This window comes from Chitinophaga polysaccharea (assembly GCF_902150045.1).
Taxonomy (GTDB): Bacteria; Bacteroidota; Bacteroidia; order Chitinophagales; family Chitinophagaceae; genus Chitinophaga; species Chitinophaga polysaccharea_A.
Genome location: NZ_CABFVU010000004.1, coordinates 634,388 through 692,058, shown reverse-complemented (window position 1 = coordinate 692,058; position 57,671 = coordinate 634,388). Strand labels below are relative to the sequence as shown.

Annotated in this window: 31 protein-coding genes (2 of these 31 running past the window's edge); 11 read left to right on the top strand and 20 right to left on the bottom strand. The window is 47.3% G+C overall.

The features are described 5' to 3' along the window. Positions 1-19,373, bottom strand: partial view of a DUF8202 domain-containing protein gene (locus tag FN124_RS27410; protein ID WP_142687968.1) — the 5' portion only. Its footprint begins 5,398 nt before the window's first position; 19,373 of the gene's 24,771 nt are visible here — the first part of the coding sequence; the start codon lies at positions 19,371-19,373; its stop codon lies off the left edge, out of view. Between the two features lie 675 nt (positions 19,374-20,048). Here FN124_RS27410 and FN124_RS27405 point away from each other — a divergent pair. Continuing rightward, positions 20,049-20,690, top strand: a complete 642-nt coding sequence (locus tag FN124_RS27405) for a response regulator (RefSeq protein WP_142687967.1) — start codon at positions 20,049-20,051, stop codon at positions 20,688-20,690. Here the strand turns inward: FN124_RS27405 and FN124_RS27400 are convergent. Continuing rightward, complete coding sequence (locus tag FN124_RS27400; protein ID WP_185937409.1) at positions 20,677-23,682, bottom strand: ligand-binding sensor domain-containing protein; 3,006 nt, start codon at positions 23,680-23,682, stop codon at positions 20,677-20,679. The genes FN124_RS27405 and FN124_RS27400 overlap by 14 nt on opposite strands. A 170-nt stretch (positions 23,683-23,852) precedes the next feature. On the opposite strand from FN124_RS27400, the gene FN124_RS27395 reads away from it, so the two are divergent. After that, complete coding sequence (locus FN124_RS27395) at positions 23,853-25,493, top strand: peptide MFS transporter (RefSeq protein ID WP_142687965.1); 1,641 nt, start codon at positions 23,853-23,855, stop codon at positions 25,491-25,493. A 2-nt stretch (positions 25,494-25,495) separates the two neighbouring features. On the opposite strand, the gene FN124_RS27390 is transcribed toward FN124_RS27395, so the two are convergent. From FN124_RS27390 to FN124_RS31570, 8 genes are all read right to left on the bottom strand, one after another. Next, positions 25,496-26,800 carry an HlyD family secretion protein gene (locus FN124_RS27390; RefSeq protein WP_142687964.1) on the bottom strand — a complete coding sequence of 435 codons (1,305 nt, stop codon included), beginning with the start codon at positions 26,798-26,800 and terminating at the stop codon, positions 25,496-25,498. Continuing rightward, positions 26,790-28,997, bottom strand: coding sequence for a peptidase domain-containing ABC transporter (locus FN124_RS27385; RefSeq protein ID WP_260607599.1), 2,208 nt, complete (start codon positions 28,995-28,997; stop codon positions 26,790-26,792). The genes FN124_RS27390 and FN124_RS27385 overlap by 11 nt, the downstream gene beginning before the upstream one ends. A 1-nt stretch (position 28,998) precedes the next feature. Further along, complete coding sequence (gene gwsS, locus FN124_RS27380) at positions 28,999-30,069, bottom strand: grasp-with-spasm system SPASM domain peptide maturase (RefSeq protein WP_142687963.1); 1,071 nt, start codon at positions 30,067-30,069, stop codon at positions 28,999-29,001. Between the two features lie 2 nt (positions 30,070-30,071). Then, positions 30,072-30,251: a hypothetical protein gene (locus tag FN124_RS27375; RefSeq protein ID WP_142687962.1), complete on the bottom strand. Its 180-nt coding sequence runs from the start codon at positions 30,249-30,251 to the stop codon at positions 30,072-30,074. Beyond that, entirely contained in the window at positions 30,229-31,203 is a 975-nt protein-coding gene (gwsG, locus tag FN124_RS27370) for a grasp-with-spasm system ATP-grasp peptide maturase (RefSeq protein ID WP_142687961.1), read from the bottom strand. Before gwsG ends, FN124_RS27375 begins: the two co-directional genes overlap by 23 nt. A gap of 79 nt (positions 31,204-31,282) precedes the next feature. Then, positions 31,283-31,471, bottom strand: a complete 189-nt coding sequence (locus tag FN124_RS27365; RefSeq protein WP_142687960.1) for a hypothetical protein — start codon at positions 31,469-31,471, stop codon at positions 31,283-31,285. Positions 31,472-31,505: 34 nt separating this feature from the next. Further along, a complete protein-coding gene (locus tag FN124_RS31025; protein ID WP_185937408.1) occupies positions 31,506-31,679 on the bottom strand; it encodes a hypothetical protein in 174 nt (57 codons plus the stop codon). Between the two features lie 164 nt (positions 31,680-31,843). Beyond that, positions 31,844-31,972: a hypothetical protein gene (locus FN124_RS31570; protein ID WP_260607598.1), complete on the bottom strand. Its 129-nt coding sequence runs from the start codon at positions 31,970-31,972 to the stop codon at positions 31,844-31,846. A gap of 164 nt (positions 31,973-32,136) precedes the next feature. Here FN124_RS31570 and FN124_RS27360 point away from each other — a divergent pair, with 164 nt between their 5' ends. The 7 genes from FN124_RS27360 to FN124_RS27330 all read left to right on the top strand — a co-directional run bounded on the left by FN124_RS27360 (position 32,137) and on the right by FN124_RS27330 (position 44,581). Beyond that, positions 32,137-32,712, top strand: coding sequence for an RNA polymerase sigma-70 factor (locus FN124_RS27360; RefSeq protein WP_142687959.1), 576 nt, complete (start codon positions 32,137-32,139; stop codon positions 32,710-32,712). Positions 32,713-32,771: 59 nt separating this feature from the next. Continuing rightward, the gene (locus FN124_RS27355; RefSeq protein WP_142687958.1) at positions 32,772-33,854 is read left to right on the top strand and encodes a FecR family protein; all 1,083 of its coding nucleotides are present in this window, start codon (positions 32,772-32,774) and stop codon (positions 33,852-33,854) included. 181 nt (positions 33,855-34,035) lie between these two features. Next, the gene (locus tag FN124_RS27350) at positions 34,036-37,422 is read left to right on the top strand and encodes a TonB-dependent receptor (RefSeq protein WP_142687957.1); all 3,387 of its coding nucleotides are present in this window, start codon (positions 34,036-34,038) and stop codon (positions 37,420-37,422) included. 31 nt (positions 37,423-37,453) lie between these two features. Continuing rightward, positions 37,454-38,917, top strand: a complete 1,464-nt coding sequence (locus FN124_RS27345; RefSeq protein ID WP_142687956.1) for a RagB/SusD family nutrient uptake outer membrane protein — start codon at positions 37,454-37,456, stop codon at positions 38,915-38,917. A gap of 58 nt (positions 38,918-38,975) precedes the next feature. Further along, entirely contained in the window at positions 38,976-41,747 is a 2,772-nt protein-coding gene (locus FN124_RS27340) for an MGH1-like glycoside hydrolase domain-containing protein (protein WP_185937407.1), read from the top strand. Beyond that, positions 41,747-43,849 (top strand): alpha-galactosidase, encoded by a 2,103-nt coding sequence (locus FN124_RS27335; protein WP_142687954.1) that lies wholly within the window; start codon positions 41,747-41,749, stop codon positions 43,847-43,849. The genes FN124_RS27340 and FN124_RS27335 overlap by 1 nt, the downstream gene beginning before the upstream one ends. A 165-nt stretch (positions 43,850-44,014) precedes the next feature. Further along, entirely contained in the window at positions 44,015-44,581 is a 567-nt protein-coding gene (locus FN124_RS27330; protein WP_142687953.1) for a DUF4256 domain-containing protein, read from the top strand. Between the two features lie 3 nt (positions 44,582-44,584). On the opposite strand, the gene FN124_RS27325 is transcribed toward FN124_RS27330, so the two are convergent. Then, positions 44,585-45,151 carry a prolyl-tRNA synthetase associated domain-containing protein gene (locus tag FN124_RS27325; protein ID WP_260607597.1) on the bottom strand — a complete coding sequence of 189 codons (567 nt, stop codon included), beginning with the start codon at positions 45,149-45,151 and terminating at the stop codon, positions 44,585-44,587. A gap of 215 nt (positions 45,152-45,366) precedes the next feature. Between FN124_RS27325 and FN124_RS27320 the strand changes: the two genes are divergently transcribed. Further along, entirely contained in the window at positions 45,367-45,816 is a 450-nt protein-coding gene (locus tag FN124_RS27320) for an SRPBCC family protein (RefSeq protein ID WP_142687952.1), read from the top strand. Between the two features lie 89 nt (positions 45,817-45,905). Here FN124_RS27320 and FN124_RS27315 read toward each other — a convergent pair whose 3' ends face one another. The 7 genes from FN124_RS27315 to FN124_RS31015 form a co-directional block, all read right to left on the bottom strand. Next, a complete protein-coding gene (locus FN124_RS27315; RefSeq protein WP_142687951.1) occupies positions 45,906-46,361 on the bottom strand; it encodes a protein-disulfide reductase DsbD domain-containing protein in 456 nt (151 codons plus the stop codon). A gap of 41 nt (positions 46,362-46,402) precedes the next feature. Then, positions 46,403-46,969 (bottom strand): hypothetical protein, encoded by a 567-nt coding sequence (locus FN124_RS27310; RefSeq protein WP_142687950.1) that lies wholly within the window; start codon positions 46,967-46,969, stop codon positions 46,403-46,405. Positions 46,970-47,264: 295 nt separating this feature from the next. Then, complete coding sequence (locus tag FN124_RS27305; protein ID WP_142687949.1) at positions 47,265-48,863, bottom strand: hypothetical protein; 1,599 nt, start codon at positions 48,861-48,863, stop codon at positions 47,265-47,267. 84 nt (positions 48,864-48,947) lie between these two features. Then, complete coding sequence (locus tag FN124_RS27300; protein ID WP_142687948.1) at positions 48,948-50,381, bottom strand: PKD domain-containing protein; 1,434 nt, start codon at positions 50,379-50,381, stop codon at positions 48,948-48,950. Positions 50,382-50,398: 17 nt separating this feature from the next. Beyond that, positions 50,399-50,560, bottom strand: coding sequence for a hypothetical protein (locus FN124_RS31020; protein ID WP_185937406.1), 162 nt, complete (start codon positions 50,558-50,560; stop codon positions 50,399-50,401). Between the two features lie 78 nt (positions 50,561-50,638). Next, entirely contained in the window at positions 50,639-51,112 is a 474-nt protein-coding gene (locus tag FN124_RS27295) for a LuxR C-terminal-related transcriptional regulator (RefSeq protein WP_142687947.1), read from the bottom strand. Between the two features lie 466 nt (positions 51,113-51,578). Next, positions 51,579-51,749 (bottom strand): hypothetical protein, encoded by a 171-nt coding sequence (locus FN124_RS31015; protein ID WP_185937405.1) that lies wholly within the window; start codon positions 51,747-51,749, stop codon positions 51,579-51,581. A 202-nt stretch (positions 51,750-51,951) separates the two neighbouring features. Here FN124_RS31015 and FN124_RS27290 point away from each other — a divergent pair, with 202 nt between their 5' ends. After that, positions 51,952-52,506 carry an RNA polymerase sigma factor gene (locus tag FN124_RS27290; protein WP_142687946.1) on the top strand — a complete coding sequence of 185 codons (555 nt, stop codon included), beginning with the start codon at positions 51,952-51,954 and terminating at the stop codon, positions 52,504-52,506. 49 nt (positions 52,507-52,555) lie between these two features. Here the strand turns inward: FN124_RS27290 and FN124_RS27285 are convergent, their stop codons facing one another. Both FN124_RS27285 and FN124_RS27280 read right to left on the bottom strand, forming a co-directional pair. Then, positions 52,556-54,430 carry a RagB/SusD family nutrient uptake outer membrane protein gene (locus FN124_RS27285; RefSeq protein WP_142687945.1) on the bottom strand — a complete coding sequence of 625 codons (1,875 nt, stop codon included), beginning with the start codon at positions 54,428-54,430 and terminating at the stop codon, positions 52,556-52,558. A gap of 71 nt (positions 54,431-54,501) precedes the next feature. Next, positions 54,502-57,671, bottom strand: partial view of a TonB-dependent receptor gene (locus tag FN124_RS27280; RefSeq protein WP_185937404.1) — the 3' portion only. The gene runs 190 nt beyond the window's last position; the window shows 3,170 of its 3,360 coding nt (coding positions 191-3,360); the start codon falls outside the window, past its right edge; it ends in the stop codon at positions 54,502-54,504.

The following is a 57,671-nucleotide window of genomic DNA, read 5'->3' as shown; positions in this document are numbered from 1 at the left end:
ACCGGAACTGATACGGCTACACTATTCTGACCTGCCGGGATCACAGCTGTGCCTGTAAGTGCGGTATAATCCGTGCCACTGGTGGCAGTACCTGTTACGGTATAGGTAACAGTGATGTCTTCCGCTGCTGCATAATCTGTAGGCAGACTGATATTAAAGGTACCGTTGGTGCCAGGTTCTGCTGCGTCGCCTGTGTTGGCAACACTCAGCACCAGGTTGGCGGCTACGTTATCATTATCAGTGATATTTACGGTAGCATTACCGGTACCTGTAAAGGTAAAGCTGGAAGATGAGCCTCCTGCGAGGGTTGCTATTACTGTTTCTGTATTCTCTATAATCTTATCATCACTAACAATAACAGGAACGTCTACACTGTTATCACCAGCCGGGATCACTACTGATCCGCTTAAGGCCGTATAGTCGGCACCGGAGGCAGCTGTACCTGTTACGGTATAGTTCACGGTGATGTCTTCTACCGCAGTGATATTTGCGGGCAGGCTCACAGTAAAGGAACCGTTGGTTGCTGGTTCAGCCGCATCTGCCTTTTTGGTGATGCCCAGTACCAGGCTGGCCGGATTGCTGGCCTCATCATCTGTAATGTTCGCCGTAGCGGTGCCACTGGCGCCGTCTGGCACAAGGTTGAAGCTGGTACTGTTACCACTTGTTATGGTGACAACCACTGTTTCTGTATTCTCAATGATCTGGTCATCTTTTACTATTACCGGCAGACTAATGCTGTTCTGGCCCGCAGGCAGTACAATAGAATTTCCAATAGAAGTATAATCATCACCGCTGGCAGCAGTACCGGATACGGTATAGTTCACTGTAATATCCTGCGATGCCCTGTACCCGCTTGGCAGGCTGATGGTGAATGCAGCGTTGGTAGATGGTTCCGCTCCGTCTGCATTTTTGGTAATACTCAGCATAAGGGCAGCTGGTATATTGTCGTTGTCATCAATATCCATGGAAGCATTACTGCTGGTAGTACCTGGTGTGAAGCTGAAATTGGCGCTGGCGCCGCTGTTCAGTGTCATAACTACTTTTTCGGTGCCTTCAATGATCTGATCATCAGTTACGGTTACGGGTACCACTACGCCGTTCTGGTTGGCAGGGATCACCACTGAGCCAGAGAGGTTGGCATAATCGACACCGTTTACTGCATCACCTGTAATGGTATAGTTCACTGTCACATTTTCTGCAACGGTAACGCCTGTTGGCAGGCTGATCCTGAATGTACCATTGGCAGTCGGTTCTGCAGCATCTGCGGTTCTTACCACGCTCAGCTCCAGGTTATCCGGTATGTTGTCGTCATCTGTGATATTCACAGTAGCGGTGCCATTGGTAGTGCTGGCGGTGTAAGTGAAGCCGGCGGATGTACCACCGGTAAGGGTCATGATCACGGTTTCCGGGTTCTCAATTACCTGGTCATCTTTCACATTCACGGGTACGGATACACCGTTTTGTCCGGCCGGTATGATCACTGTACTGCTCAGCGCCGTATAGTCGTCGCCGGTAGTAGCAGTACCTGTTATGTTATAGTTTACGGTGATGGGCACTGATGCGGTATAGCCTGTAGGTAAACTGATACGGAACGAGCCGTTAGTACCCGGTTCAGCGGCATCTTTTGTTTTAGCTACACTGAGCACAAGGTTGGCACCTGTGCCATCATCGTCTGCAATATTCACAGTGGCATTACCATTGGTGGTGCTGGCAGTGTACACGAAGGACGGTGAGTTGCCACCTGTAACAGTGAGTATCACCGTTTCTGTACCTTCTATGATCTTATCATCGGAAACAGTAATGGGCAGATCTATACTATTCTGGTCTGCCGGTAATACTATGGAACCGGAGAGTGTTGCATAGTCTGTTCCGTTGATGGCCGTACCAGCAATGGTATAATTCACGGTTACCGGCTGTGCGGATTTAACATTCGCCGGCAAACTAAATGTGAAGGCGCCATTAGTACCTGGTTCTGCCGCATCGGCTTTCCTGGTGACGCTGATCACCTGGTTAGCTGCTGTATTGTCATTATCAGCGATGTTTACTGTTGCTGTGTTGTTACCACTTGCAGGCGCAAAGGTAAAGCTGGTACTTGTGCCGCCTGTAAGGGTAAGCGCTACGGTTTCTGTGCCTTCTATGATCTGATCATCGGTTACATCCACAGGGATCTTAACATCAGGCTGACCAGCCAGTATCTGTGCGGTACCCGACAGGGCAGCATAGTCGCCACCCGCAGTAGCTGTACCGGCTATCGTATAATTGACAGTGATAGTTTCCGAAGATGTATAACCAGCAGGCAGGCTGATGGTAAATTCTCCATCTGTTCCCGGCTCTGCACCATCAGCGCTGTTGGTAACAAGGAGCACTTTATTGGCATTGGTATTATCATCATCCGCTATATTCAATGTTGCCTGGTTACCGGCCGGATCTGCACTATATGTGAATGAGTTACCATCTGTACCACCTGTAAGGTTTAGTATAGCCGTTTCCGTATTCTCAATGATCTTATCATTTATTACAGACAGTGGTAAAGTAATACTGTTGGTATTTGCCGGTAACGTAATGGTAAAGATCGAGTAGTCGGTATTACGGGTCGCCGTACCGGTCATGGTATACGACAGCGTAGTATTGGCGCTGGATGTATAACCTGCAGGCAGGCTTACCGTAAAGGCGCCATTAGCAGATGGTTCCGCGGCATCGGTAGTTTTCACCACTTTCAGTACCCGGTTGGCAGCAATGGTATCATTATCCGCAATGTTCACTGTAACATCATTGTTGGCCGGATCAGGCGGGAAGATAAACGCATTACCACCACCATCTGTGGCACTGCCGGACAAGACTGTAAACGTCATTGTTTCTGTAGGCTCAATGATCTGGTCATCCTTTACTTTAAGATGTACAGTTACGGCATTGGTATTCCGCGGGATCACAACAGTACCCAGCGCCTCGTAATCCACACCGGATACAGCAGTACCGGATATGCGATACCCTACTGTAACATCCCATGCAGAAGTAGCCACACTAGCCAACTTCACCGTGAAGGAGCCATTGGTGGCAGGTTCCGCTGCATTCGTACCGGTAATTACTTGTATCGGCGTAGTGCTGGCAGCATTGGCATCTATGATATTTACTACAGCTCCGTTACCTGAAGGATCTATAGTGAACGGATAACTGGCGGAAGCTGCGCTGGTAAGTGTCAGTATCACTGTTTCAGGTCCTTCGATGACGCCATCGTTACCAGCATCTACATCAACATACACTTCGTTGGCGCCGGCAGGGATAACAATGTTCCCCCCAGACAGGCCCAGGAAATTATAGTCGATCGTATTGTCAGCTGTTCCACCTACAGGGCTATTGGCAAAGGTGACCACCACATCTTCGGAGCTGGTAACGCCCGGTGGCAGGGAAATCCTGTACTGACCGTTGGTACCGCCTTCTATTGCGTCGGATACTTTGGTGAGCAGCACAATGTTGCTGTTAGCAACATGATCATTATCATTGATAGTTACTGTAGCGGAACCTCCTCCACCTGCAACAGTATAACTGAACTGTGTATCATTTCCACCGGAGATATTCAGGATCACAGTTTCTGCTGGCTCAATCACGGTATTGTCTATCACATTCACGGGAACGGATACACTGTTCTGACCAGCAGGGATGATGATGGTACCTGTAATAGCGCGGTAATCTGTACCCGGAGTAGCGGTACCTGCGCCTATACTATAAGTTACCTGTATATCCCTGGCTGCTGTAATACCAGCAGGCAAACTTACCTTGAAGCTGCCATTGGTAGCTGGTTCTGCTGCGTCGGTTACTTTGGTAACAGCCAGTACCTGGTTGGCGGCGGTATTATCATCGTCTGCAATATTTACAGTGGCGCTGCCATTGGTAGTGCTGGCGGTATATGCAAAGTTGCTGCTGGAGCCACCGCTGACAGTAAGGATCACTGTTTCCAGACCTTCTATGATCTGATCGTCTTTCACGGTTACGGGAACAACTACACTATCCTGACCGGCGAGGATAACAGCAGTGCCGGTAAGCGCAGTGTAATCATCGCCACCTGTGGCTGTACCGCTGATAGTATAGGTAACGCTGATGTCTTCCGATGGTACTAAACCAGCGGGCAAACTGATGGTAAACTCTCCATTGGTACCCGGTTCTGCAGCATTGCCGGTATTGGTAACACTCAGTATACGGTTAGCCGTTGAATTTTCATCGTCTGTAATATTTACTGTAGCGTTGCTGTTAGTGCTGCTGACAGTGTAAGTAAGGCCGGGACTTGTGCCACCGGTGAGGGTAAGTATCACGGTTTCGGTGTTTTCCACGATCTTATCGTTGATCACACTTACCGGCACAGAAACCCCATTTTGTCCGGCAGGCAGGATTACTGAGCCTGTTAATGCAGTATAATCTGTTCCGCTTGTTGCGGTACCCGCTATAGTATAGTTGATGCTAATTGGCGCAGCAGCAGTATAACCTGCGGGCAAACTGATAGTAAAGGCCCCATTGGTACCTGGTTCAGCGGCATCGCTGCCTTTCACCACACTCAATACCTGGTTAGCAGCTACGTTGTCATCATCCAGGATATTGGCCGTAGCGCTGTTGTTGGTAGTGCTGGCGGTGAAGGCGAAACTTGTGCTGGTACCACTGGCAATGGTAACGGTCAGGGTTTCGGTGCCTTCTACGATCTGGTCATCTGATACGTTTGCCGGAAGAACTACATTGTTCTCACCTGCAGGCAGTACTACGCTGCCGCTTAACGTCGTATAGTCTGTTCCATTAGCACCGGTACCGGTCACAGTATAGTTAACCGTTACCGCTTCTGATGTTCTTATCTGTGCAGGCAAACTGATACGGAATGAGCCGTCGGTGGAAGGTTCTTCAAGATCAGACAGTTTCACTATACTGAGCACACGGTTCGCCACTGTGTTATCATCATCTGCTATATTCATGGTTGCCTGACCATTGGTTGGGCTGGCAGTGAAAGTAAGACTGCCGGCAGTACCACCGGTAATAGTTGCCACCACTGTTTCGGCATTCTCAATGAATTTATCATCGATCACATTTACAGGCAGTGTTACACCGTCTGCACCCGCAGGGATGGTAGCTGTGCCGGTAAGGCTCGCATAGTCTGTACCTGGTGTGGCTGTGCCGCTAATGGTATAGTTCACCGTAATAGGCTGGGCGACTGTTACCCCTGCAGGCAGGCTGATTTTGAAAGTATTGTTGGTAGCCGGTTCTGCAGCGTCGCCGGTTTTGGTGATACTGAGCACGCGGTTTTCGGGCAGGTCATCATTATCAATGATGTTACCTGTAGCGCTACCTGCCGCCGGATCAGGGTTAAAGGTAAAGCTGCCGGAAGAAGCGCTGGTAATAGTGATCACTGCTGTTTCCGTGCCCTCTATGATTTTGTCATCGGCAACATTACCAACAATAGCAATTCCACCGGTACTACCTGCTGAAATTGTTGCTATGCCGCTGAAGTCTGTTGGTGTAAGACCAGTATAATCCGTGCCTTTAATGGCTGTACCACCAACGGTATAATTAACCGTTACCGGTTCAGAAGAGGTAATTCCTGTTGGCAGGTGGAAATTAAACCTGATGGAAGTGCCGTCTTCAGACCCGTCCTGCACCAATTCTACAATTACGGTACGGTTAGCCGGCGTGTTGTCATCGTCCACAATATCAACAGTGGCGGTTGCAGCGGATGGAGATGCAGTAAAACTAAAGCTGCCACCGGTTCCACCGGTGATAGTCATGATCACTGTTTCTGTGGATTCGATGATCTTATCATCAATCACAGTTACCGGTACAGCTACACTATCCAGGCCAGCCGGGATGGTGATAGCGCCGGTGATGGCGGTATAATCTGTACCACTGGAAGCTGACCCTGTAATAGAATAATTCACCGTGATAGGTACAGATGAGGTTATTCCTGCAGGCAGGCGTACAGTAAAGCCGCCGGCGGTACCTGGTTCTGCTGCGTTGCCATCGTTGCTTACGCTCAATACTCGGTTCGCAGCGGTGTTGTCATCATCTGTAATATTAGCGGAAGCACTGGCATTTGTAGTGCTGGCGGTATAAGTAAAGTTAGTGCTGTTGCCACCGGTGATGGTCAGCGTCACTGTTTCAGTACTTTCTATTACCTGGTCGTCGGTAACTGTAACTGGCACGGCTACACTGTTCTGGCCGGCAGGTATAGTTGCTGTGCCGGTTAACGTAGTATAGTCTGTTCCGTTAGTGGCGGTGCCGCCTATAGTATAATTCACGGTGATCGCTTCCGATGGGAGCTTGCCTGAAGGCAGGCTGATACTGAACCCTGCATTGGTAGAAGGTTCTGCGCCATCGGCTGTTTTAGCAATGCTCAGTATGCGATTGGCCGGGGTATTGTCATCATCTAAAATATTTACGGTAGCATTACCATTGGTAGCGCTGGCAGTGAAGGCAAAACTGGTACTGGTTCCGCCGGTGAGGGTAAGTATCACCGTTTCTATGTTTTCCAGTAATTCATCATTTGCTACAACTACCGGTACCAGGATGCTGTCCTGGCCGGCGGGTAATATCACCGTACCTGTCAGCGTAGTATAGTCGGTACTGTTAGCTGCAGTTCCGCCGATGGTATAACTTATAGTAACAGGTTCTGAAGAAGTAATACCTGTTGGCAGGCCGATCTTAAATGCTCCGTTGGTGGACGGCTCGGAAGCATCGCCGCCGGCGTTCCTGACACCTAAAACGCGGTTGGCGGTAGTATTATCATCATCATCGATGTTGGCCGTAGCGCTGCCGTTAGTGCTGCTGGCAGTGAAGGCAAAGCTGGTACTGGTACCACCGGTCACCGTTGCTATAACGGTTTCAGTGTTCTCAATGATCTTGTCATCGGTAACGGTGAGCGGCAAGGATACGCTGTTCTGTCCTGCAGGTAGCAGCACAGTGGTTCCCAGGGCAGTGTAATCAGCGCCACTGCTGGCGGTACCGGTTGGTGTATAGGTTATGGTTATATCTTCTGATGCGGTGATACCAGCTGGTAAACTGATAGTGAACTCGCCGTTGGTAGCTGGTTCTGCGGCATCTGTTTTCTTCACGATGCTCAGTACGCGGTTAGCAGCGGTGTTATCATCATCCGTTATGGTAAGAGTGGCATTACCATTGGTAGTACTGGCTGTATAGTTAAAGCTGGTGCTGGTACCTCCGGTAAGCGTTACCAGCACAGTTTCGTTATTCTCAATTATCTGGTCGTCGGTTACACTAACTGGCAGGGCTACACTGGGTTGACCTGCCAATAAGATAACTGTACCTGTGAGGGCGGTATAATCAGCCCCACCTGTGGCTGTACCACCAATGTTATAGCTAACGGTAATGTCCTCAGAAGAATGAATACCGGCAGGCAAACTGATCATAAAGCCGCCGTTGGTGCCCGGTTCCGAAGCATCGGCTGTTTTAGCAATGCTCAGCACCAGGTTGGCAGGTGTATTCTCATCATCTATTACATTCACAGTAGCATTACCCGCAGTAGCAGCCGGGGTAAGCGTAAAGTTAGTGGAGCTGCCGCCTGTTATGGTCACTAATACCGTTTCAGGTTTTTCCACAAGCTGGTCATTGGCCACTATTACCGGTAATACTACGCCAGGCTGACCTGCAGGGATCACTACCGATCCGCTCAGTACACCATAATCTGCACCTGGTGTGGCAGTACCGCCAACAGAATAATTCACGGTAATATCTTCAGATGAAGTAACACCTGTTGGCAGGCTGATGTTGAATGCCCCGTTGGTAATGGGTTCTTTGGCATCGCTGGCCCAGGTTACCCCTACCGTGGTTTTAGCCGGGTTATTGCTGTCATTATCAGCAATATTCAGGGAAGCGGCGGCTTGTGTAGTGCTGATATTATAAGCGTTACCGCTACCGGCGCCGAAAGCGCTGTTCAGCGTAACGGTCACCCCTTCTGTTATTTCAAGGATGTTATCGTCCGTAACCGTTACAGGAAGGGTTATACTGCTACTACCTGCCGGAAAGACAACTGAACCGCTCAACGCCGTATAGTCGGCGCCGTTAGCTGCCGTACCTGTTACCGCATAATTCACGGTGATATCTTCCGTAGCTGTTACGCCTGCAGGCATGCTGATGCTAAAGGAACCGTTCTGTGTGCCTTCAGCGCCATCCTGTACTTTGGAGATGGCCAACACCTGGCTGGCAGTGGTTAAACCACCAAAGGTGGAGAAGTTTTGAATACCGCTGAACTCAACGTATTCCACGCCATCCTGCTGACCGGTAGCTGATGGGGTGATCTCAGTAATATTAGCCAGTCCCTGAGGAGCCAGATCAGCCAGGGTGGAAGTAATATCGCCGGTATGTTTGAACCATGCCCACCGTTGTGCACCGGTTACGCCGCGGGTACCGGACAGCATATTTTCTGCATTGGTCCTTTCCGCAGGATTCCAGAAGAGACGAAGGGTAATACCGCCGTTCTGTGTCAGGGCTGCACCCGTGTAACTGATTTGTACCAGCCTGCGCATTAACTGCGTACCATAGTCGGTACCGCTGTTCCTACCCAATGCTGCGCTCATATCCCTGTTCACATCTACCAGTGCAGAGAGTTTGGTAACATCCATGGTATTGCCGTTCAGGGCAATGGATGCAACGTATTTGTTCGGATCTGAAGGATCAATGAAATAAAGTGTATTGTTATCAATACAGGTAGCTGTTACTGTTCTCACCGTTGCATCCGGCACCAGGTTAGCAGTGCGCTGGAGGTGACTGGTGATGAGGGTAAACACAACGCCATCTTTCAGAGCGCTCAGGTTTTCAAAGCTCACAATACCGCCATTAAAGCTGGTGGCAGGTATCTCGCTCACCGTACCGGTAGCGAAGTTACCGTCACCATCTTCATCTATCATGATGGTAAAGTCTTCAGTAGCGGTTCCTTTTACAGTGATGCCGTTCAGGTTGAACTGCAAACTGAGAGGCTGGGTGCTGATATCATAGTTGGTGAATTGTGTTTTCCATTCCTGTGTAAGGCGCTCGGGGATACAGCTGCCCACAGGCAGGTCGGTACCTGTTACAGTGAGAGCGTTGCTGTTGCTGCCGAGCATCAGGTAACTTTTGTCTGCATTGAAAACATTAGTGTTGTCTGCATTGGTAGCGGCGATAGTACGCATTCCGATTGTCAGGATAGAACCTGTGTGGATACTGCGGGACTGTTTCTGTACCAGTCCTTCACGATCATCGCGGCCAATACCGAAGATGTTGTTTTTATAAGTACTGTTATTCGTTGCATTCCAGATCACGGAACCGTCTGTAGCCAGGTAATTCTGTGCAGCAGACTGGTCGAGCGTGATACCATATTTAACGCCAAGATATGATTCTACCTGCTGCGCCTCTGTAGCGGTGAGAGCAGATTTGTACACGATCACTTCAGGGATCTTACCGTTGAAGATACGGTTGGTATAGGTAGAACCACCGGTAGTCCGACCGCCTACTTCAAAGAAAGAGCCATCCGCCTGCGGTACACAGTTGGTACCTAGCACTGGACCTCGTTTGCCGTTCAGCCAGGTGCTTCCATTCAGGGAGTTAGCTGCATTCACATAAATACCCCTGGCGATAATCGGGCCCGCATAAGGAGGAGTAGACGGAGCTTCCAGGCAACCGTTGCCATCAAGAGTAAAGTTGCCGGTGTTGGTATATACCAGTCCCCTTCCGGAACCGCCACCCGCCAACCAATTTCCATTGCTGGCGAAGATACCACCCAAACCATTTGCCGGGACACCTTCAGGAGCACTCACAGAGAAAACGGAAAGATTAGCAGATGTATTCCAGTTAGTACCGGCATCTCCTTTCAGAGATTTTCCTAGCGCACCCGTAAAATCAAGTGTTGGGTTAAAGTTAATGCCATTAGCTACCTGGATAATATCTGCCGAAGCAGTAATCGCATCTGTGTGGCTAGGTGTGGACGCGCGCAGTTCAGTTTTCATGGCCCCTGCCTGGTTCAGCCATTGCTGTACCTGGTTGCTGCCGTTCACCTGTACATCTGCATCAGCTTTTACCCACAGCATTTCATTGGGTACACCGCCCGGTGCGGTAACAAAGCTGGCGAAAGTGAAGTATTGGTTATTGGTAAGATCAATAGTGGTTGAATAGCTTGGAACACCGTTCACATCTGTCTGGGACAACTGTATAAATTGGTCTCCCCCATCAAAAGTAGCATCGCTGCTTACTACCAGGTAAGGTGTTTTAGCAATTAATGGCAGCTGATCTTTTGCGACGGAAATAGTCACCGTACCGACGGTACCTGTTTCCTGCACTTTCCATACTCTTGCCATACGCGTGGTTACAGCAGGGTTACCTGTGATAGCAGTGCCAAATAAAGTGCTGGCGCCATCATCTCCCCAAACCAGGTATGATTTATCGGTAGCAAATGTATTGGTATTGGCGATGTTGCTTGCAGCAATACCTCCCAGGCCCACTGTGGGCTGGAAACCTGCATTGATGCTCTGGCTCTGCTTCTGAGTAAGCCCTTCCACATCGTCGCGGCCAATACCGGTGATGTTATTTTTATAAGTAGTGTTAACGGTGGCATCCCATACTTTGGTGGTACCATCCGTAGCGAGATAATCGGTAGTCCCGTTATTCAGCGTAATACCATATTTGATAGCCAGGTAACTTTCAACCCGTTGCTGTTCAGTGGCAGTAAGCGCATTGGCATACACAATAGTTTCACCCAATGAACCGCTGTAATACCAGCCGCCACCACTAAGTACGTTGTCGCCCAAATAAGCCAATGCTACAGAGGATGTATTAATAGGCTGATTGCCAACAGCTATAAGTCCAACTGCAGCGGATGCACCATTGATCCTCATCTGGGTAGCTGCCGTAGTGGTATTAGCTGCATTGGTGTACATGGTGATGCCGGGAAGCATGGTATTGCCTCCTGTATTACCATAACGGCTGTAGGAAGTTTCAATAGAGCGCTGGCCTCCGCCTATCTCCATAGCATAACGGTTGCCGGTAGATGTTGCAAGCTGATTGCCCCAGCTGATTAAGCTGCGGCTGGCGATTGATGCGTTGGCTGTCATCGCAATAACAGTTCTTGCGCTGGTGCCCAGAGGCAGTTTTGTACCATCCAATATCATACGATGGCTGGTACCATTGAATTTTACAACTGGGTTAAAGTTGACATTATCAGTTGCATTTTGGGCATACAGTGGCTGGTTAGCCGTTGTAACCTGTGTTGCATTGTTCAGGTCGGATGCATAGTCGGTCCAGCCATTGATGGCAGTATTATCCGTTGTGCCGGATGTACCTGCATCAGCACGTAGCCAAAGGCTGGTTCCTGCTACGCCACCCGGTGCTTTGATAGACGCTGCATAAGTGAAGTATTGTCCACTGGTCAGATCCACCGTAGCGGCATATTGCTTCACGCCATTAAGGGTGGTTGCGGTTACAGGGATAAATTGGTCAGTTCCGTCAAAAGTGGCATCGTTACTGATAACGAGATAGGTCTGTGCGGCATTGGGCAGTGCATCATAAGGCACGGCTACCTGTACGTTACCAACAGTACCGGTTTCCTGGACCTTCCAAACTCTCGCCATGCGGTAGTTTGCTACAGGGTGACCTGTGATCGCAGTTTTAAACAGGCTGCTGCCGGCGTTATCGCCCCATACCATATAGGATTTATCAGCAGTAAATGAGTTGGCATTTGCCGTATTCGTTTCAGATAAACTGTTTAAGGCTATAGCCAGCTGCATACCAGCTGCTGTATTACGGGATTGTTTCTGGTTAAGATCTTCCGCATCATCGCGGCCGATACCGGTGATATAATTACCATAACCGGTGTTGGTGGCGGCGTTCCATATTGTACTGCCATCGGTGGCAAGATAATTGGAGGCGCCGTTATTCAAGCTAATACCGTATTTAATAGCCATGTAGGTGTTCACACGCTGTTGCTCATTTGGCGTAAGCGCATTCGCGTAAACGATCAGGTCGCCCATGCGGCCACTATAAGAGTTAGGACCGTTCCAACCAAGCTGGAAAAGAGTATTGTTACCGGTAAGCACACTGTTATTATTACCGTTAGCTACATTTAACCCATTCCGGTAAATGGCCTGCCGGTTGGCAGCAAGACTATTATCATTGGTGGCAGTCCAGAGAATGATCTGGTTATTGATATCTCCCGCATTATAAGTAAGACGGTTATTGACATATGGTGCATCCCAGTAAACAATATTGTCAGACCAGGTGGCATGCAGGGTGAACTGGGTGCCTGTACCGGCAGGTTCTGTAAAAATAACGGCGGCAACAGTATTTGATTGGCTACCTGCAAAAAAAGCTGCTTCTCCGGTGTAGGTACCTGTCTTCAGTAAAGAAGTAACACCTGTCATTCCATTTGTCACATTAGCGCCTCCATTAAACTTAACCACCGGGTTAAAGTTCATATTGCTGGTGGCATTATTGAAATACACTGGCTGACTGGCCGGTGTATTCTGTGACATATTGTTCCCGTTAGGGCTATAGTCATTCCAGCTGCTGATCGGCGTACTGTCTGCGTTAGCAGAAGTACCCAGATCCGCGCGTAACCACACCAGCTTACCACTGTTTACACCACCCGGGTATTTTACGGCGGCGCCGAAGGTGAAATACACACCATCCGGCATCAGGCTGGAATTGAGGGTAATTGTCTTATCTGCATTCAGCGGCAGTTCCTGGCTGATGGTAGCAAAAGTGGGATCAGAGCTGATCAGCAGGTATACTTTTGTGCCCGGAGCATCTGCTTTCAATGTAATAGACTGATCAGCCCAGTTGGTTTTATCTACTTTCCAAACACGCGCAAGACGGCGGGTAGCGTTTGTTCCGCTTACAATATTTCCATAAGAGGTAGCTGATAACCCATTGTCTCCAAAAACAAAGAAAGATTTATCGTTGGTAATGGTATTGGTATTCTGTTCATTGGTAATAGCAATGCTGTTCCCCAGGGAGATGGTTACAAAACCAGTGTCTACACTGAGCGACTGCCTGGTATTCAACGCAGTGCCATTATCCCTTCCTATACCAGTAATGCGGGATTTATAAACAGGATCGGCAGTCCAGTATTTAGTGCCATCGGTGGCCAGGTAATCAGTAGCGCCGTTACCGATGGTAATACCATATTTAATACCGAGGTAAGATTCTACTGACTGGCGTTCGGCATCCGACAGCACACGATTATAGGCAATCACTTCTCCCATATTACCCATCCAGTAAAATGCCCTTCCGCCTATTGTGCGGGAACCTATAGAAATAAGATTAGCTGTGAGTGGTGTTAAATTAACGGTACCCTGGTTGTCAAAGGTGTAGTTTCCAAAAATACGAATTCCATTAGGTATATTATTGGCCTGGGTACCACTAAAAATATAGGGTTTATTGGGCTGATAAGTAAGCAAACCACCTATACCAGTCACCGATGCAGCATTCTCCAGGTACTGCAGCTGCCCCGTGTTAATGAGCCGGAATTCCATTCCATGAGCGGAACCTACCGCTCCGCTGCTGATAAGATCTCTTACTGATGCAAAACCAGCACCACTGGCTACCGCAAAAACAGTGGCGGTAGACGGATCTATGCGCGTAGTAGCAATATCCAGGAAGTCATCCGTACCGTCGAACGCCAGGCCGTAATTAAAGTTGAGCGCTTTCGCATCTGTAATAGGCTGGCTGCCCACTACGCTTTGGAAAGCATCATTGCCATAGTTACTGTAGTCACTCCATTGGGTGCCGCCGGACATACCATCATCTGCACGCAGCCAGAAAGTAATACCATCTTTTACTCCGTTCGGGCCGGTGATCATCCTGGCGAAAGTGAAGTAAGCGCCATCAGGCAACAGGTTACTATTAATAGTAACGGTGCTGTCGTCATTCAATGCGTAGGTAGCATCTCCTGCACCAAAAGTAGCATCAGTGCTTACGAGCAGATAAGTACGTGCGCTGCCACCAGACAACCTGAAAGTGATATTCTGATCGGCCCACTTATTTTTCTGTGCTTTGAAGATGCGGGCCATGCGACTGTTAACAGTACTGATACCGGTAACAGGCGTCAGGTACGTAGTAGCGCCGCCATCGTCACCAAAGCTGAGGAAGGAAAGATCGTTGGTAATAACTGTTGCATTGGCTTTGTTGGAAACTGCAACTGCAGTACCCACAGCTATGGTCACCAGGCCTGTATCTGCACTTACCGATTGTTTCTGGTACAACATGCCCCTGTCGTCACGGCCTATACCGGTGATATGTCTGGCGTAGCTGCCACCAACGGAAGCTTGCCACATTTTAGTGGTACCATCGCTGGCCAGGTAATCCACCGGTGTATCAATTCCCAGCGTAAGACCGTATCGCAGCGCCATATAGGATTGTAACTGCTGACGTTCTACTGCACTTAACTTACGGGAATACATGATCACTTCAGATATATCACCATTGAACACGGAATTGTGACCGGCGCCGATATAATCTTTAACCGGAGCTGAAAGGAAGCTCACCGCGTTGGAATTGTCTGTCAGCAACACTTTGCCATCGATACCCGCCGCCCAGTCATTAGTCGCGCTCCAGATATTCAGCATATGTGCATTACGCACATTTACGGATGCAGGGTAAGTAAAATTCCTGCGTGCAGTACTTGATCCAAAATAGCTGTAGTGAGTATTATTAGTCCAGGTGTATACAGCCTGGTTGCTGGCATAAGTACCTCCAAATTCGAAAGGATAGCTTGTACTCGCAACACTGTTATCTATATTTGAAAATTGTACAGAGAAGATCTCACCTGCAGTCATCGCATTGGCAAACTGTGGTAGTGTGAAATAATTCCCGCCACCAAAACCGATACCTGGGTTAAAATTGAAGGAGGCTTCCTTCCAGGGCGTTGCAGCACTACCTGCCCGGGGCCATACACGGCGGGCTGGGCTCAACTCTGTCCATTGTGTGGCGATGTTGCCACCTGCTACCACCCCGCTATCTGCTCTTGCCCATACTTCCAGGCCGGCGGCTATACCTGCCGGTGCTGCCTGTGTATTACCAAAAGTGAAATAAGCGCCGTCTGGCAGCAGATCGCTGTCGAGTGTCAGCGAGCCGGTTGCATCCAATGTATATACTTTATCTCCTGCGCCAAAAGTTTCATCCGTGCTAACCAGCAGGTAGTTTGTGTTGTTTCCTCCTGTCAGCACCAGCGTGATGGGGCTCTTAGCCCAGTTGCTGCGATCTGTTTTATAGATACGCGCCATGCGCAGGGTAATATTGCCCAGCCCTGTAACCCCTTGGGTATACGTTGCCGCCTGGCCGTTATCGCTGAAAGTAAAGAAGGAAAGATCGTTGGCGATATCGGAAGGATTCTCCCTGTTGGATGCTGTAAGGCTGCTGCCTGCGCTAATGGTTACATTGGCGCCGTCCAGTTGCGATAAGCTTTGTTTCTGAAGCAAGGTACCGTTGTCGTCCCTGCCTATACCGGTGATACGTTCGCCGTAGCCGGTATTTTTAGAAGCTGTCCACATCCGGGTGGTGCCATTGCTGGCAATGTAATCGGTGAGTGCGCCGGCTGCTGTTTTTAAGGTGAGACCGTATTTCAGTGCCAGGTAGCTGTTTACCTGTGCGCGCTCAGTGGCGTTCAATTGCCGGTTATAGAAGATCAGCTCTGACATACGGCCATTGAAATTGGCGAAATGCCCTGCGCCAATGGCGGTGTTCATCGCTGTACCTCTCGAAAAATTAACCGGGAAAGCAGCGCTGCTGCCTATCGTTTTGCCATCGAAGTTCAATGCCCAGCTGCCGGGTGCGCTCCAGTTATTCAGGATATGCGCCTGTTGTATGTTAATGCCCGTTAATGCGTAACCAGGTCTTGTGTTAGTACCGAAGTGCGTATAGTGACTTCCGTTATACACATAGACCGGCTGGCCGCCCGTCGCTGCGGGATCACCGCCAAATTCAAACGGGAAGCTTGGCGTGGTAGAAGTTGCTGCCAGGTTGGAGAGCTGTACTGAGAATATTTCTCCCGCTGTATAACCTTCAGTAAACTTTGGTACGCTGAAATAATTATTTCCCAGGAAATTGATGCCCGGGTTATAATTAATAGCGTTCTTCTGCCAGCCGAGAGGTGCGTTGGCAAGGGCCAGTGGCCATTCTCTCTGCACGGCCTGGTCTTCCCACTTGAGGATATTGCCGTCTACAACTGTTGCACCTTCATCTGCCTTCACCCATGCCTGCAGATTAGTGGCTACCCCACCGGGGAACCGCTGCAGCTGGCCGAACGTAAAGAAAGCGCCATTGGCCAGGTCGGCACTGGAAAGGGTTACAGTGCCTGTGTTGCTCAGTTTCAGCTCGCGGGTAACAGTACCAAAAGCAGCGTCTGTACTGATGAGCAGGTAATTATTCTCTGTGCCGCCTGCCAGTTGCAGTGTTACCTGCTGGGTATTATTCCAGGAAGCAGTTTTCTGTACCCGCCAAACGCGGCCCATGCGGCTGTTGGCATTAGTGCTGGTTACCGGGGTGAAGTAACTGGTACTGCCATTGTTATCGCTGAATACCAGGAATGATTTGTCCTGTGTGAAAGTATTGGCATTAGCAGCGTTGGAAGCAGCGATGGCATTTCCCAATGCAATGGTTACAATACCGGTGTCCTGGCTCAGCGACTGCCTCTGGTTCAACATGCTGCAATCATCGCGGCCAATGCCGGTAATGCGCGTGCCGTAACCGGTGTTAGATGCAGCCGTCCATATTTGTACTGCGCCATCGCTGGTAACATAATCCGATGCCCCGGCATTGAGTGTGATACCATATTTCAGCGCCATATAAGATTCTATGCGCTGAATTTCTGCAGGGGTAAGGTCACGGTTGTAGATGAACACTTCAGGGATCAGCACTTTTGAGTATTCCCCGTACGCGGCGCCCCCCACATCCAGTGTCCATACACCGGCGTCAGAAGTAGTGCCGTTTTTCAGCAGAGTGCCATTACCTTTAAATTCGTATGCACCGGTGGCGCCTCTTTCAAATGAATAGAGTTTACCTTTTGCAGTTACCGCGTTACCGGTATTAAGCCAACTTTCCGCATACAGCCGGTTTTCCATCGAGGCATGCCAGCCCATTAATTTATTGCCGGTGGAACTGGTGAACACACGCCCGGTCTGGGAGCCTTCCAATTGTCCCATACCCATGATGGAATATGCGCCGGTTACACCAGCAGAAGCGGGTACCCGGTGCGCATCGTTGCCATCATAATAAATGGCGGGGTTGAAGTTCACCATGCCGGTGGTGTTGTCTGGGTCGCCTGTTACGATCATGTGATTGGCATTACCGGAAATATCGCCCCAGTTTACGCCGTTCACCGCCTGGTCGGCCCGGTACCATGCCAGGATGCCGTTGTTTACGCAGGCAGGGCCCTGGAAGGTCATAGGTATACTATTGCCAAATTCTGAAGTACCGCAATTGTTGGCGGGTATACGAAGCGTGGCAGTCCAGAAACCCAGGCCGGTAGCACCCGGCCCGGCATTGTAAGTGATCGTTTGTGTAGATGTACCGGCAGATAATCCTGTTAAGGAAGTAACAAAATATTGCCCGCTCGTTTTGCCCGTAGCAGGATCGTTGGCATAAATATCTACTGTGTATTGTGCACCTGCTGTTATATTCGGTATCGTGAGCTGTAACTGGTACTGCCCTCCTCCCTGTGCGGTGGATGACACCAGTACCGGCGTTTTGCCGCCGGCAGCTGTATAAGTACAGTTACCGGCGGGGTTTGAGATACCCAAACCGGTATTGTTATAAATGGAGTTATCGGAGATGATCACCTTATTGGGGGCGTCATTATTAATACCTGCGCCACCATTGTCATGGATCACGCAACCGGTTACCTGTGCATCCGTTACGCCTGCGCCGCCGTAAAACCAGATACCGTGATTGGTGCTGTTTACCACTGTATCACCTGCCAGGTCTACATCTGTTACCGCGTTGGCGCCGTTTATCAGTATACCTGAGCGGCGTTGGTTATAGAAAGATGAATTAATGACATCTACGTTCGTTCTTGCTGCATTGTTATAAAGTTCAATGCCATCAAAGCCATTGGTGAACTTTGAATTGTTCACCTGGAAATTGGTGGCGGCTGCCCCTACGTTAATTCCATCGTTCTCAAATCCGTCAAACGTAACGTTATTGATAGCTACGCCTGTGGCGGCTGCAATAAATGAAACACCTATATCAGCATCGTCTGTATTGGCCAGTTTATCTCCATTCAATATTGAATTGCTGAAATTAAAACCGTTTACCGTGCTTTCAAATCTGATATAACAATTCGCAGCGTACAACCCCGGCACCTGGTTCTCCATCATCACTTTATTGATTGTAATATTGCTGGCAGCGCCATTAAACCAGATATTATAAATGTCGTTCTCATTTATATCTATTGTGTCAAGGGTAATGCCGTTGGTCGTATTATCGAAACGGATGGCATAGTCCCCATCGTTATCCGTTCCTATCACATCCATATCAATTGTAGTCCTGTTGATCTCAAAATTGGTAGCCGGATAATCACAATAGATACCCAGCGCTATCCCGCTCCACAAGCTGTCTATGGTCACATTCCTGAACATTACGTTGTTCGCTGTTTCTACGGCGCCGGCAGTATTATCGAGCACAATACCATTCTGGAACCCGCTGATATTACTGTTGGTCAGTGTCAGTCCGTTCACGCCTGCATCACGGAATACGATACCTTCTCCCCCGCGCGTATTGCCGGCTGTGCGGAGTTGGATGTTATCCATTACCAGGTTGGTTTGCATACCGCCTGTAAAATAGAAGGCCCGTCCATTATATACGCCTCCTGCAGGTTCCACGTCGGTGGAGTATATATTTCTTACTGTCAGTCCCGTGGAGGCTCCCTGTACCCTCATAAATGCATTCAGGAAATTACCCACGGTACTGAAAGAGCGTATATTCTCCACCGTTACCCCTGTTGTATTGGGAAAAATGTCTACATCAATGTCCCCGCTGTTCTGCACGGTGAAATTCCGGATGGTCACACTGTCTGCATTAATCACAAAAGGATTAATAACAGAGTTGGTACCGGTGGCATACAACGTGATCCTGTTCTGACCATCGATGGTCAGCTTCTTTGCCGTAATGGTGGGCATAGAAGAAGCCAGCGTGATCTGTCCGTGCACATTGAACACGATCTCGTGCGGTCCTGCGCCTGCGGCGTTTGCATCCAGGATGGCCTGCCGGAATGAACCGGTTCCCGCGTCATTCGTATTGGTGACAGGGAAGCTGTTTGCCTTTGCAGCAACAGCTGTCATCATCCCAAACAGTGCCAGCAACAAATGCTTGCAGCCTTTGCTGAAAAATCTCGAATCGGGTTTCGTAACATTAAAGAGGGACATAATGCAATAAACTTAGAGTAATGAGGGGGCCTTTCCGCTATGTTGTACACAACGAACCGGCAGGGTTCTTTAGGAATCCATGCATGCTTGTATTCAGATATGGTTGCTCGTTAAAACCGGCGCACGTCTTTTCTCAGCCGGTATTGACAGAACAGTATAAGGCTCACGGTTTACGGGATTTGTACCAACACACGATTCCAAAATCCGCATGTTGCGGTGGTTGGGTAAAAATTTTCATAGGAAAACATTAAAGTGACTAAAAGGATACTGGTATTATTTCGGTCCTAAATTTCCCAGGATGTTCACATGACTCAACGGAACAAACTGTTTAGCGAAAATAGATAAACTATACCTACACCCTTGTCGTTATAGTTTAATATCAATGTAGTATTTACACTACAGGAAAGTTGCACTTAGCATCATATGAACATCTTAGTGTTGAAGTCACCCTGGGGTTAAATCATAGTGTCGTATCGACACTATAACGGATGGGATCGCCCTTCTTATCAAGTTTAGCTCAGTACAGGCACGCGGAAGTAACGGGAACAAGTCTGTTTCAGGATGCATTATGTCAGTATTATTATCTAGCAAAAAAATGTTAAGATGAAAAAAAAATGTTATTTTAGTTGCCGATAAATAACTGTGCTATCCGCTATTCCCTAACCTGAGCCAAAAATGATAAACGTATTAATAGCAGACGACCATTCCATAGTAAGACTTGGTATGAAACAAATTCTCTGCTCATTGCCTGGGGCAATGCTCGTTACTGAAGCAAAAACATTTGACGAAGCCATTTTCCTTATTGAAGCCCAACCTTTCAAACTGTTGATATTGGACATTAACATGCCGGGAGGAAACAACCGGCAAATGATAGATGCCGTTAAGCTGCGGCAACCCGGTATCAAAATACTGGTTTTTTCTGCGTATGATGAAACACTGTACGCCCTTAATTATCTCCAGGCAGGCGCCGACGGTTACATTGAGAAAAATTCTCCCGATGAAGAATTCAGGACAGCCATCACCGCCGTTCTGGGGGGCGAAAAATATATCAGCCGGGCAGTGCGCGAATTATTGATCGGCAAATTCACCGGGCAGCAGGAACTTCGCAACAATCCATTCACAGTACTTTCTCCCCGGGAGATAGAAGTAATGAACCTGATCACCAAAGGGCTTCCTCTGATAAAAATTGCGGAAATGCTCCATTTACAGCTAACTACTGTCAGCACCTATAAAACACGCATCTTTGAAAAAGTAGGTGTAAAGAATGTGATAGCGCTGATCGAAAAAGCACAGATGTACCAGGTTACAAGCCATTAATCCGGAGCTGCAGGGAAACGCTGGTACCTCCGTCAATGCCAGGGTAAGCAAACAGCCTGCCTTTTATCAGCGGGAGCAATTCCTTTACCAGGATCAGCCCTATCCCGGCATTGCTTAAATTCCCCATGCCATCATTTTCGGTATTATTGATCCAGTCCCTTACTTCCGGCGGCATACCGAAACCGGTATCCAGCAAATGTATGGTAAGCATCCGCTCATCTTTCTCTCCACTTATTTTTACTCCTCCCCTGGCAGTATATTTTACGGCATTGTCTAACAAGTTGTGTAATACCACTGCCAGTAACTGCTTGTTGATGATCACTTTCATTCCCGCCGGAATATTATTGACGATATGAATCCCTTTCGAAATGGATACCGGCCTGAAGATCTCCATCTTTTCTTCCACCAACCGGCCTATGTCTACTATTTCTTCTGAAAATTCACCGGTGAAAAAGGAAATACGCATGTAATGTATCAGGTTATCTACCAGATGATGCATGCGGTAAAGACTATCATAGGTCACGGTTTTTATTTCCTTCTCCTGCAGCATACCGGATGATAGCTCATCTTTATTCACCCTGAGCAAAAACTTCAGCGGTGTTTTAATATCGTGAGTAATAGCGGCCAGCAAACGCTTGTGCATAAAGCTTTGCTTGTGAAGCTGTTCATCCGATTCCTGGAGTATGTTCATTGTTTTCTCAAGCTCCCGGGTGCGGCTCATTACCTTCAATTCCAATTGCCTGTTCTTTTCCCGGATACGCCGGATGCGTATCTTGTAAAACAGCACTACCAGGCAGATCAGGGTGATCAATACCGCCAGCCTGAACCATCCTTTTTCATAAAAAGCTTTCTGTACACAAACTGCTATCACTTTTTCGGTATACTGGTCTCCTCCAAACCCTTTCAGCTTCCTGATGCGGATACGGTAATCGCCCGATGGTAAAGTAGAAAATGTAATCGTTCTGTCGCTGCTCACAGGCAACCATATCTGTTCTTCGGGATTTTCTTCTGCTTCCAGGCAATAATAAAACTGCAGGTTCCTGGGATCTCCGAAATAGGGGGAGCTGATATGAAACCGGAAGCTCTGGAAATTATTTGGCAGGCTAAATTGTGATGAGGCGGCTGCTGGTTTCAGGTTATGCTCCGCCCAATCTATATAGATCCCTTTATCCGGCATCTCCATCCGGATAGCAGATGGTGTGAACTGTACCAATCCATCCAGCGATGGTAAGGAAATACCCCCGTCGTCATACTCAATGGAACAGGGCTCACATCCGCCATTAAACTCATTCGTGTTAAAGCCCTGGTCTTTCCCGAAGTAGTAATAATATAAATCCCGCTGCTTTCCATCCGCGAAATCAATGGCATCCTGCCTGCTGATCCTGAATAACCCCTTGTTGGTAGTAAGCCAGAAATATCCCTGGTCATCTTCTGTAATACAATGGGTGGTAGCCATATAACGCTGCCGGTCCTGCGGCAGCGCTGCCAGCCGTTCATTATGGTAAAGAAAAACGCCCCGGTTATAAGTGGTGATCCAGACTTCTCCGTATTTGGGTATATAGATGCTTCTTACATTCCCCTGTTCCAATCCTTTGATAGTATCGGTATGCCCGGAGGGCAAATGTACCCGGTACAGTCCTTTACTGGTACCAACCCATAATATTCCCGGTTTCCCCTCTTTCATGTAGGTTACGTCGTATACAGCTGCGGGGAGCGACTGTAACGCCAGGCCGGGATCGGCTGTTCTTATATAATACAGCCCGGGATATTTCCCTCCCACCCATAAGTTTCCTGCCTGGTCAGCGTATACCTGGCTAATGAGGAATGGCAATTCAATTTTGTGCAACACCCGGCTGAAGTCCGGTGATACAGCAACTAATGTTGTTCCATTCCTTCCCCAGTATCTTCCCTCTTTATCACGGGCCAATGTATAATTTTCCAACGGGCTTTCCTTGAGCGACAATGGCAGCCAGCGGTGTTTTCCTTTCTGGTTAAAAACCAGCCCGACTCCTGTTACCACCGCATTTCCCGGAAAAGGAGCCTGCGCATAAAATACTTCGGATCCCGCAATATCCGACTTACATGCAGTAAATTGTTGCCTGGTCCCGATATACAGGCCCTTTGTGGAGCTTCCAAGGAAAACCCGGCTATTAAGCTGATCATAATAGATCGAGGTGATATAGCTCTGGTAAAAATTAAAATCCCGCAGCACCATCGAGCTATGTATACGTTTTCCCTTTCCTGGCTCCAACAGGTAGCAACGGTTATCCGTATAAATAAAAACCTGGTGCGCCGCCAGGTTCCAGTATAACTCTATTTTACATTTACTAAAGGCTACGTCCGATAACAGGTCTCCCGTAAGAGACACCTTCACCGGCTTGTCTTTCTCCCACCCTGTTATATGCCCATCCCTGCTGAGGTAAAAAAGCTGGTCGCCACAAACAAACAAACGCAACGGGTCCAGTTGGGACTGTATGATACGATACTCCACCCTCCCTTGTTTTATAAACGAGATGGTATCATGCCAGGCAGCAAAATAACTTTCCGTGCCTTGCGGCATCACTATAGGACGCTGTTTTGAGAAACGTCCGGCAAGGTCATCCGGCCACCCCCTGATGGGATAATAATCATTTTCGACATCTTTGTATCGCTGGTATTTGTATTCCGACAGCTCTTTTCCTATATCCTTTACCGTGCTTTCTGTAACGGTCAGGAGCTCGCCAATATCCGTTTCTGCAACTATGGCGGTATCATTTGGATAAACCCTGGCAATCCTGCTGCTTTTCAAACCAGGTACATTATCGCTGCTAAAATTGAGAAAATAACTGCCGTCGAACCTTGTTAAGCCGTTTTCAGTTGCCAGCCATAAAAAGCCGTTCCTGTCCGGCACCAAAGCTTTTACGCTATTCTGCGGCAAGCCATCTTCATCCGTAAAATGCCTGACAGTATAATGCACCGACGTGTCCATTGTAACAATGGGCGCTATCGGCATGACGTCCAATAAAGATAGGCTGAGACAAAAAATAAGGTTCATCTTCGAAATAAAAGCATCACGACAATACTATATCAATTGCGATATCCACTATCACATCGGGTAAAGATATAAAACTTTTATTTGTATTACTGATGATGGCAATCATACAAATATCTTATTTTGCCGCTATGAATACTCCACGTAACCATCCGGCAGCATTACCTTTCCTTTTTCTCTCCGAAATGTGGGAGCGATTTGGTTTTTACCTGATCCTTGGTATTTTCCAACTGTATCTTACAGACACGTCGAAAGGTGGCTGGGGCATGGATCGTTCCACTGCGGCTGATATATTCGGTACCTTCATCGCCTTTGTGTACCTCACGCCTTTCCTCGGCGGCCTGATAGCCGATCGTAAACTGGGTTACAGCAAATCAATTATTATCGGCGGGCTGCTAATGGGCATAGGATACATAGGCTTATCTGTGCACCGCCTCCCCGTTTTCTACGGATCGCTGGCCCTGATCTGTATAGGGAATGGATTCTTTAAGCCCAATATCTCCACCTTGCTGGGTAATGTATATAACGATGATCAATACCGCAGCCGGAAAGACACCGGCTATAATATCTTTTACATGGGTATTAATATCGGGGCGTTTATCTGTAACTTCTTTGCCGCCTTTCTCCGGAACACCATCGGCTGGGGCGCGGCGTTTATTGCTGCCGGCGTAGGCATGTTCCTGGGCGTGCTGATCTTCGTGATCGGTATGAAACACTACCGGCACGCAGATGTACGCAAACCGGTACAGCCCGGCGATATGCCGCTGAGCAGGATCTTCTCCGTGGTATTCCTGCCTGCTATTGTAGTAGGACTGGGCGCCTGGTTTATTCCCGGCAATATCTTTGGCTCGGACTCTACCGATGCCTTCATCTTCGCCTGCATTCCCATACTATTCTTTTTCCTGTCGCTGCTGCTGAAGGCAGATGCAAGGGACCGCAAACCCATAGCTGCGCTGCTGGCCATTTTTGCAGTGTCTATTGTGTTCTGGGCCGTGTTCAAGCAAAACGGTACCGCTCTCACTACCTGGGCACAATATTATACCGACAGGGAGATACCCGCAGCCATTGAACAACCGGCACAGCAACTTTACCTGGTAGAAACAGTACACAACAAGCCTGATTCAGTAACCCGTTACGACGAAGAATTCAGGGTAGTGCGTGATGCGGCAGGCAAACCGGAAAAAGTATGGGACAAAGTGCCCTACTTCAAAAATGTAGCGCCGGAAAAGATGCCGGCAACAGGAAGCAGCATCAGCCTGTACAATACGGAGTTGTTTCAATCCATCAACCCTTTCTTTGTAATAACACTCACTCCATTGATCGTGGTATTCTTTGCATGGCTGCGTAAACGGAACCGCGAACCTTCCACTCCGTCTAAAATAGCATGGGGACTGATGATTTCAGCGGTATCTACGCTGATGATGGTGGGCGCTGTATATGTGTGCAGCAACGGCGCAGTGAAAGCATCACCCTGGTGGCTGGTGGGATGCTATGGTATCATTACGGTAGGGGAATTATTCCTGAGCCCGATGGGACTGTCGCTGGTGTCAAAGCTCAGCCCTGCGCGTATTACCTCGCTGATGATGGGGGGCTGGTTCCTCGCTACATCTATCGGCAATAAACTATCGGGTATCCTGGCCACCTTATGGGATACTTATGATAATAAGGCGAATTATTTCCTGGTCAACTTCCTCCTGCTGGGAGGCGCGGCACTGGTGATATTTATGATGCTGCGCTGGCTGAACGGGATCTTCAGGGAGTATGTAAAATGATGTTACGATTCAAACCGCAACAGTTTTCTCATCTGGTAAAAAAATCTTTCCACTAAGCGCAGGTCCTGTGTAACTACTTCTGCATTGCCTTTTAATTCTTTATCAAAAGGAAGGGTTTTATGAAAAGATGTTTGCAGACCATTGGGAAGGATCACGTTCACATAGTAATTACCATCTTTATCCGGTGAATTGGCCATATTCTTTACACGGCCTTCCACCATACCAAATTCCTGGTAAGGGTAATTGTCCAGCTTAAGCAGTACTTTCTGCCCTTCCTTTACCTTGCCCGAATTGGTAGCAGGGATCTGCAATCGGCCAATGAGCATATCCCTGTCGTTTGGCATAACAGACATCAGGATATCGCCTGCTTTTACAAACTGGTTCCTGCCCAGGAACTGCTGAAAGCTCACAACACCATCAACCGCCGATACCAGCAGGTAGTTTTGTTCCCAGGCATTGAGGGATTTTCTCAATTGCTCAAAAAGCTGTATGGTCTGGGAAGTTAAATTGATCTTATCTTTCTCTGCATTGATAGTAACGCCGCTCCTGGTTTTCTCAATACCAAGAATGCCTTCCTGGAGCTGCGATATAGTAATATTGATGTTTTCCAGGTTCTGTTCCGCCTGTAGAAATTTCATTTTTTCCTGGTTCAGCTCCGATGCAGAAACTACCCTTTCCTTAAAAAGCTCCTGGTACCTGTCGAATTCCCTTTTTGATAATTCATACTTTGTCTGCTCCAGGCTCCTCTGTTGTTCCAGCGTGCGTATCCTGCTGCGCGATTCTGCCAGGCTCCTGCTGGCCGCGGCATAATCTGGCGAATAAGGCTGCAGCCTGGCATACAGCTGTTCTTCGGTTAATGCTTTGGCAAAGGCGTTATAATCCAGCTGAATGTCGCCCAGCTTGAAACGGGCCGCTTCACCAAGCGGGAAATGCGCCAGGTTCCTGTTATCCAGCGAATCAATGATGCGCCTCAGCGCAATCACATCCCGGTAGTCGGCCGTGGATTGCAATACCATCAGCACCTGGTTCCTGGATACGGCCTGGTGATCTTCTACAAATATTTCCGTTACCCTGGTATTGGTTCTTGCTTCCAGCTTCTCCGGCGGGTTTTGGGAAGAGATGATAACGGTGGAAGGAACAAACTCCGGGTATTTTATGAGATAACTCATGAGCAAAATAAGCAGGAGTATAAAAAATATAGTGGTATTCCCCCAGCGCACCATCCAGTGCGGCGGTTGCGTTAGAATGTCCTGCACACCTTCCGAATGCAGGTGAATAGTGTCTATTATATCTTTCTTAGTTTCCAAGTTCTAGTTGATTTTTTACCAGCCTGTAATATTCCTGGCGGAGTGATACCAGTTCATCATGACTTCCTTCTTCCACTACTTTTCCTTTATCCAGTACTATGATCTTATCTGCATTTTTCACGGTCGATAACCGGTGGGCGATGATAACAGCCGTTTTTCCTTTCAGGAAATGCTCCAGGTTGCCCATGATGGCTTTTTCTGTATTGGCGTCCAGTGCGCTGGTGGCTTCGTCAAAAAATATAAATTCCGGCGATTTATATACTGCCCTGGCAATAAAGAGCCGTTGTTTCTGCCCCCCGCTGATACCGATTCCTTCGTTACCGATCTTTGAATTATAACTCAGTGGCAGGCTTTCCACGAAATCCCTGATACAGGCCACATCCACGGCTTTCCTGAGCTGCTGCCGGTTAATATCATCTGCGCCTACAGCGATGTTTTTAGCGATGGTGTCATTGAACACATATCCCTCCTGCATTACTACCCCACACCGATCACGCCAGTACCGCGCCGAAATATGCTGCAACTGTACATTCCCGATCTTCACTTCACCTTCCCCGGGCTCATAGAATTTCATCAGCAGCTTTAGCAGGGTGGTTTTACCACTACCGCTGGCGCCTACAATAGCGGTGGTTTTACGGTGGGGAATACGCAGGCTCAGGTGCTCAAACACGGGTGCGCCGGCGCCTGTGTACCGGAAGGAAACATTGTTCAGCACTATATCCTGTTCGGGTATTTCCGCTGCGGTTTGTATCCCGGGGCGTTCCTCATCTTCTTTATCATGGATCTCTCCCAACCGCTCCAGCGATATTTTTGCGTCCTGCAGCTGCTTTACAAAATCCATCAGTTGTATCAGCGGTCCGTTCAGCTGGCCAATGATATACTGTACAGCCAGCATCATCCCCAGGGTAAGATTGCCATCCAGCACCAGTTTGGCGGCAAGGAAGCTCACGAAGATGTCTTTCATCTGGTTAATAAAATTCGACCCCACTGTTTGCCACTGCTCCAGCGACAACGCCCTGATCTGGATCTTAAACAGTTTCACCTGCATAAACTCCCAGCCCCAGCGCATCTGTTTCTCTGCGTTGTGCATTTTGATCTCCTGCATCCCATTCACCAGTTCAATCACTTTACTCTGCTCCTGTGATAACTGCGAAAAACGTTTATAATCCAGTTCTTTTCTCTTCTTCAGGAAAAAAGAAATCCATCCCACCGATAAAACCGCGCCCAGCAGGTAGATCAGGAATAATCGGTAATCGTACAGTAGCAGCACCACGCTGAAAATAACCAGGTTCACCAGTGAGAAAAGGGTATTCAGGGAAGAATTGGTCAGCAGTTGCTCTATCCGCTGGTGATCATTAATTCGCTGCATAATATCGCCTGTCATCCGGGTATCAAAATAGCTGATCGGCAATTTCATAAGTTTTATGAAGAAGTCGGACACAATAGAAATATTGATCCGGCTGGAAAGATGCAGTAAGATCCAGCTGCGCACAATGTCTATCCCCATTCTACCCATAAACAACATTACCTGTGCCAGTAACACCAGGTAAATAAAGTTCAGGTCATGGTTCTGGATACCTATGTCTACAATGCTTTGTGTGAGAAAGGGAAAAATCAGCGACAGTATGCTTCCCGCTAAAAGCCCGATGGCCAGCTGTGCAATCAGTTTTTTGTACCGGGAGAAATAACCAAACAGGAAAGAAAAATCCTTCCTGCTCCGCGGCGCTGCTGCATCTGCTTCATAAAACCCGGGAGTAGGATCCAGCAGCAGGGCAATACCTTCCTCATCCCGCTCATTCTTTCCCCTTCCTATCCATCCATCTATAAACTCCTGCTGCGTATATTTAAGGAGGCCATAGGCAGGATCGGAAACATACACAATGGTATCCCTGCCAGACTTCTTCACTTTGTAAACTACCACGAAATGCTGTTGCCCCCAGTGGCAGATACAGGGCAGTGGCGCCTCTTCCACCAGGGTGAGGAAATCGATCTTTACGGCCAGCGACTTAAAGCCTAATCCCTCTGCAGCTGCCGACAGGCCCAGTAAAGAGCTCCCCTCCCGCGTGGTTTCTGCCAGCGACCGGATCGTTTCTATTTCCGTTAACCTGCCGTAATGCTTACTGATAATTTTTATACAGGTAGGACCACAATCCTTCCCGTCCGGCTGCATATAAAAAGGGAATGCTTTCAGCTTCATATTATTTTATTATCTCTTCCAGCCCATACCAGGCAATGGCGGATTGCTTCAGCGGGTTCTCCGCCCAGTTTTCCCAGCTGTTGGTGTACGGATCATAGCCGCATTTCAGCGGCCTGGAATACATATCCTGCGGATCTTCCACATATGCCCTGCAATCAGTGCATACATGCCGGAACTCACAATCTTTGCAAACGGTTATTTCATCTTTACGGATCTTCCCATACCGTTGAAATGCTTTATTATCCAGTACTTCCCGTACAGATGTTTTAGTGACATGCCCGAAGCTTTCCGGTAAGGAAGGACAGTTTTTAATATACCCATTCCCATCTATGCTCAGCTTCCTGTTCAGGCAGGTGTTAAAGTGCTGGCTTTCGGTGAACAGTTCCATATTAGACATGAAATAGTCCGCGCGGATCTCCCCGCAGGCCAGGCAGGAATTGATATTGCTGCTGAAAAAAACCACCGGTACGGAACCATCGAATATTTTTTCGAGCTTGTCTGCCGGTGAAGAATGTATCAGCAATGATCTCACACGCGGATACTTTTTCACCAGCTTATCCAGTGCAGGCAGGGCCAATGTTGCTTCATAGGGAAGCACCAGTTTGATGAACTTGAGGGTAGTGCCGTTGAACACTTCCAATAATTCACGGATCCTGTCCAGATCCGTTTTATGGTAACACCTGATCTCCAGTCCCTGTACATGGAGGTCAAACAGTTCCCGGAAAAAATCCCCGGTATAGCTGATATCTTCATTAAACTCAATAATCACATTGGTGATATCCGAGTACCTGTCCCAGCTGAGATCCAGGGGCGTTAATTCAGGTACCAGCCGGTTATCCTTAAAGCCCAGTTCCTTACTGAGCAGGAAACTGATGTAGCCGGTAATGGCCTCCCGGTTATCCTCCCCGTAATGCGCCATGCATTCTTCTATGGAATGCTGTTGCAGGAACAGGAGCACATCGGCCGTATCGTTTGGGATATGATAAAATCTGCGCATCTGCAGATCGCACAGCAGCGACATGCGGGCGCCCTTTACGAGCTGGCAGTTTGCGTATAAATTAAAATATTCCATGATCAGAATTTGGAAATCACTTTATAAAAATTAAACAGCTCGTATCCTTCGGACTTTATTTTCCGGGCTTTTTCAAACTTGAGGATTGGCATGTTCTGCTGTCCGTTATTTTTTTCCAGGAAATACAGTGATAAGGGCAATCCTTCCTTCTCTTTCAGGTTACTGGTAAATTTCTTTTTCATGAGAGATGCTTTTACTGAGCAGCTGTGCTACTTTCCTTTCCAGGTAATAGTTGCAGGGATAAGATACCATGCCGAACTGGCCTTCGGGGTTAATTTCGAGGAAGTGGTAATTCCCCTGCATATCCACCATCAGGTCAATGGAGCCTGTGCGGAAACACAGTAATTTCATCAGCTGGCCCAGCTTAAATTCCAGGGCGGCCGGCAGTTTGTAAGGCACTGTTCTGTTGGGCCGCTGGTTGTCGTAATTCCGGAAATCATCTTTTGTTTTCCGGTTATTTTGTGAAAAGATAGCCATGGAATGGCATTCACCATCCAGGTAAAAAGTACGGATCTCGAACTTCTTGGTAATTTTTTCCTGGACCAGCGAAGGGAAAAATTTTTCGGGCACCAGTTGCAGGTTGTTTTGGTGAATGGTTTTTGTGAGCATCTTGTATTGCCCGCCTGCAGTATCTTCAAGAAAAATGCATTCACTAACGGGCTTTACAATGATCTCATGGTAGTTTTCCAGCAATTGTGCAATTGCTGCCCTGGTGGTTACCACCTCCGTGAAAGGCGTGCTGATACCGCATTTGCGGGCGAGGGCCAATACGTGCAACTTGTTCAGGTTATCTTCTGTAATGGGGTCATTCAACCATTTTTGCCGGTCAATGGTGTAGAACAGCAATGAATGAAGGCCGTTGAATTCGTCTGCCAGGAAGCGTTTCAGAGTGTATTGCGTTTGGAAGTCTGCCTGCTTAAGACTGTACTTCACCGGGAAGCTGCTGATCTTTCTCCGGTACCAAACCACTGCTATCTCGTCGTTTCCGGGCAAATCGCCCAGGTGTTGCATATCGAACAAGTCCTCCCCATTCATCCGCAGGTAGGGTATGCCCAGGTGGCCGAGCCACTGGCAAACATGATCTGTGGTGCCTTCCAGGTGCGATTGACTTAATATGAGGATCTGTTGGGACATGGTACGTTAGTTACTGGTAGTAAGGACTGCCGGTTATTGCCGGCAGTCCTCGTGTTTCCGGTCCTAATGGCGGAAGGAGCTATTTTTGGGGATCTGGCTTGTGATCGCACAGATAAACATCCGGACCTGAATAATGGGTCGGCGTGTGAACAGTAGTGCCTGCAGCATCTCCTGCATCAAGGGAGAACTCTGCTAACATAGCTCTGCCACCTTTAATTGCTTCCAGGGATTCAACTTTCTTTGCGTTCAGTTTTTGCAACTTGTCCATAGTTTTTAATTTTTTTTGTGGTTTACGTTGTGGGTTACTTAGGGTCATTCCGGGTGTCTGTTACCCAATGCTGTCCGTTCCAGGAAGCATAGTTTTCAGTGGTTCTTTCCTGGTCTTCGAGGGCAAATTCCATCAGAGCTAATCTGCCGCCCTTCACCGTTTCCGGAGATGTTACCTTTTTGGCAACCAATTTTTCTAACTGTTTCATGTGGTTAAATTTTTAATCTGGTCTAAAATTAGGTGGTGTCATCGGGTTGAAAGCGGGCGGATGTATTTTTGAGTGGTTGCATTTCATATTCGTAGCAGTTTGGGGGATATTTGCGGAGAGCCTTTCTTAAACTTATCTTAGAACAACACAATTACACATTAAATTTATTTATACGTTGTATTTTTAAGCGCTATACCTGCCCGCTTTTTGCCCGAAGCGGCCTTTTTCTGTGTGAAAATGAGCTGTAGTGCGTATCGCCGGTATACCTGGATCCTGAATAATATCCCGGTCATGCTGTAGCACGTTTAACAAAAAATTACTTACTTTGAGTTTCGCATAACAAAACATTCCAAGCAAATATTACGGGCTGCTTCCCGGTTCTACCGGGAAAATCGCTGATTTTATATTTATCAATCAAAATTATTACAATCGATTGCCGGAAAATATTTCAGATCATATGAATGAGGAGTCCTTTGCGGAGCTTCAGCGCATCGGGGATGGCGATGAACAGGCATTCCGGCGGGTATTCGAGTATTACAGCCCCCGGCTTAACCAGTTTGCCTATTCTATCGTTAAAACAAAGGAAGCTGCTGCGGAGATAGTGAATGATGTATTTATTAAGATATGGAAACAAAGAGAGAAGGCGCCCTCCATTTCCAATATCCGTGTGTATTTGTATGTAGCGGTAAAAAACAACGCGCTCAACTATCTGTCTTCCAAAGCCCACCGGCAAATAACAGAACCCTTTAATGATATTGATATCGAGTTAAGCCGTGACCAGTCGCCCGACGAAAAAATGATCAGTGCCGAGCTACTGGCCAAAATTACTTCCGCGGTAGAGTCCCTTCCTCCCAGGTGTAAAATGATCTTTAAGCTGGTACGGGAAGACGGCCTCCGTTACAGGGATGTAGCTGAAATCCTGAATCTCACAATAAACACCGTTGACGCCCAGATGGTGATTGCCGTTAAGCGCATCTCCGAAAAGGTGCAGGCGCATTTTACCGCCTTCCCGCAGAAGCCGGTAAAAAAATAATTTACCCGGCCTTAAGGTCATCGTTTTATTTTCCTGTCTTTATCATTAATTAAGGTCCAATGCATAAAGAACGGGTTACTCAGTTAATTGCCAGGAAATTATCGGGAGAAGCAACTCCCGAAGAGATAAAGGAGCTGGATATGCTTTTGAAGGAGCATCCTGCAGACGCCTATCTGCTTTCTATTTTAGCGGATTACTGGACCACTTCCCTTTCCCCCGCTACCGGTGAAGACGCGGATCCTGAAACACATTTCCGCCATATCCTGGACGCAGCGGCCGCGGAAACAAAGGAGCCTGAACCGGTATATGAAAAACAAACACATTATATCCGTAACCTCCTTTCCATCGCCGCCGTTCTTTCCGGATTACTCTTTTTTTCATGGTTGTATGTAAAAGTATACCGGAACCGGCAGGAAGCCCCGGTGGCATCGCGTATAGAAACCATTGCCAAACCCGGCGCCAAATCAAGATTGCTATTGCCTGATGGAAGCATTGTATGGCTTAATTCAGGAAGCAGGATCAGTTATCCCGCCAATTTTACGGATTCCCTCCGCGAAGTGGAGTTAGAAGGAGAAGCTTATTTTGATGTAGCCAAAAATCCCGGGCGTCCTTTTATTGTTCACACCCACGATATCAATATAAAAGTACTGGGCACCGCTTTTAATGTGAAATGCTACCCGGAAGACACAAGAACGGAAGCTACCCTGATCAGGGGATTGGTACAGGTATCAAAAACGGGCAATAAACCGCAGGACATATTGCTGCTTCATCCGCATGAGAAAGTAGTAATTAACAGAACAGCAGGTAACATTTCCGCTGATACAGACAACCCCTTCCCTAAGGCGGCACCTGGCAACATGATAGTAACCTCCCTTAAAAAAAATGCCGCTGATACTGCTTTGGCAGAAACAGCCTGGGTGTATAACAAACTTGTTTTTGACGGGGAAAATTTCCAGGAAATTTCCAACGAAATGGAACGATGGTTCAATGTAAAAATAGCTATTAATGATTCCACGGTGGCCGGGTACAGGTTCCACGCAAGATTTGAAAACGAAAATATTCCGGAAGTACTATCGGCATTGCAGCTATCGCTGCCTTTCACGTTTAAAATTGATAATAATGAAGTAAACATCTACAAGTAACAGCCAAAAAAAATCGGGAAATGCGGAAACATTCCCCGATAAGTTTAATGTATCAGAAACCTCCGATCGGGAAAATCAACGGGTTTCTTCCTTTTTAAACCATAAATACAAAGTTATGAAAAAAAACGCACCTCCTGCCAGAGGCGTTATGATGCCACGTCTGCTTAAATTCCTTCTATGTATGAAGCTTTCCATGTTAATTATTTTTTTTACTGCGTCGCAGGTCAGTGCAGCAAAAGTATTCAGCCAAAGCATTACCGCCAGCTTTGAACAGGTTGAACTGCGTACTATCCTGAATGTGATCGAGAAAAAGGCTAAAGTTCGTTTTTTATATAATTATGATCTCTCCTGCTTAACCAAAAAGGTGAATTTCTCTGTAAAGAATGCAAAGGTATCTGATGCACTCAATAAATTGCTGGAGAACTCCGGTCTGCAATACAGGGAAATGGAAAATAACCTGATCGTTATTTCTTCTGAAAAAGGAGAAACGGCCCGTCAAACCCGCGCTACCATCACCGGTATGGTTACGGATGATAAGAACCAGCCGCTGCCCGGTGTAAGTATCAACGTTAAAGGCACCTCGCTTGGCACTACCACCAAAGCAGATGGTCATTATACGCTCAACGTCCCGTCTGTCAACGACACGCTGTTATTCACCTATATCGGGTTTGCGCCACAGGAGCGGGCGCTGGGCGGCAAAACAACACTTAATGTAACGCTGATGGCTATATCCAGTAATCTCAACGACGTTGTGGTGGTAGGATATGGCACCCAGAAAAGACAGAATGTTACCGGCGCCATCGCTTCTGTTCCCATGCAGGAGATCCGCGATATGCCGGTATCGAATGTGGCCAGTGCCCTGCAGGGTAAAATAGCCGGCGTAGTAGTACAGCAGAATTCCGGGAGTCCCGGCAGTACACCCTCCATTAAGGTAAGAGGCTTTGGTTCTATCTCTGCAGGCAGCAATCCGCTGATAGTAGTAGATGGTAACATCGTTCCGCCTACAGCCTTCGGCCTGTTGAACGCAGAAGAAATTGAAAAAATTGATGTATTGAAAGATGCATCCTCAGCAGCGATCTATGGTTCCCGCGGTTCCAACGGTGTGATCCTCGTTACTACCAAAAGAGGTCGTCCCGGCAAAACACAGATGAACCTGAATGTATATTCGGGATTTCAACAGGTGACCAAAAAACTGGATGTACTGAATGCGCAGCAATATGCGGAATTTGCCAAAGAAGCGGCTAACAATGCCTACCTCGATAATGTACCCGGCGCACAGGCGTCGGACCCGAACAGTGTAAGACCAGCCGATTACCTGCGTTACCGTTATCCGCGCGGGGATCTGTTCGACTGGTTTAATTATGATGATCCTGCAAAAGTGGCCGCACTTCCGGATCATAATTTCCAGGACCTCATCTTCCGTACAGCGCCTATCAGCAATTACCAGTTCTCTGCCACGGGCGGCTCTGAAAATGTGCAATACGCTGTGAGCGCAGGTTACCTGACTCAGGATGGCATTATCAAAAAATCCGCAATGGACCGTTATACCCTGCGGGCAAACGTGGATATCAAAGCCACTCCCAAACTCAGGATAGGATTTAACATCAATCCATCTTACAGGGTAACACAGGAAGTGAGATCCGACGGCCACTGGGCAGACAACGGCATCATCAACGCCGCTCTTTCTGCTATTCCCATGGCACCCATTTACAATCCTGATGGCAGCTATTCCTCTCAAACAGCCCTGGCGGCGCCGTATAACCTGCCGGGCATCACCAATCCGGTTGCCAACATTACCGAATATAACAGCGATTTCAGTCAAACCAACCTGCTGTCCAATGTATATGCGGAATATAAATTCCTGCCCAACCTGAAATACAGGATCTCCGGTAATGTAAATCTATACCAGAACCGCAGGAATGCCTATACTACCTCAAAGATGCCGCTGAACCAGCAACTACCGCCTACAGCCGCAACGGGAAGCGCATTTTCAGAACAGGGACTTAACTGGCTTGTTAACCAAACGCTCACTTATAACGTCTCTTTCCACGATGTGCATAACCTGGAAGTACTGGCCGGTACAGAGTCTAACAAACTGCAGTACCAGTCGTCCAATGCAGCCGGTAATACTTTTGCCAACGATATTGTACAAACGCTGAATGCTGCAGGGCAGCCGGCATCTGTAAGCTCACAGAAAACGGAAAATGCCACAGTGTCTTACTTTGCAAGGATAGGTTATAATTACAAAACCAAATACCTGCTGAATGTATCGGTTCGCCGGGACGGGTCTTCTATCTTTGGCCCGGATAACAGGTTTGGTACCTTCCCTGCCGCTTCTGCCGGCTGGCGTGTTACAGAAGAGCCCTTTATGAAAAACCTGTTACTGCTGTCGGAACTTAAACTGCGTGTGAGTTATGGCCTTTCCGGGAACAATTCCTTCAATACCTATTACCCGTATGTGGGAAGTGTAGGTACTACCAACTACAGCTTTAACAACAACCTGGTGACCGGCCTTGCTATCAGCTCACTCGGTAACCCCGGACTGAAATGGGAACGTAACCAGCAACTGGATGCCGGTATCGATATCGGTTTGCTGCAAAACAGGATCTCTATATCCGTTGATTATTACGACCGTATCACAAAAGATCTGTTGCTTTCTGTGAATGTACCCACGCTCACAGGATTTGGTTCTGCCTATAAAAACATCGGCAGGTTAAGCAACAAGGGATTTGAATTTGGTGTGAACACGTATAATTTAACAGGCGCCTTCACCTGGAATACAAACATTAACCTTTCCTTCAACAGGAATAAAGTACTGGCGCTGGGCCCCACGGGCGACCCTATATTGAGCAGTAGCGGCGTTGGTGAAACAAATATCACCATGATAGGGCAACCGATAGGCAGCTTCTACGGCTATAAACAACTGGGCATATTCCAGGATGAGGCCGACCTTCACACCAACCCGCATGATAACACTACCAGACCCGGGGACGTAAAGTATGAAGATGTAAATAAAGATGGTAAAATTGATGCGAAAGACAGGACCCTTATTGGTAATAACCAGCCTGATTTCATTTACAGCATGAACAACACCTTTTCCTATAAAAATATCGACCTCAGTATTTCCCTGCAGGGCACACAAGGTGGAAAGATCCTTAACCTGAGCCGCCGTTTCTTTGATAACCTGGAAGGCAGTGCCAATAACCTCGCTATTGTGCAGGACCGCTGGCGCTCGCCCTCCAATCCCGGCAATGGCACGGAACCCAGGGCTAACGCACGCACCACCGGTAACAACAGCGCCATTTCTTCCCGTTGGGTAGAAGATGGTTCTTACCTGCGCATCCAGAATATAAGCCTGGGTTACAAGTTGCCAAAGTCAGTGATCAATCGTCTTAAACTGCAACAGGTACGGATATACGCTTCTGCACAAAACCTTTATACCTGGACAAAATATTTGAATTTCAATCCTGAAGTAAGTAACTACGAAGGCCCTCTTACCGGCGGCGTTGACTATGGTAGTTATCCACTGGCAAAAACAGTGACCTTCGGTATCAACGTTGGCTTCTAATGTTCAGATTAAACTACAAAATTAACATCTCATGAAATTCAGTACCCGTTTTATATACAAGGCAACTTTAGTTACTTTTTTGTTGTCTTCCTGTGGCAAAGGTTTTGTGGACCTGAAGCCAATATCTTCTATCACTACCAGCAATTTTTACCAGACAGCGGAAGATTTTAAGAATGCGCTGAACGGCGCCTATAACTCGCTTATGTCTGGCGGCACTTACGGCGTTGACAGTTATATTTTTGCAGAAATAAGGTCTGATAATTCCATTCCTGTTGCCTCCGGTTCCGTAACCGACCAGGATGAATTTGACCGCTTCTATATCCGCACTACTAACCCATATATCAACAACCGCTGGAGCAACAGCTATACCGCTATTGCCCGTTGCAACGCCATCCTGGGGCGCATCGATCCAATTACAATGGATGATGCACTGAAAGCCCGCTATACAGCAGAAGCCAAATTTCTCCGTGCCCTCTTTTATTTCAACCTTGTACGCACTTTCGGTGATGTGCCACTGGTGCTGAAAGAGATCACTAACCCGGATGATGGTTATGAGTATGGCCGGAACCCCAAGGCAGATGTGTATGCACAGATTGAGAAAGACCTTACAGAAGCTGCGCAGGTACTGCCTGTTTCCTATACCGGGGCAGACGTTGGCCGTGCCACGCAGGGTGCCGCCAAAGCTATTCTTGGCCGGGTGCTGCTCACTGAAAAGAAATATGCGGCAGCAGCAACACAGCTGAAATCAGTGATCGACCTGCACCAGTATGCACTGCTGCCGGTGTATGCAGATTTCTTTAAAGTGAGTAATAAAAACAGTAAAGAAGCCATTTTCGATGTGCAGTATAAATCCGGTGGTGTGGGACTGGGAAATCCATGGCCCAATTCATTTGCGCCGCAAAATTCCGGGAATGCTGTGATACAGTTTGGCGGCGGCGGTAATAATGCACCTACCGACGACCTGGTGAATGAATACGAAGCAGGCGATCAGCGTAAAGCGGCAACCGTAGCCACTTCCTACGTAAATGCAAGCGGCGTTACCATCCCCGGGAACTTCGTTAAAAAGTATTTTGACGTGCCCGCTATTGCCAATGACAACGGGAATAATATTCCTGTGATCCGCTATGCAGACGTAATACTGATGTATGCAGAATGCCTGAACGAAGCAGCGTATACAGCCAATGGCGAAGCCTTCACTTATCTGAACGATGTGCGCAACCGTGCGGGGCTGGGTAATCTCACCGCCACACAGGTTCCCAGCCAGGCGGCTTTCCGGCTGGCCATGGAACACGAGAGAAGAGTGGAATTTGCCTTTGAGAACCTCCGCTGGTATGACCTGGTAAGAACCGATCGCGCTATCGCTGTAATCAATGGAAAATCCACCCAGATCAACCTGGTAAATCCCGTTACCCAGCAAAACCAGGTTTTCCCGATCCCGCAAAGCCAGATCGATATCAATAAAACAAAAATCACCCAGAACGAGGGCTCCAACTAATATAAACGGCATCAGCTTCCCTACCCGGGAGCTGATGCCGTTTATCCAAACTTCCGCGATGAAAATAACAGCAGGGTCTATTTTATGCATAGCATTTTTAACCGCCATCAACAGTGCTGCACAGGTAAACAAGCCAATTGAACTTAATACCGCCGGGCTGAATGGTAATCACGATCTTCAGTTACCCGCCTGGGGGCCTTATTCAAAACATTATGCAGGCATCTCCCATATACCTGATGTTACATCCGGTATGCGGTTTGATTTTTCTGTATTACCCGGCTATTACCGCAACAAACAGCTGATACCAAATGTACGGTTCGAATCTTCTTATTTTCCCTGGAAGACTAAAAGCGACCTTAGCTCCTTTACTTACCGGTATGAGCTGGAGTGGAAAGACCAGGTATATACAGACGTGACCTACACCCTCATTGATACCTCCTCCCTGCTGATATCCATGCGTTGTGTTAACAATACCGACCTTCCTCAAAACCTTTCCCTGAACCTGGTAGCGTCTGTAGAATATCCTGAAAATTACGGGATGCAGCAACTGAAATACGGTACAGGCACGAAGTGGTACAATGCAGTGGACTATCGTTCGCTGTCATTTGCCGTTAAAAAACCAACGGATGATCTTGTGCACGACGGGTGGATGCGCGGCGAGATACGCGACTCCCGGTTTATAAACGGGCGCGCTATAGGAGAAGGTTTTGGCCGGCAGCCGGGCGACAAAATTGAATATGATATTCCTGTGCCTTCCGTCAGAAAGGCCAGACTCCTTTTTATTTACGCGCTAAAGAACGGGAAAGAATCTGCCGTGCAACTCTCCGGGCTGGTTAATCAAAAGATCATTTTCAGGCCAAGCGACAGTCTTGCTGTACTGGACATTCCGTTTGAAACAAGCAGTAGCACCAGCCGGTATCTGACCCTTACCTCGCTTGGCGGCGGGGATATATTGCTGAATGGTATTGTTGTAACAACAGCATTATCCGGTAAGCCATTTACCATTATTCCTTCCCCTCAGCTTAAAACACCGGTCACCGAAGAAGATCTTCCTGCACGCACACTGTTGCTCAAATACCAGGATATACCGCTGTATTATGGAATCACATGGGATACTGAACCATTTAAGATCCGCGAAATTAAGAATGATGAACTGGACATCTTCCTGCGTAACGAAACACATAACCATGTGTCCAAAGTGCTAAACGGGAACATGAAAGGCGATTATGCCAACATTTTTATACGGCCGGTACAACTGGCGCCACATGCATCGCAAACATGCACGGCACTGCTCAGTTGCGGAACACGCGATGGCGCAATAGCTATATTAAAAAAAGGAACACCGCTAAAAAATCATTTTGCCGCCCAATTGGAAGATACCATACCGGAAGAAGAAGGAATACTGGAAGAAGGAAAAAAATACCTGTTCAGCCATAACCTGCTGAAAAGTACCTTGCTGTCAAACGTGGTATATCCCATTTATACCCAAAATCAATATATAAGACACTTTACCCCGGGTAAGTGGTGGAACAGCCTGTATACATGGGATCTTGGCTTTACTGCGCTGGGACTTTCAACGGTAAATACATCCGCTGCCATTGAATGCGTCAATGCCTATGTAACCTCACCGGGAAGTCAATCAGCTTTTATTCATCACGGCTCTCCCCTGCCCGTTCAGATCTATGTGTTCCTGGAATTATGGAATAAAACACAGTCAGTGAAATTGCTCCGTTATTTCTATCCAAGACTGAAACAATATTATGAATTCCTTGCGGGGCATTATGGTAGCTCTACGACGGACGTATTGTCGTCGCACCTGCTGAAAACCTGGGACTACTTTTATAATTCCGGCGGATGGGATGATTACCCGCCGCAGATAGCTGTCAGGGATCAACGCCTGGAAAAAAGGGTCACCCCGGTGGTTACCACCGCCCATGTTATCCGGGTAGCCAAGATCATGAGAATGGCCGCCATGGCCCTCGACAGCCTTTCCAACCTGAAAGAGTACGATGGCGATATCAGAAGATTCACCGCAGCGCTGCAAAATAATTCCTGGGACGCGGAAAGCGGGTACTATTCTTATGTGATGCATGACAGCAGCGGTCATCCTACCGGGTTTTACAAAGATCCTGTATCCGGCGTCAATTTCAATATGGGCCTGGACGGGGCCTACCCGCTGATTGCCGGCATATGCAACGGCAGCCAGCAGGAAATCTTAACAGAAAAGATCTTTTCAGATAAACATATGTGGAGCCCCTCCGGTATCACCGTAGTAGACCAGTCGGCTCCTTATTACCGTATAGACGGCTACTGGAACGGGGCGGTATGGATGCCGCACCAGTGGTTTGTGTGGAAAACCATGCTGGACATGGACAGATGTGATCTTGCCTATAAAATTGCTTCAAAAGGCCTGGATGTTTATAAAACAGAAACCGATGCCTCTTATTACACGTTCGAACATTTCCTCGCTGCTTCCGGTCGCGGGGCAGGATGGCACCAGTTCTCCGGGTTATCAACCCCTGTATTGTCGTGGTTTGAGGCGTATTATAAAACAGGCGCCATTACACCGGGCTTTGAAATATGGATCAACAGGCAATCATTCAGTAAAGATCATACTTCGTATGAAGCGGATATTTCGTTTGATGAAGCCACCCGTCCGCATAAACGCGCCATGCTGGCCGGGATGAATCCCGGCTTCGATTACCAGGCTCAGTTTAACGGCCAGCCTGTTACCATCAAACGTTTACAAAAAGGAGTGCTTCAGCTCAGCCTTCCCGCTACCAATAAAAGCGGCAAGCTGGTAATTTCTCCGGTTAATCCTTCTAAATAATGAGAAAGATCACACAAACAAAACTATTCACTGTTTGGGTATTTGCCTTTAACTGCCTGCTTCCAACAGGTGGGGCATTGGCGCAAACCATACCGGACGGATGTGCCGCCAGCCTGAAAGGAGATACGCTTCTGCTGGAAAATAAAGTGGTAAAAAAAACCTGTCTGATCGGTCCTGCCGGTCTTTCTACTTTGGCCATAACCAACAAATTACAGGGCATTACATGGACAATGGACACCACCCTGCCCTGCTTTACTATACCGGGACTGCATACCAGGGCGGCCCATCCGGTTTTCAAGGTAGTTCCCGTGAAAGCCAGCAGGCAAATGGCTGCCCACCTTGAAGCCTCATTGGTGATCTCGTACGACAGTCTTCAGCTAAAACAGGTGTTCAGGATATACCCGGGATCGGCCGCCATTGCATGCGATTATTACCTGAAAGGAAATACAGCAGCATGGCAGCAGCGGGTGGTAGCCGCCGGCGATATTAAGAATCTTGAATCAGTTGGGGCTTCAAAAGAAGGCGAAGCCAACGCAATTGTAGCGGACCGCCTGGCCTTACCGGGAAAGCACTGGACACTCAGATCCGTTGAATTTTTTGATGCCACAGACCAGAACAATACGCTTACCCAGGAATATAAAAGTCTCGCTTACCGGCAGGAGCAGCGCCTGAGAGGCAATCTTCTTTTTATGGAAGCAACAGGAAAAGGAAATGGTTTGTTCTGGCTGAAAGAAGCGCCTGTTTCAGGGGTGCAGCTGGCCTATCCGGGCTTTGATTTTTCGGTGAAATTCGGCGACTTTAAAATAGCGGGTTTGGGTATAGATGCAAAAGACATTAATGACAATGAGTGGACCAGGTGCTACAGCGTAGTGACTGGTGTGTTCAGCAATGGTGAAAGTGGGGCAGATATAGCGCTCAGAACCTACCAGGAGGCCATCAGGCCGCAGGCAGGCATTACTGAAAATATGATCCTTCAGAATACCTGGGGCGACCGCGGGCAGGACAAAAACATCAATGAGGCTTTCATATTGAATGAAATTCAGCTTGGCGCAAAGCTTGGCACCACGCATATCCAGCTGGATGACGGATGGCAAAGCGGGAAAAGTGCCAACTCTGCCTTCCAGGGCGGCAGCTTTAAGGATATCTGGCACAAACCCGGCTACTGGTTGCCTGACCCGGTAAAGTTCCCTGACGGGTTCAGGAAAATAATGGCCGCGGCAAAAGCAAAAAACATGATCATCTCTACCTGGTTCAATCCCTCTGTAGACAGCAGCTTTAAATATTGGGAAAACGATGCCTCTGTATTGGTTGATCAATATAAAACATACGGTATTCACATGTGGAAGATCGACGGTGTAAGAATAGCAGATAAAAAGGCGGAAATCAATTTCCGTAAAATGCTGGACACCGTAGTAGCCCGTACCAACGGGGAAGGTATTTTTAACCTGGATGTAACAGCAGGAAGACGGTTCGGGTATCATTATTTTTATGAGTACGGCAATCTTTTCCTCGAAAACCGGTATACAGACTGGGCCAATTACTATCCGTATTATACCCTGAGAAACCTTTGGATGTTAAGTAAATATATGCCGCCACAGCGGCTTCAGATTGAATTCCTGAATAAATGGAGGAATACGGATAAATACCCGGTGAACGACAGTTTAAGCCCTTCCGCCTACTCATTCGATTACCTGTTTGCTGTTACTATGGCGGCCCAACCGCTTGCCTGGATGGAAATGAGAAATCTTCCGGCGGCGGCCTATACCACGGCTACGCTTATCAGCGCTTATAAACGATACTGGAAAGAATGGCATGAAGGAATGATCTTCCCGGTTGGGCAGGAACCTTCCGGCAGCAGCTGGACAGGATTCCAATCGTTCCACTCCGGCAACAACACAGAAGGTTTTGTATTAGTATTCCGGGAAAATAATAAAAAGACAACCTGTATGATAAAACTGACAGGGTTAGAAGAAGGGAAATATATCTTTGACCATCTTGCCGGCAATGGGAAAACATTTACAACAACCGTTAAAGATGGAAATATTTCTTTTATACTTCCCCGGGAACGGAATTTTGCCTTTTATCGCTATCATAAATATTGATTAAAAATCTACCTGTATATTTTCATTTCGGGAAGATCTGTTAAGACAAAAAGAGAAATTTTATCTCATTATATTTATCTTTATTATTAATAATTGATTAATAAATCATTACTCATCAGGCTTTATACTGTTTTCCTGCTTTAGTTGAAAAACTGATTCACTCATATGAAAAACACTAACCGAAAACTATCCTCCGAACAGTCCCGGGAATTACTCGGCGTATTAAAAGCGCGCTTTGAAAAAAACAGGCAACGCCATAAAGGGATCGATTGGGCCAAGGTGCAGGTTAAGCTGGAAGCGAGTCCGGCGAAACTATGGTCGCTTGATGAAATGGAGCTGACCGGTGGAGAACCGGATGTAGTGGGTTACGATAAAAATAAGGACGAATATATTTTCTTCGATTGTTCGGCAGAAAGCCCCAAAGGCCGCAGGAGCATCTGTTACGACCATGAGGCCCTGGAGTCAAGGAAAGAGCACAAACCGGAAAACAGTGCCGTTCAAATGGCTGCTGATATGGGTATTGAGCTTTTAACAGAGGCGCAATACCAGGACTTACAGCAACTTGGCAACTTTGACCTGAAAACGTCAAGCTGGATAGTAACGCCTCCTGCCATCAGAAAACTTGGCGGGGCGCTCTTCTGCGATCGCCGTTATGATCATGTTTTTGTGTATCATAATGGTGCAGAATCTTACTATGCCGCCAGGGGATTCCGTGGATCTTTAAGGGTATAGCGGTTATAGCTGTACGAATTTCGGTGTATGGCCGGTAGAAGGAATAAATTCGTTCATCACCCATGCTGTGCTCAGCTTAAGATAACTGGTGGTAGTGCCATCGCTGCAGCCATACCACTCTTCCGAAAGAATATCGTTATCGATTACCAGCTGTACATCCATTTTCACGTCCAGCATCAGGCCAAATACCGTTGCTGCCCCCACATCCGTTCCCAGCATGGAATGCAATAATTCAACCGGGGCAAAGGACAGGCGGGAAATCCCCAGCGCTGCACTCAGATCTTTTGTTTTAAAAGGTTTTCCGGCGGTAGTAACCACCAGGTAAAAATTTGTTTGCTGCCGGTTACAGAGAAAGAGTGTTTTTACTGTTTTCATGTTCAGTCTCTGATCTATCCTGATACAATCTTCCATTGTAATAGCGGGATCAGTGTCTACCCGCTCATACTTCACGCCCTTATCCCTGAACATTTCATATACCATTTGTTGCAATGGTGTTTTGAACACCGGTGGTCCGGTTTGTTTTACCTCGCTAACGAAATACATATCCATACTCATTACTGTCCTTTTCAATGGCCAAAGATAGCCGATAGGCGCTAAAAAACGAACCCGGTCGCAAACCACCCTCCAGATTGTCGTATATCCCCTTCATACAAATCTGAATTTCTTATCACCTTTGTTATGTCGAAGGTTAAAAATAAACAGCCGGCACAACATAAGTGGAGCAGCAACACTCTAAAAACGGGCGGAACCGAAAAGCCAGATGAGTAGGAATAAAATTATATCTTATGTCAAACAACACTGTTTCACTGCACCGGATGCTTAAAACATCGCCCGAAAAAGTTTATCGCGCATTTACTGAATCCAATGCCATTGCTTCATGGTTGCCTCCTTATGGATTCGTTTGTACTGTTCACGAACAGGAAGTAAAAGTAGGTGGGGCTTTCAAAGCGTCCTTCCAGAATTTTAATACAGGCAACAGTCATTCATTTGGTGGCGTATACCTGGAGCTCAAACCTAATGAGTTTTTGAAATACACTGATAAATTTGATGATCCTAATTTACCGGGAGAAATGGTTACTTCCGTATCGTTAAGGAAAACTATTGCCGGAACGGAAATAAAAATCACCCAGGAAGGAATTCCGTCTGCTATACCCGTAGAAATGTGCTATCTGGGCTGGCAGGAGTCGCTGGAAAAGCTGGCTAAGCTGGTAGAGCCTGAAATACCTGATGCATGAGACCTGCATTCAATATAAAAGGCCTTCAAACCTGCCGGTGTGAAGGCCTTCACTTTTTATTAGCTGAGTGCCAGCCGGAGGCAGCCTTTTTATTTGCCACCTACATTCATATCAAAGCTCAGCTTCTTTGAAGGCAGGCACTCGTGATCGTTGCATGCCATAAATTCCACCACTCCTTTTACCTTTGTAGCTGCCTTACCTTTTATGGTCACAGTTTGTACAAAATCAACCTGCTGCTCATAATACTTCATCTCTGAATTAAAATTGCTGTCAAATTCCTTCTTCAGTTTCCCCAGCTCCTTTGCTTTTCCAACAGGCATTACCAGGGGATTTTTAATAAAACTGAACGAAGTTGGAACCGGCCCCTCTCCTGTATCCTGTGCATACATATGCCAGCCGGGATCTATCATGGCTGTCATATGTAATTCAAAAGTACTTGCATTCAGCTTTTTTGCCGTAAAATTCCATTTTACAGGATTCATCACCTGTGCGCCGGCAAGTGCAGGAAGAGCAAAGAGGAACAGCGCAGATAACAGCTTTCTCATACGTACATTTTTTTGGTCGGTTGGTTTTAAGTAAGTACTGTTTACAATTTACCTGTACTTTTAAAATAAATCAGGAATGCCAGGTAAATTGTAAAAAGCAATCCAAAAATAATCAATATGATCTTTATTATCCGTTGTTGTAATTGTTTCCTGTTCACCGGGGAAGGAGCTTTATAATTTCTGAATAAAAATGCCAGGAAACCTACCAGGGCAAAAACAGCCAGCATAAACAGTATTCCTGCCAGGAAATTCTTCAATGCGCTTCCACTGCAGTAAAACGCTTGCTTACTGCTAAAGAAGCGGCTGCTGGCGGGCTGCTGATCATTTACCATGATCACATAACTTTTCTGCTGTTGTATCCGGCTAAACCTGCGGGCAACTTCATCTCTTAAATAACCGGTTTTTGTGTTGGAAAATATGGGGAAAGAATAAAATTTCAGCGCAGCTTTTTGTTGCTGCTGATAATGATTGCCATTAACATAGTAGCTGTAATCAACATTAACGAAACTGTATAAATTGCCCCGTTGTTTATATACGTCATACCCGGAAACAGTAACTTCTCCCTGCACTGCGTGATAGCCCGGATGCGTCCATTGAAATTCTTTCAAACGCAGGTAAGGCGACAGAGAGTATAATGTTATTATTAAGAAATATATACCCCCGGTATAAAAAAGGGATTTTCTTAAATGATGGTTGTTTAATTGTAGTTTCCCGTGCTGCCGGATGTTTAATATGAAATAGATAACAACACCGATAAAAAGGCTGTAAACAGCCAATTGAAAGGGATTCCAGATAGCTATAAAAAAGACGCCGGCGGCCGCAGAAAATATATACCCGGTAATATTTTGTAAAAAATTTTTCTTATTCATCTAAACGGGCTGTTCATCTTAAATTCCACTATCATTATTTCCCTCTTCGCTTTCTCGTCCCTGACTGACTACCTTTTTTGGATGACGGCGCCGACTGCTTTTCCTCGGCCGACTTCCGCTCTGCAGCCACCCAAAAATCGGTGATCCCTTCCACCATGGTGGCAATAACTTTTTGTCCTTCTTTCAATTGCTCCAATGCCGCCAATACAGTTTCCCGCTTATTACCCAATGAGATCTTTGCAAAGGCATGCAGGTTAAAACGTAATTCCTCCAGCCTGTCTGTTTCGTCTTTCAGGAAACCCAGTTCCTCTTTCAGAACGGAATTATCCCCTTTCAGAATAGTTCCCAATAATTTCCTTATGGCCTCGTCTAACGCCTGTACTTCATCGGAAAACTCGTTGAGGCTTTCGTTTCCATATTCTTTATCCATCGCCGCTTTTTGTTCTTTCTCCACTTTTTTCTTTTCTATGCTTTCTGCGGACATTTCTTCTTCCCGGTATAATTTAAATTTAAGACTCTCTGCCAGCCGCTGATGCAGCTTGTCTTCCAAACCATGCATTAAATGCTGACATGCCTTACAGGAAGGTACAATATCACCGCTGCCATATTCTATTACCTTGCCATGTGCGTCAACAATAGGAACAGTACTATTTGTATTAAGCGGCGATACCCATCTTTCCGTCATGGAAGCATGCAACAAAGTAGTAGGATGCAATTTCAGACTACTTCCGTCAATGATAGACCAGATCAGCTTCGGGGCTGCACAGGTACCGGTTAATCCGGTTTTCACCTCTTTTCCCTGCGCATGTTCTTTCACAATATTCTTTTCCTCCCCCGTTCCGAAATCCTGCGGGCTTAGTTGTTTTGCAACAATTGCCCTGGCCTGATCCACATCCATCACAGACTGCACATACTGCATCCCCAGTGATTGCGCAATGGTTCTGAAACCAGTGGATACGCCGCCGGAACAAGTGGCAAACAACTTTCCGTCTATAATCAGCACCCCCAGCATATAGCCTTTATAGCTGTCATGTTCTTCATCATAACGTAAGAGGTTTCCCAATTCTGTTTTCGCGCTATTATCTTTCGCTTTCACGAGTATAAACAGTTCCTTCGCTTTCTTATCAATGGCATTATATAGTTGAAGTGACAGCGCCTGGCTGTTTTCGCTTTGCGGAATAGTAAAAGGTTTGTCTGGGATAACGTTTTTAGACGCGAGGTTAGGATAAGGCGTATGCTGTACATAAACAGCATTGACGCCCTCTGTCAAACGGGTGATGCAGTCTGTCATTGTACCTACATCTTCCCCCGGCAGGGATTCCTGTAATACTATCCATGCTTTCAGGATTCCGAGTTTATTACTCAGTTCGGGGAATAACACCAGCACTTCTTCCACCGCTTCTGAAAAAGTCTGGTTGCGTGTATTCACCGGTCCTTTCAGGTAGTTTTGAATCGCCTGTTTATCACTTCCTTTGGCCAGTTGCTTATCAATTTTGAGCTGTATGATCCCCAGGCCCTGTAATACAGGCTGGGCTGTAACTGCCGGATACGCGATACCATTATGAGGAACCGGTTGGTTAGCAGCAGCACGGGAAGCGCCGGGAGCTGTTGTTTTGAGGAGGCTTGATGACATACAGGGTGAATATATGTCTTCAAAAAATAACTAATTACCCCTTAATAAACAAATATTATTTGCAGAACCTTTACTCCTGTTCACTCACGGATATTGCGCAGCAACCGTTTTCGCCGCGTCACTCATAGGCCAGCGCCAGGTGGTTACAAACAGCGTGGTAAGGTTTTTATTAGCTGCCGCACATGCCGCCAGGATAAAGTTATCAACCGCATCCTGTGTAGTAACTGCAGCGGGGCGGCTACCGGCTTGTTTCCATACATTACGGATAAAATTTTCCCCGCCATAATCCCTTTTTAACCGCATGCAAAAGGAGGCAAACAGATCTGTAGCTCCGCCAAAACCGCCCGGCACACCTGTATTTGCACCCAGTGTGTTGTTCCAGTTGAGCGAAGTATTAGCCGTATACTGATCTACCAGTTTTACAACGGCGCTTTTGAACTCCGCATAAGGCATTACGGTGCTGCCCACAAAAGGACCACCCTGCACACCGGTGGCATCAAGACTCATGAAACGCATCAGCACTGCATAGCCGGTAGTAACAGGATCGTTTGCCTTATAGGCCAGCTGATCTCCATAAAACCAGAAGTTCCTCCCGAATTCATAAAAAGGTACCTGGTCGAACTGGTTATTGGTGCGGATACCATTGTAAATAATATCGAAGTTGGTATTGAGAATTTCGATACCGGTTGCGCCCAGGTAACCGCAGCCCGCACCACAGGTGGCAGGTACATCGGCAATCACACTGCGGCCATCCAGTATTTTGGCGGGTCCCGGATCCCGTCCTGTGCAGGCCCTGTAAAAGCCATAAACGCTGTCCATAGTGCTTACCCATTTAATCATTACCGCCGGATCAAGATTAAGGTTGCGGGATAAAATAACGACCCGGTTGCCGGGCCAGGGGAACAGACTATACTGTTTGCCATCAAATGAGGTATAGGAAACCGTATTGCTGATATTCAGTTCTTTGGTCACTACCGCTTCCCCAACAGGGTTTTTCACTGTTAACTTTACAGTAACCTTACCATTGGCTGCATAGGTATGCGTGGGATTGGGCAGTGTTGAGGTGCTGCCATCTCCGAAATTCCACAGGTAATCTTTACCTCTCACCGCCGTACTGGTAAAAGCAAGCTGACTGGGTTTCAGGATATCAGGCGTGGTAAAGGCGAAATCAGCGATGGGGCTTTTGATATTGATAGTAACTGTTTTCTCAACAGTATCTTTCCGGCTGCCATCAGCTGCTACCAGTCGCACCGTATAGTTGCCATTGGTAGTATAAGTTACAACCGGCTGCCGTTCCGTACTGCTTTCACCATTTCCGAAAGTCCAGGAGTAGGATCTGGCATTCTGGGAAAGATTCTCAAAATTCACCTTAAAGGGATAAACGGCCGTATCGGCAATGGTGAAGGAAAATGCCGCCGAAACTTTCGGATCATTTCCCGTGGGAGATGTTGTGCTATCGCCCTTTTTACAGGCAGTAATGCAGGTACAGATACAGGCAATCAACAATATTTTTTTCATGGGTAACGTATCGCTTTTTAATATAAGTGTTTGATGGGAATAGATATGAAAATGGTATCATCCGGCGTGCCGGGCGCACCATCGTTTCTGTTCATTGTAATGGCGCCGGTAATAATATTGTGCTTAAGTGTACCCGTGAGCGTTATATAACATGTAATTCTGGTTTGATGGTATTTCATACGTAAATGGTTTGTCCCCATGGGATGCCCCAAAGTTCAAAACCTGCCGCCATTTAAAAAATACCCACTAGTGGGTAATTAGCCAAACACCTGGTAGTACATGAGTTCAGCGTTATTTTTACATCTTAATTTATAAATGATATTCTTGCGGTGGGTTTTAGCAGTGTTCAGTGAAATAGCATACCTGTCGGCAATTTCCTGGTTACTGTGATGCCTGGTGATGAGCGACAGGATTTCTTTTTCCCGTTTGCTGAGCGTAGCATATAAGTGCATCTTTTCCACCAGGAACGCCCTGTTTTCAAACATGCGCCGGAATTCACGCAGATAATCCGGCAACAGGTCCGTCGATACATCCAGTATGATCCGGGCCCGGTTGTCTTTACAGTGCTTATCTATCTGCATATTTACATCATCCGGGGGCTGCTGGGGTAAGGTCATCCACTGCATGGCCTGGTTAATATGTGAAAAGTACCTGGGGCGAAAGGTCAAAGGGTCATTTTTGGAATAGATCTCCATCACAGATACCTGTGCAAGTACATTGGGCGATACCACGTGCCCTACATTAAATTCCAGCCCGGTATCGCTGGCAGGTTTGTCCAGGAAGTGGTATACCCACTGCTGCAGATCCGGGGGATCACAAAATGAAAATCCGACGAATCCCAGAGTATCCTGGATGGCAATACACGCTCAAAAATTTCTTTGTAGATAGAGATCCCCCTCATTAAATCTTCCGTACTCTGGCATTCACCAAACGGTTATGAAGCAGGTCTTCTTTTTCATTATAACTTACCCAAAGGAACTCGTTGTTTTGTAGAATTGCAGACATACCTTTAATATTGACAGATTTGTCCTGACATGACAGTTTGCTAACAGGGATATTTTTTATTCCAGGCGTATGGGACACTGCCTAACTTACCAGCGTTTCACATGCAACGGGGTCAGGGACAAGCAAATATACCAGATTTTACTGATCCCGCAGTTTGTGATTAACATTTGAATAACTGCCATATAGCAGGGGTTACAGGGGCGGCCCCTTCAGCCGCCTTATTTTCTTCGCAAAACGTTCGCTGAGCGCCGTCCGGGTTGCTGCATGTTCCGGCTTGTTATAACGCTGCTGTGCATAGGCGTATGTTGTAGCCGGGAGATGCCAGTTAAAAATATTTTCGAGGTATTTTATATCATCTCCCATTACCCGCTCCAACACTTTCTGCTTGGATACGCCCGACTGCTGGCAGTACCTGTCCAGCTATGCACCGCGACCGGATTTCACATATAACACCAGCATATGGCGCCATAATGCACCAGAATATAGTATATTTGTACCATTATGAAGATCTCTTTAGCAATCCAGATCAGTACAGCTATTCCTGATTAAATAGGTTATTACATTTATGTCCACGTCTGAAGAATCACCTGCTTTTTTAGCCGACGGTGATAGAGATTTGTTTAACGATTTATACAAACGGTATTGGGAGAAATTGTTCATTGTTGCCAATAAGCACCTGAAAGATGCTGTGGCAGCAGAAGACGTGGTGCACGACGTATTTTTAAGTTTGTGGAATAACAGGAAGAAAGTGGAAATAGGACAGTTCGAAAACTACCTTGTAACGGCCGTTAAATACCAGGTGCTCACCCAGATCAGGAAAAAGGCTTATGCGCGGAAATATACCAGGGATGCGGCGATGGACAAACATGCTGAACTGACGCCCGAAATCAGCGATGCGGTACATAACAGGAAAATACTGGAGCTTGTATATAAGGAAATAGACCAGCTGCCGGAAAAATGCAGGCTCATTTTTCAATACAGCCGGGAAGAAGGCATGAGCTCAAAGGAGATCGCCCAAACACTTAACATCAGTAAAAAAACGGTGGACAACCAGATCCACAAAGCCCTGGAACGTTTAAAGTTCAGGCTGAAACATATGCTTTTTTCATTTTTAGGATAAATAAAAAGCGCCGGTACATCTGCAAATGTACCGGCGCTTTTTATTTGTTTTACCAGCCGAAATTCTGCACCAGCTTACCACCTCCTTTATCTATTTCTGATTGGGGGATTGGCATGAGATAGTGTCGCTTTGTAAACACACGGCGTTGTATGGCGGTGAGTTTGAAGAACACAGCAAGACCGGCTTCTTCGCTGCCCGGATCAAAACCCGTGGCCTGTAACTCGCCTGAAGACGGCCGGGCGTTCATTCCATGCACATCTCCGTTATCTACATTTTCAGCAATCAGCCAGCGGCGCACATCCCAGAAGCGTTTCCCTTCAAAAGCAAATTCCACGCGCCATTCATTCTGGATCCGTTTCCGCATTCCCGCTTTTGTATTATCATTTGTGCCGCTCACCGGTAATGCCGGCATCGATACGCGGGCCCTTACTTTATTGATAGCATCGTACACATCCTGGCTGGGAGCGTCCAGGTATTCATTCATGGCTTCGGCATAAATAAGATAAATTTCGGCCAGCCGTATTACCGGGAAATTCCGGTTACCGTTTCCTCCACCTCTCAGGTTTACACCGGGATCGCACCATTTCCTCCAGTTATACCCGGTTTCGCAGTTGGTACCTGATTTGGGCCATCCGTCGGATGCTCCGCCATTGTTTCCAAAATAGGCATATTTCAACGGGCGCCTGTGGTTAGTGGAATCCCAGAAGGTATATTGAAAGTTGATGCTTGCATAGAAACGGGGATCCCTGTTTTTGTACATATTGGAAACGTTTTTCGCCTGCCGGTATGCTTTCCCGTCCCATAGCGGCCCGTCCCAGAAGCCATCTTTGGTATAACCTGAATTCACGTCAGTGATTGGCAGCCCATTATTCATTTCATACGCATCCACCATTTCCTGGAATACGCTGAACTTGCCGTTCCCCCCGGCGGATTGTGCGTCCTGGCCATTCGGCTGCATCGTTTGATCCAGGTCCCTGGTGGAGCCTATCAAATAAGGTAAAATGGTTTCCTTATACTCCCGGGAGTAGAACAGGCGGGCGTAGTTATCTATTGGATTCGACGGATTGGGATTGTTTAACGCATATACATTCATATCCAACACCGCCCTGGCGGCGTCGGCGGCCTTCTTCCATTTCTCCTTGTCATAAGTTTGCGGAAAAAGTTGTGCGCCGTCTATATTTTTTACACCAGCGTACATGGTGTTCCCGTTAAACAAGGGGCTGGCTGCGTATACCAACGTAATGGCTTTTAGTGCCATCGCTGCGCCACGGGTAATACGGCCGGTTTCCCCGGGGTTATCTGTATAATCTATGGGCAACACCGGCGCTGCCTGGTCAAGCTCTGCTATGATATAATTCACCACTTCGTCAACCGGCTTCCTCGTATTCAGGGCTTCAGGAATGCTTTCGCTTACATCTGTAACATCATCGCCCAACAACGGAATTGCCCCATAGGACCTGAGCAGTTCAAAATATAATTTAGCTCTCAGGAAACGAACTTCCGCTTTATATTGAGGGATCCGGTTGCTGTAGTAATCAACCCTGTCCTGTGGAATAGGGGTCTTATCTATATTTTTCAGGAAAATATTGGCTCTCCGTATAAACTGGTACGCCCATCCCCAATTGTCCAGCGAGTTATCGGTAGGCCCCCATGCACCGGAGTTAAATTTCTGCTCCGGCACATTTTCCCAGTGATTCTTGCACTCATCTGTACAGGCGCCCAACACGGTATTATAGTAGATGTTGGTGGTGCTTGTGTTTAACGACGTATACATATTGGCCCAGGCCCGTTCCGCCGTATTTATATTATCGTAAATGTCTTTTTCTGTAACAATTTCCTTGGGAACAACATCCAGATACTTCTTACAGGATATGGCTGTTATCCAGAGAAATATGAGTCCGTGGAATAATATTTTACGTATCATTTGTTGTTGATTTTAATTTATTCAGATGATCAGTGCCTGAAAAGTATAATTGCCCGATCGCGTTGATATTATTAAAATGAAAAGGTTAATCCCATATTGATCACCCGCTGCTGGGGATAAGTGCCTGTACCCTCATTGGATATTTCCGGATCAAAGATTTTCAGCTTATCCCAGGTGATGAGGTTGATACCATTTACAAAGATCCTCGCATTACTGAACCCTATCTTACTAAGCCAGTACCGGGGAATATTATAGCCTATCTCCACTGTTTTTAAGCGCAGGTAATTACTGGAGTAGATCCAGAACGTGGAATTTTGCTGGTTATTGGTATTGTCTTGTGACGACAGGCGCGGATATTTATAATCTCCGTCGGGATTGGAGGCTACCCAGTGATTGTCTTTGACTTCCGCCAGCACACCGGCAAATCTTGAAAAAGGAAAGATACCGGATCCATTCACCAACAGCGAGCCGCCATAAGCGCCCTGGAATAATACGCTCACATCAAAGCCGGCGTAGTGGTAGGAAAGACTTACGCCTAAAATAGAAGTGGGCTGGTTACGCTTTCCGGGCAGGTAACCGGCGTCAAGGGAGTTAATGATACCATCTCCATTAATATCCTTGTACTTGATATCGCCGGGCTGAACGGTTCCAAATACGGATTGTGAAGGGCTTTTTGCAATATCGTCATTGCTTTTGAAGAAGCCGATAGCCGTATAACCATATATGGATCCCACTTCGCTGCCGGCCCTGGCCTGCCATTCCCTGCCTTTATATTCCGGTTGTGCATAATAGGCAATTCTGTTTGTTGCATAGGAATAGTTAACACGAACAGCATAGCCCTGTTTCCTGAATTCATGCCGGTGCTCAACAGACAGGTCAATACCCTGCTTATTCACAATGGCGGCATTTAAGGCCGGTTGATTCATGAGCCCTACCGTGGCCGGCACCAGCTCGGAGTTAATAAGAATATCCTTTCGTCTCTCCCTGAAATATTCTACGGTCATATTCAATCCTCCATTCCATAATCCCAGGTCCAGTCCTATGTCGGTTTTATAGCCTTTCTCCCAGGTGAGATTGGGATTGGGAATCCGCTGCTCATAGGCGCCACCATAGCCCGTACCATCGCGGTTCACCCCAAACTGGTACCCCGCATCATTGGGATTCCACTGGCTCAGGTAAGAGAACCTGCCGGATGGCAAAGCATAGGTTCCGGTGATGCCATAAGAGCCTCTTATCTTCACCTGGTCTACAAACGACAAGCTCGGGGCGGAGCGGATAAATTGTTCCTTTGCTATGTCCCAGCCTGCGGAAACAGCGGGGAAAAACCCGAAGCGTTTACCGGCGGGGAAATTTTCAGCACCGTTGTAAGCGCCGGAGAACTGTATGGTGTAGCGGTTATCATAGTTATACATCACTCTTCCTACAACGCCCTGGTTCTTGTAAGGCAGCCCTGGAATGGCATTGCCTATTCCACCGCCTACTCCGTCAAAAAAGGAGGATTGAGTGTAAAGCACCATGGCCTGTATAGTATGCCTGCCGAAAGTATTATCATAGTTCAGGTATGTTTCCAGTGTTGTGCGCCTGTTGCTGTTTGCATTTACATCATAGCCCAGGGTACCATCACCGTTTTCAATTACCTGGTAAGTACCACTTTTTGCCAGGTCAGTAACCGTGTCTGCAACTACACCAGGCAATAACTTATAAAGGAAGGTACGCCTGGAAAGGCCCCGTTTCATATTTCGATAACTGGTGTTGTCAAATGAAAGTCTTACTCTTGAGCTCAGTCCCTTAAGGAAATAATGCATGTCCCATTTAAAGCCTGCGGTAGACTGAAGGTTCGTTTCAAAATTCCGTTGGTAACCGGATTGGGTTAACTGCACATATGGAGAGGCCGGCACCGTATTAAACGCAGCAGGACTGCCATCCGGATTGGTGATCGGGTACCACCAGGCGGGTGCTGATTTAATGGCGTTAAAAATATCGCTCGCATTGGCGCCCGGGTAGTTCCTGTCGCGCACAATGGCTCCCAGTCCCAGTTCCATGCTGAGGTCTTTTGAAATCTGCAGGTCTATATTGGAGCGGAAATTATACTTGTTAGTGATGGCCTGCATGTTGTACCCTTCAATCTGGTCTTCATACCTGTACAACCCGTTTTGTCTTAAATACCCCATGGATACAAAGTACTTGGCGAATTCATTACCACCCGTAACATTAATGTTACCCTGTTGCATCATCGAATAGGGCTTCAGCATGGCATCCATCCAGTTTACATTGGGATAGATGTATTGGTAAGCAGGCTTGCTCCTGTCGCGGTAATATTTTAAAACAGAATCCGTGTACTGTATGGCTACCGGCAGCCCGTCATTGATCAACCCTTCGCGGTACATGGTGAGCCCGTCGTACGAGTCGGCATACTCCGGCAGCCTGGTAGGGCTTTGCCATCCGTTTTGTAAGGTCACATTGATACGGGGCTTGGAGGTAGCGCCTCTTTTGGTGGTAACCAGTATTACGCCGTTGGCGCCGTTGATACCGTAAATGGCCGTGGAACCTGCATCTTTCAGGATACTGATGTCTGCCACTTCGTTTGGATCAATATCGCTGAAGGAGCGCTGAATACCATCTACCAGGATAATGGGACTGTTGTTGCCCGTGGTGCTCAATCCCCTGATAAACAGGTTCGATCCATCGGCTCCCGGCTCCCCGCTGTTTTGCACGGTAATGAGACCCGGTAATCTGCCGGCCAGCGCATTGCTGATATTGGCAACAGGGCTTTGTCTTAGTTCCCTTGGGCCGATAGAGGCTATGGAACCGGTGAGGTACTTTCTTTTTTGCGTACCATATCCTACCACCACTACTTCTTCAATACTTTTTGCATTCAGTTGCAACACTACATCAATGGGAAAGCGGGTGCTATTGAGCACACTGATCTCCTGGGAAATATAGGTGGCATAACTGATCACTAATGTAGCACCGGCATCAGGCACCTTTATAGAAAACTTGCCGGCATTGTTGGTGATAGTGGAGGTTTGTGTGCCTTTGATCACTACAGTGGCCCCCACCAGCGGCTCGCCGATATTGTTGTAAACGGTTCCTGTTGCCTGGAGATACTGGCCCTGCCCGGCTTCCGGCCTGAGGCCAGGTTTTCCCCTGACCACAATTGTGTTGTACTTTAATTCATAAACAAATGGCTGGCTTTTGAATACCTGCAACAGTATTTCTTCCAGCGGTTTATTTATTTCGT

What these genes read in the sequence shown, in the direction of transcription:
- FN124_RS27375 (WP_142687962.1), bottom strand. Translation starts at nt 30,251, where the DNA reads ATGAAAAAGAAATTTACCAGTAACCTGAAAGAGAAGGAAGGATTGCCC.
- FN124_RS31015 (WP_185937405.1), bottom strand. Translation starts at nt 51,749, where the DNA reads ATGGGAGATGATATAAAATACCTCGAAAATATTTTTAACTGGCATCTC.
- FN124_RS27360 (WP_142687959.1), top strand. Translation starts at nt 32,137, where the DNA reads ATGAATGAGGAGTCCTTTGCGGAGCTTCAGCGCATCGGGGATGGCGAT.
- FN124_RS27315 (WP_142687951.1), bottom strand. Translation starts at nt 46,361, where the DNA reads ATGAGAAAGCTGTTATCTGCGCTGTTCCTCTTTGCTCTTCCTGCACTT.
- FN124_RS27400 (WP_185937409.1), bottom strand. Translation starts at nt 23,682, where the DNA reads ATGCCGATAGCGCCCATTGTTACAATGGACACGTCGGTGCATTATACT.
- FN124_RS27335 (WP_142687954.1), top strand. Translation starts at nt 41,747, where the DNA reads ATGAGAAAGATCACACAAACAAAACTATTCACTGTTTGGGTATTTGCC.
- FN124_RS27290 (WP_142687946.1), top strand. Translation starts at nt 51,952, where the DNA reads ATGTCCACGTCTGAAGAATCACCTGCTTTTTTAGCCGACGGTGATAGA.
- FN124_RS27345 (WP_142687956.1), top strand. Translation starts at nt 37,454, where the DNA reads ATGAAATTCAGTACCCGTTTTATATACAAGGCAACTTTAGTTACTTTT.
- FN124_RS27285 (WP_142687945.1), bottom strand. Translation starts at nt 54,430, where the DNA reads ATGATACGTAAAATATTATTCCACGGACTCATATTTCTCTGGATAACA.
- FN124_RS31020 (WP_185937406.1), bottom strand. Translation starts at nt 50,560, where the DNA reads ATGAAATACCATCAAACCAGAATTACATGTTATATAACGCTCACGGGT.
- FN124_RS27340 (WP_185937407.1), top strand. Translation starts at nt 38,976, where the DNA reads ATGAAAATAACAGCAGGGTCTATTTTATGCATAGCATTTTTAACCGCC.
- FN124_RS27305 (WP_142687949.1), bottom strand. Translation starts at nt 48,863, where the DNA reads ATGTCATCAAGCCTCCTCAAAACAACAGCTCCCGGCGCTTCCCGTGCT.
- gwsS (WP_142687963.1), bottom strand. Translation starts at nt 30,069, where the DNA reads ATGGAATATTTTAATTTATACGCAAACTGCCAGCTCGTAAAGGGCGCC.
- FN124_RS31025 (WP_185937408.1), bottom strand. Translation starts at nt 31,679, where the DNA reads ATGAAACAGTTAGAAAAATTGGTTGCCAAAAAGGTAACATCTCCGGAA.
- FN124_RS27355 (WP_142687958.1), top strand. Translation starts at nt 32,772, where the DNA reads ATGCATAAAGAACGGGTTACTCAGTTAATTGCCAGGAAATTATCGGGA.
- FN124_RS27385 (WP_260607599.1), bottom strand. Translation starts at nt 28,997, where the DNA reads ATGAAGCTGAAAGCATTCCCTTTTTATATGCAGCCGGACGGGAAGGAT.
- FN124_RS31570 (WP_260607598.1), bottom strand. Translation starts at nt 31,972, where the DNA reads ATGACCGGGATATTATTCAGGATCCAGGTATACCGGCGATACGCACTA.
- FN124_RS27320 (WP_142687952.1), top strand. Translation starts at nt 45,367, where the DNA reads ATGTCAAACAACACTGTTTCACTGCACCGGATGCTTAAAACATCGCCC.
- gwsG (WP_142687961.1), bottom strand. Translation starts at nt 31,203, where the DNA reads ATGTCCCAACAGATCCTCATATTAAGTCAATCGCACCTGGAAGGCACC.
- FN124_RS27405 (WP_142687967.1), top strand. Translation starts at nt 20,049, where the DNA reads ATGATAAACGTATTAATAGCAGACGACCATTCCATAGTAAGACTTGGT.
- FN124_RS27350 (WP_142687957.1), top strand. Translation starts at nt 34,036, where the DNA reads ATGAAGCTTTCCATGTTAATTATTTTTTTTACTGCGTCGCAGGTCAGT.
- FN124_RS27395 (WP_142687965.1), top strand. Translation starts at nt 23,853, where the DNA reads ATGAATACTCCACGTAACCATCCGGCAGCATTACCTTTCCTTTTTCTC.
- FN124_RS27365 (WP_142687960.1), bottom strand. Translation starts at nt 31,471, where the DNA reads ATGGACAAGTTGCAAAAACTGAACGCAAAGAAAGTTGAATCCCTGGAA.
- FN124_RS27330 (WP_142687953.1), top strand. Translation starts at nt 44,015, where the DNA reads ATGAAAAACACTAACCGAAAACTATCCTCCGAACAGTCCCGGGAATTA.
- FN124_RS27300 (WP_142687948.1), bottom strand. Translation starts at nt 50,381, where the DNA reads ATGAAAAAAATATTGTTGATTGCCTGTATCTGTACCTGCATTACTGCC.